The organism is Lentisphaera araneosa HTCC2155 (genome assembly GCF_000170755.1).
GTDB lineage: Bacteria > Verrucomicrobiota > Lentisphaeria > Lentisphaerales > Lentisphaeraceae > Lentisphaera > Lentisphaera araneosa.
On sequence record NZ_ABCK01000002.1, the window covers coordinates 1 to 57,671 of the forward strand.

The following is a 57,671-nucleotide window of genomic DNA, read 5'->3' on the forward strand; positions in this document are numbered from 1 at the left end:
TAAGTGATTTAGGCTCTTAATAGCCCATACATTCTTTTTTATCACAAAAAGAACTTTTCCATTCTTTTTTATAATAAAAGAATGGAAAAGGACTCTAGTATCTCGTATATTGACGTAGATCAAGTTAAAAAGAATGGAAAAAGAATGAAGCGTTATTCACTCAAAGTTAGTGAAAGCATGTATGAAGCCATCAAAGAATTGGGTTCACAGCAAAAGTTTATCGACTTAGTTATCCGTAAATTTCTTGAAGGTAAATTAGTTCCTAAAACCCTAGAGAAATCGACTGCTTTGAGTCATCAGTTGAGCTTCAAACTTGAGGATGATCAAATATCAAGCTTACTAACACGAGCAGACAAAGCTGAGAGTCGCTGGATGCTCAAGCTCTTACGTCAGCTTCTCAATTCTGAGCTCAAAGTTCCTCAGCTCAATTTTCTTGAAGACTTGGATCATGACCTCGCAGCTATTCTTAAAAATAGAATTCGTGATGAATGGACCCACGACTCCACTTCAATAGAAGGCAATACTCTGAGTCTTGGTGAAACCTCGTTTATTCTCAATGAGGGTTTAACTGTCTCCGGAAAATCCTTACGAGAGCACGACGAGATTGCCGGTCACGCTCGAGCGATAGAACTTGTTTATTCAATATACAGAGACGAGAAACTTAGCGAGGACAAAATCTTTGACCTTCATCGGGCTATGATGATCAACCCCGATTTTGACGTACAAAAACCTGTAGGAGCATGGAAACGCGAAGAAAATGGCGCTTACTGGGGACGCGAATACATGCTTTATCCTTCTCCACTTGCAACTCCAAACTTGATGGAAATCTGGCTCAAGGAATTTAACGCCCTCCCCCGTAAACTTGATTTGCAGCAGGCTATCCTCGCCTATAGTCGACTCCATATACTCTTTGCCTGTGTCCACCCCTTCTATGATGGCAACGGACGCATGGCACGTTTATTGGCGAACATCCCTGTCCTACGTTCTGGCTACCCGCCCATAACTATTGATAGCGCTCATCGTTATGATTACCTGCAAATGATGCGTCAATATAAATTGATTGATGAGGGTTCACTGGAGTTTACTGGAGATCTCAATGACTTTCAGGATTTTGTCTACCAACAATGGAAAAAGACCATTGATATCGTTGAGGAAGTGCGTGCCCTGCAACAAGAGCGTAATAAGTGAGCTTGGAATATTATCAAGGATAATTAAAATCTTAAGTTATTTCAGTATAAAGCCATAAAAGCCTTATTCATTGCTCTTTTACTCAGCCAGATCATTTATTAGCACAGGGTAAATAATAATTATTTTGCACTATCCCACATTGTTTCTTGAACTTGCCCAGGTGTACCCGATCCACCACTATCCATGGCTAAAGTCGCCCAAAAATTCATTGTTCGAACACTCCCGTCGGCCATGAGGTAATTATCCTTGCCATAATCCTCATGAGGAGTTTGTGAATTAGCATAATCCCCAGCCGTTCTAAACGAATGTTGACCATGACCAACTATTCTTTTTTCATGTGACAACTCAACTAATGTTAAAGTTGTAGATGGTGATGATAAATTCGTACTTTTTTGAGTCCGCTCTGGGTTCTTACTCGTCACTCCCCGTGCCCAATCAGTTAAACTCCAAGCAGCACCAAAATAACGAACTGTTAATACATAACTTGCAGGCATAATCTTATTATTACCTATCCAATGAGTTCTTTGCAAAGTATCTGAAGGACATGAATAAACATCTGAATTATATCCCAAACTTTTTAATAAAACGGCATTCTTTAAAGCATTGCCATCGCTTATATTTCTACCATCATAAGAGGATAATAAATCATCCCATGAACGTTGACCAAGGGTAGCATTATTATTATGGTCTATAGAATAAGGGTATTTTGCATTATTATCATCTTGGTACATCACAAGAGCATAATTAATCTGCTTAATATTACTTTTACATACTGCCATTCTCGACTTTTCTCTGGCAATCTTCAATCCAGGTAAAAGTAAACTACTCAGAATCGCAATGATTGCGATAACAACTAAAAGTTCTACGAGTGTGAATCTTTTTCTGCTCATATCTAATATCCCTATATTTGTCTAAATTTAGAATTATTTACAACTACAGCTGAATCATCGTTACAAAAAAAACACAATATATATAACTATTATTACATATATACATATAAATAACACAATATATAAACAGATAGAAGTCCATGTTTCGTGCTTATATTGGCGACAAAAGTACCGAGAACTTCTAAAAAAAATCATTACCGTTTATTAAGTAATAAACAAAAAAAACATACCTAGATAATCTACCTTAGATCAATTTCATTATTCGATATATAAAATTACTCTCCTTATTGGAATCATAAATTTTCTTATTTTAAGTAGCACCACTAACTTAATTTGGTTAATAAGTGTAAAGCTAAATACAATTAAGACAGGACCAAAGCCCATGATCAATACTCTAAGAAACAAATCTCTATGCTTAATCACCTTTATCTCGCTGATTTTTACTGGCTTCGGAGAAGAAAAAGGTTCTGAGCAAGTTCTCCAAAAAATTGCCTTTGGCGCCTGTGCTTCACAAAATAGGCCACAGCCCATTTGGGATACTATTGTGGCTCAGAATCCCGACCTCTTTCTCTTCATTGGCGACAATATTTATGGTGATACTGAAGACATGGCGGTCATGCGAAGAAAGTATGCCCAGCTCAAAGCCAAGCCGGGCTATCAAAAACTGCTTGAGACCTGCCCTGTTTTAGCGACCTGGGATGATCACGACTACGGCAAAAATGATGGCGGAGAAGAGTATAAAATGAAAAAGGAATCGGCCGAAGAATTCCTCAACTTCTTCGATGTGCCTCAAGATTCCCCAAGAAGGAAACGCGAGGGCATTTATGGAAGCCAAATCTTTGGCTCTGAGGGCAAACGCGTCCAAGTTATCCTTTTGGATACGCGTTATTTTCGCTCCACTCCCTTACTGAAAAATAAGATGTCTAAACAAGAAAAAAGAAAGAAAAATCTCGTCGGTTGGTATAGTCCCCTCAATGATAAGAGCACTACTATGCTCGGTCAAGATCAATGGACCTGGCTCGAAAAACAACTTCTCAAAAAAGCTGATGTGCGCATCATTGCTTCCAGTATTCAGTTTGTCTCACACGAAAAAGGCATGGAGTGCTGGGGTAACCTGCCACACGAGCGCCAGAAACTCTTTGACCTCATTGGCAAAACAAAAGCCAATGGCGTGGTTTTCATCAGTGGCGACGTTCACTTCTCGGAAATGTCTCTGGATAAATCAGGTCCCTACCCGCTCTACGATTTCACCTCAAGTGGCATCACCAACGTCAGCTCTAAATGGTCTCAAGCAATCAATAATTATCGCGTTGGACCTGCTTATGCCAAGCTCAACTTCGGCCTCATCACCATTGATTGGAACGCCAATAAAATCTCATTAGAGACGAAGTCTATTAAAGGAAAGACCACTATCCAACAAGATATCGATCTTGATCAGCTAAGAGTCAAATAATATCTTGCCCATTTAGACCGCAATAATTTTAGTGATTTTTCGATTTAATCTATGGATGTATTCTCGGCGGTAGATGCCAAGCTGCTGCTTGGCGTACCCAGAAATAGCTTTATAAATCCTTGATCATCTCGCAGGCGTAGTGGAGCTGGTTGATCAGCACGCCAATGGGATGCTTGAATTTTTCACGATTAACTTTTGCGACTTCCACAACGGGTTGAGTGGCATCAAAAGTCTCGATGGCAATTTCGCCCTCAAAACCCTGCTCAAAAAGTGGCCCAAAGAATTCATTAAAGAATTGTTGATTAAACCAGGATTCATAAATCTTACCACGGTGCAGAGCTGAGATATGGGCTCCATTGAGTTTTCCCGCGACCGCTAATTGCTTGACATAAATCCTAAAGGCCTCTGGCCCCGCGCCATCGGCAAACTCATGGCAGGTATCGATCATTACAGAGAACTGCTCCATTCCCTCGCGAAGGGCGAGCTCAGTACATTCTTTTAAATGCGCGGGCATGCGCTCAAAGCGTTGCAGGGGTTCTTCGCACATAATCACGCCAAGGGATTTTAGGTAAGGACCAATTTCCTTTTTAAAAGTTTGGTGAAAATTATTGTGTTGCTGCTTGAGCCATTTTACGGCAGCTTCGCCGTAACAATTTTCCGGAAAGAGCAAAAATGGCGTTGAAAAAGGGCCATACAGAAATTTGGAGCCCATGAGTTTCGCTGCTTGTGCTTGGGGCTTGATACACTGCGTCCAATCAGCATCCCAAGAGCCTCCCACAGTGGAAATTGCGAGTCCCGCATTTTTAATAATTTTGACTTGCTGCTTTACTAAGGCTACTGCCTCTTCCGTGAGCTCACCCTCTTGATCAAAGGCTATTCCACCTGCCGGCACTTGTACACCATAATAACCCGCCTTGGCGTGAACGTCCATGAGCAAGGGAAATACCTCACTGCGATATTGAGCGGCTGATTCAGGCATGCTGATTTCGTAGCCATAGAATTTCAGATCTTGAATTGTCTCAGGTAAATTGCAATGCTCGAAATCATTTTTGTGGAGTTCGCAAAAAGCTTCTTCTGAAATATAAAAGTCTAAAAAATTCAGAAGTAGGTTAGATATTTTTCTTCTCTGAGCGACTTGCTTTAGCTCATTGGGCAATTGATTTAAATCAGGTAAATCGGGGTACATAAGCTTTTCCATGTTAATTTATTCTATGGATAGCCCCTTCCTGAGCTATTTTATAGAACAATAAAGGCATATTATTGAATCTTAAGTCATCACGATAAATGCTCATACATGATTGTGAGGACTCAAATAAAAAACTTATCTTTCCAAAAAATGGAGATATTATTCAATAAATTGAGTATGAGGCCCTTAAGTTTAAAGAATTATAAATCAAAACCCGAGGTCTCCGCCGTGCCATTAAAATTTCTTTTACTATTCTTATCATGTTTCACTCTATTTGCTGATGACAAGATTTTAAAATTCGAAGGTAAAGCCGGGGCAAAAACAATTGTTCTCGTTGCCGGCGATGAAGAGTATCGTACGGAAGAAAGCATGCCCATGCTCGGCAAGATTTTGGCAAAACATCATGGCTTTAATTGCATAGTGCTTTTTTCTTGGGATCACCAAGGCAAATATATTGATCCCAATGGTCAGACTAATGTCAAAGGGTGGAACTACCTCAACGACGCCGATCTGATGATCATTGGCACTCGTTTTAGACGGCCTAATGAAGCTGACCGTCGACACATTGCACAATTTCTCAAAGCTGGCAAACCCATCATAGGTATTCGCACTTCGACACATGGTTTTAAAGGCAAAGAAGAAATTACTAAAGGACTGACTTTAGATCAATTTGGTCCCAAAATCATTGGCGAGGGTTGGGTTAGCCACCACGGCAGACATAAAGGCCAAGGCGCCCGTGGCGTTATAGAAGCAGCAAATGCCAATCACCCCATCCTCAACAGTGTTAAAGATGTCTTTGGTCCCAGCGATGTCTATGGCGTACGCAACCTGACTGATAAAGATACTATCCTCATGCGTGGTGCTGTAACACAAACTCTCGCTCCCGACTCAAAAAATGTTCCTGGCAAACAAAACAATCCCATGCAGCCCCTTGCTTGGCTCCACCCTTACCAAGTTGAAGGCGGAAAAGCTGGTCTTACTTTTACTACGACCATGGGAGCTTCTGTTGATCTCGTAAGCGAAGACCTCAGACGCATGCTCATCAATGCTAATTACTTTCTTTTGAAAAAAGACGTTCCTCAGAAAGCCAAAGTCGATTACATCGACCCCTTCTACCCAGGTTTCTATGGCTTCGATCGTAAAGTTTGGAAACAAAGAAAACTAAATACTGCAACTTTTTCTTTGGGTCAATCACCTTATTACCCTGATGTTCCAAAGTCGCCAAAATGGCCCTTTCGCACTACTCCTTCAGAAAAAGTCGTGGAAATCCCGGCTCAAAAAAAAAAGTAATTCCGGGGTCAACTAACCTATCTGATAAAACATTTTCGAATGAAAAACAGATCTCTTTTGAAAACAAATTTAAAGACTATGAGCTCAACTTCGATTATGCTTCTGAAAAAGCTCATGACCCAAGCTCAGTTATTGTTAAGCTAAACTCAAAAGTCAGCGTAGAATTGCCCGACTTGAAACAAGCGGGCAAGTGGTCGTCAATCACACTTAATCTCCAAAACCCGACTGCTAGCTCAACTAAAATTGAACTTTGGATTGATGGCAAAGTAAGCAAAGATTTTCAACTAAAACAAGTTCAAAACATCCCTCGCGTTTTCCCCAAACAACAGAGTAAGAGAATTGACCTAAGCGGCGATAATGATTTTACTTTTTTCACTCGCTTTAAAACGACAAAAAATGGAACTCTCTTCTCTAAATGTAATAACACAGGCCGCTGGATCCCAAAAGGAAAAACGCTGTATATTGAAGATGGAGCGCTAGTTTACGATATTGGCTGGCTAGGCGAAATAAGAGCTGGCAAAAATTTTAATGATGGCAAATGGCATAGCGCTGTAGTCACTAATCAAAACGGAACTGTAACACTTTACGCTGATGGCCAAAAATTGGCTGAACGAAAAAACTTTTCAGCTCCCGACCAAGAAAGTTTCGTATTCAAAATTGGAGAGGCGGCAGATAATTTTGGAGGAGCTTTCTCGGGAACTATTCAACAAGTGGCCTTCTCTCAAAAACTCTTGCAAAATCCCAAAAATTTGAGTTTCCAGACCTTTGTCAATCAAAGTGATTTTTCATGGAAAAACCAAGCTCCTAAAGACGAAAAAATTAGTATTAGTACAGAAAGTCCAAACCTTCATTTCACCAACATACAAATTCGTCCCCTGCCAACAAGTGACCTCAAAAAGGAAATTTCCTCCTGGAGTGAGCTAAGTATGAAACGAGGTCAGAAAGTCTATAATGGCTTGTGTATCACCTGTCATGGCGACACTTCAAAAGAAGGTGCCCTCCCGACAGCTATCAAATTCCATGAAGGTCAATTTAAAAATGGCTCTGATCCCTTGAGTATTTACAATACTTTAACTCACGGTTACGGACAAATGCTGCCTCAAGCCTGGATGACTGATCAACAAAAAATGGATGTCATCAACTATATTCGCGAAACTCAAATTTTTGGCAGAAATGATTCTCAGTACTTCAAAATCACACCCCAATACCTCGATCAACTTCCAAAAGCGCTCATAACAAAAAATAAACCAGTGAAAAAAGTTAAACCAAAACCCTATCTTGATATGAATTTTGGGGATAGCTTAACCATGACTCTTGAACTCCAGAAAAATAATATCGTAAAAAAGGGCATTATCAGTCGCCTAGACCAAGGAGACGGCGGAGTCTCCAAAGGTAATACATGGGCCATTTTTGACCAAGATACACTGCAACTAGCCGGTTTGTGGCAAGGAAAAGACTTTATCGATTGGCGGAGTATAGCCTTCGATGGCTCCCATGGAACACACCCAGCGATAAAAGGCGAGCTTCTTTACGCTAATCCTCAGGCACCCGGATGGGCAAATCCTGATAATGGATCCTGGGAGGATCTACGCTTCATCGCTAAAGATAAACGCAGGTATGGGCCTTTACCTAAAACTTGGGCACATTACAAAGGACTTTACCACTATGGTGACAAACGTATTCATCACTATTCTGTTGGTGAATCAAAAGTCCTTGATTGTCCAACATGGAATCAAAACAATCAGACCCTTCAGCGCATCTTGAACATTAGTAATATCCAAAAAGAGCTCATTCATCGCGTAGCGCCTACTTCAATAAAATGTAATGTCATTTCTTCTGATCAATTCCAACTCTATCAAGAAGCAGGTTTCCATTATCTAAAAATAAATGCCGGTCAAAAGGAGTTTAATGGCACGATACTACTAAGTAATAACGACATTAAAATTGCAGACTTCGCAAAGGAAAACTTAAACCTTAAAAAATACACTAATGGTGGCCCTAATCCTTGGACAGATAAATTATCTGCTGAACTAAAACCCGCTGACGATAACTTTGCCTATGTTAAAGATGAATTCCTGCTTCCTCAAAATAACTCTTGGAAAAGCTGGATGCGCCTCACGGGTATTGACTTTATCAATGGAGGTAAATCCGCACTCATCTGTACTTGGGAAGGAGAAGTTTGGCAGCTCGATGGCATCACACAAAACGAGGGACAAGTTACTTGGACACGCATTGCCACGGGCCTTTATCAGCCCCTAGGTCTAAAAGTATTCAAAGGAAAAATTTATGTCGGTTGCCGTGATCAAATTGCTATCCTGAATGACCTAAATAATGACGGTGCAATTGACTACTACGAGAATTTCAATAACGATCATCAGGTTACTGAACACTACCACGAATTCGCAATGGGACTGCAAACTGATAAAGAGGGCAATTTTTACTACGCTAAATCTGCGAGACACGCAAAAGAGGGACTAGTTCCCCATCATGGCACCCTACTAAAAGTTTCTGCGGATGGCGCAAAAACCGAAATTATTGCAAATGGATTTAGAGCTGCCAATGGTGTTTGTGTCAATGATGACGGTAGCTTCTTTGTAACTGACCAAGAAGGTCACTGGACACCTAAGAACCGCATTAACTGGGTACAAAAAGGCGGTTTTTACGGTAATTACTTGGGCTACCACAATGCCAAAAGTTCCAGCGACACCGATATGCAAGAGCCAATGATCTGGCTCACCAACAAATTCAACCGCTCTCCAGGCGAACTGATGTGGGCAAAGAGTGATCGCTGGGGGCCATTAGCAGGTCAACTTCTCGAGCTCTCCTACGGTATGGGCCAAATTTTTCTTAATCTCATTGAAGACAAAGATGGCATCAAGCAAGGCGGACAAATCAAAATCCCCAATATGGACTTCAATACCGGGATCATGCGTGGTCGATTTAATCCACGCGATGGTCAACTCTATGCTTTAGGCATGTTTTCCTGGGCAGCCAACAAGCGTCAATTTGGCGGTTTCTATCGCGTCCGATATACGAATCAAAAACTACTGATGCCCACTGAGCTCAAAACTACTGACAAGAAAATCACCTTAAGCTTCCCAGAGTCCCTAGGCCAAGTTGCACAATCCGATCTTGAGATTAAATCATGGCATATCGAACGAACTAAAAGTTATGGATCTCCACATCAAAATGAGAGGACTATTCCGATCACTTCAATCACCCAAAGTCAGGACAATAAAACTCTTACACTGCATTGCCCTGATCTAAAACCCACTCGATGCATGTCCATAAAAGGCAAGCTCAAAACGACTGACGGCAAAGTCTTTGATTTTGAGATCAACAACACCATTCATCACTTATAAAATTTAGGGCAAATGTACCATACCAAAAGGCATGGCAAATTTCATTTCAAAAAGCTCATGGGATTCACATCCCATGCTAAAATATTCCATGGTTTCACCATGACTTTTAAACCGAATGATGATTAACATTTATTATCCTGAAGGGATAAAAAACATATCACAATCACTCATAAAATGAGGCAAAACCTCAGTCGCCGGGTCAAGGGCCGGCAGGTCCTTGCGGGGAGCTCGAGGGGCGGAGCTCCCTCGTGTGCAAAGCACCCTGCCCTTTACCCTGAAGGGATAAAATATATTAGCTCCCATGTGGATGTGGGAAGCACGCAAACCAAACGTCAGCCCAAGCTTAAAGCAAATTAATTCCTTGAGCAAAACGATTGTCTGAATCTAGATTAGATGTATATTTTTTTAATTATAAAAAGGTAGCCAAAATGTTCAATGAAGTAGATCAATTAAAATCACGATTAGATGCTCTACGTCCGATACCCGCAGGGACTTTAAAGAGCCTACATGATCAACTTGTTTTAGAATGGACTTACAACTCAAATGCCATTGAGGGAAACACTCTAACTATCAAAGAAACCAAAGTTGTTTTAGAGGGGATAACCATTGGTGGCAAATTAATGAGAGAACATTTTGAGGCTATTAATCACAAAGAAGCGATTATGTATGTAGAGGATTTACTATCGTCGAAGACTCCTTTCTCGGATTCTTGTATTAAATCTATTCATCAACTCGTTCTCAAAAATATTGATAATGAGAATGCAGGTAAATACAGAAGTGAGAATGTTATTATTTCAGGTGCGGAACATCGTCCCCCTGAGCATTTTGATGTTCCCTCTCAAATGACTGATCTACTAGAATCATATAATCAATCAAATCATCACCCGCTTGAAAAGGCAGCTAGACTACATACGGATTTTGTCAAAGTTCACCCCTTTATAGATGGTAATGGTCGAACCGCACGTTTACTCATGAACTTTGAGCTTATAAAGTCTTCTTATTTACCTGTGATTATTAAAGCAGAAAATAGATTGCAATATTACGAGGCTTTAGATAAAGCACATACAAAAGGTGATTACACCGATTTCATTCAAATGACCATAGCAGCTGAGATAGAAGCTATCGAAAAGGTTTTATCTCTCATCGCTTAAAACTCATCTTTAAAAGGCTCAGCTAAAAACTAATAAAGGCCAAGCCTTTAATTTTGAGATTAATAATACGCTTCATAAACTGTAGTTTAAGGTGATTTGTTCCATACCTAAAGGCATGGGAGATCCCATTTGAATAGATTCATGGGATTCACATCCCATGCTAAAATATTCCATGGTTTCACCATGACTTTTAAACCGAATGATGATTAACATTTATTATCCTGAAGGGATAAAAAACATATCACAATCACTCATAAAATGAGGCAAAACCTGAGTCGCCGGGTCAAGGGTCGGCAGGTCCTTGCGGGGAGCTCCCTCGTGTGCGAAGTAACATGCCCTTTATTCAGGTCAATCATAGAATGTATTGGGCTTGTTCCAAAACATATAATTATAAGAATAACCGCAAGACCTGACTAAATCACACCAAACAATGACTAGATTGTTCAATTTATTGAATATAATAGTCAATAAAATTACAAAATAATGATCAAATTATTCTAAACAAAAAAGCATTTAGGATTATTTATGCAAGAGTATGCAATTGGCTTAGATTACGGCACAAACTCCTGCCGTTCAGTTCTTATGGAAATCAATTCGAGCGATGAGCTCTTTTCAGAAATCTATAATTATCCCAGTGGATCACAGGGCGTGCTGATCAGCGATGCCGACCCTAATATCGCTCGCCAAAGCCCGGCTGATTATCTCAATGGCATGGAGCACATTATTAAATCTGTAATTAATCAGGCCAAAGAAAGCATTGCTGATTTTTCACCTGCTCAAATTATTGGGCTGACCTGTGCAACGACAGGCAGCACCGTTATCCCCGTGGATGCTCAGCTTACTGCCCTTGGCCTTAAAGACAGCAGTAACCTCGATGCTCAAACTTGGCTCTGGAAAGATCATAGCTCCTACAAAGAAGCCGAGCTCATCACTCAAAAAGCCAAAGAACTGCGACCGCAATACCTTGAACGCTGTGGCGGAACTTATTCCAGCGAATGGTTTTGGTCCAAAATTCTCCACCTCAAAAACGTCGCTCCGGAAACTTTTGAAAAGGCCTATAGTTTTATTGAGCTTTGTGATTATCTGCCAGCCATTTTAGCAGGCAAAGAAAAACCGGAAGAAATCAAGGCCAGCATCTGTGCCGCGGGCCACAAAGCCATGTACGCCGATCAATGGGGTGGCTTACCGGACGAAGAGTTCTTAGCTGCAGTGGATCCCGCTTTAGTAAAAGTACGTCAAAAACTCTATAAAAAAGCCCATGCTTCCGATCAATTAGCTGGACGTGTTGGCGCCGAATGGGCTCAACGCACTGGATTAGCCGAGGGAACTGCCATTGCCGTGGGAGCCTTCGATGCTCACATGGGTGCCGTCGGTTCCGGCATCAAAGATGGCAGCCTTGTGAAAATCGTCGGCACGAGCACCTGCGACCTGATGATTAGCCCAAAGGATCAAAGTATTGCGGGCGTCTGTGGCGTGGCTAAAGACTCGGTACTTCCCGGCTACATGGGAATTGAGGCAGGACAATCGGCCGTTGGTGACCTCTTCCTATGGCTAGTTAACAATTTTGTCACCAGTGAATATGGCTCAAATCGAGATGAAATTTTTGCGAACATCACAAAAAGAGCCGCGGCATTAAACGTAGGTCAAAGTGGCTTGCTTTCACTCGACTGGAATAATGGCAATCGTACCGTTCTCATCGACTCACAGCTCAGTGGCTTACTCATCGGGCAAACACTGCATACCAAGGCCCACGAAATCTACCGCTCACTCATTGAAGCCACCGGCTTTGGAGCTCTCAAAATTATTGAACGCTTAGAGGACTCAGGTGTTGAAGTCAAAGAAGTTGTCTGCTGCGGGGGCTTAGCGCAAAAGAATGAACTCATGATGCAAATCTACGCCAATATTTTTAACCGCCCCGTCCGCATTGCAGGGACCGAGCAAACCTGTGCGGTTGGCGCTGCCATTTTTGCGGCTTCCGCCGCAGGTAAAGACCTCAACGAATTACAAAAATCCATGTTGAAACCTTGTCGTAAAGAATACCTTCCACAAAAAGATGATGTGCGTATTTACTCAAAGCTTTACGGACTTTACTCGCAAGTTCACGATGGCTTTGGCGTCGAAGGAAATCCTTGTGATTTCTACTCGCTTATGAAAGAACTCATCGACATCCAAAAGGCGAGTAAAAATGCTTGATCAAATCAAAGAAGAAGTCCTGAAAGCGAACAAGCTCTTACAATCAAGTGGCTTGGTCAAACTCACTTGGGGAAACGTCAGTGCGAAGGATCCTGAAACTGGTCTCATAGTCATTAAGCCCAGCGGCGTGAAGTACGAAGACATGCAAGTTAGTGACTTAGTCACTTTGAGTTTGGATGGCAAAATTATTGAGGGGCACTTAAAGCCTTCTTCAGATACGGCAACCCACCTTTACCTCTATAATGCCTTTCCTGAACTCGGTGGCATAACTCACACTCATAGTCTTTTTGCCACGACTCTTTGTCAGCATGGCCGTGAGCTTCCCTGTTCAGGAACAACTCATGCAGACCACTTCTGGGGTAGCGTCCCTTTGATTCGCGCTCTCAATGAAGAGGAAGTCGAAGAAGACTATGAAAAAAATACCGGCAAAGTCATTGTCGAGCATTTTCAAAATCACAAAATTAAGCCCTTGGAAATCCCCGCAGCCCTGCTGCATTTCCACGCACCCTTCACCTGGGGACGAACGGCCATGGAATCATATAAAAATGCTGTTGCCTTAGAGGCCTGTGCAGAAATGGCGGTTCGCACCATCAATGTTGAGCAACTCCCCGTCATCCCCCCTCACATCTTACAAAAGCATTATCAGCGCAAACATGGCGCCAATGCCTATTACGGCCAGTAAAATCGGCGAAAATTTATCATATCTAAAAACTTTGGAGTTTAATTTCATCAAATGAGTCAGCACATTGTACACATGGATATGAGCGACTCAGAAAAAATAAGCCTAGCCCAAGATTTTTTATCTCAGGCCGAGCCTTTCTGTGTCTCCCAACTCTTTGAGTACATGGATGATACTTACTTCTTCGTCAAAAACACCAAGGGTCAATTCATCAAAGCCAACAAAGCCTTTCTCAAACTCTTTGGCTACAAAAAGCTCGAAGATGTGATTGGCCTAACTGACTACGATATGGTGAGCCGTGAACTCGCTGTAAGATATGAAATGGATGATCAAAAAGTTCTCGCAGGTGAAAAAATATGTGAGCTCACCGAACCGGTGAGTTCCAGTAACGGCATCATCAGCCTCCACGTCTCGACAAAACTTCCCGTGCGCAATCGCGAAGGCGAAATCATTGGCCTCATCGGAATTACTCGCGATACACAAAAAACGCTCAATGCGCTCACCCCTCTACAGAAATTTCAGCCCGCTCTCGACATTATTGAACGCGAATATGGCAAAAACATCAAGCTCGATGACTTAGCTGAGGCTGTCTGCATGTCCACCAGCACTTTTCTGCGTAACTTTAAGAAACAATTTGGCATGACCCCAGGGAATTATATCAAACAAGTGCGTTACAAGGCAGCCTGCCGCTTGCTCAGTGAATCCGCACTATCCATTACCGAAGTCGCCTACGACACAGGTTTCTCTGACCAAAGCCATTTCACCCGCGAGTTCAAAAAAATCTCTGGTGTCACACCCAAGTCCTACAGACAAAAGTTCTCGTCCTAAATGAACCCACCATGGGTCTTCAAATCCCTTAAGAATTAGGACTCACTACTTTCTTATCCACTAATAGATCAATCCATTTTTATAGAATGATCATTAAAGTTATTTGTCCTTAAAGTATTTCTCTTGAATCCACTGGGGTTGCCATTTATCGAGGCGTTGCTCGAGCTTAGAATAATCCACTTCTTTGGGCTCCGGATTGGCGACCACCAAGGGCGCCTGACTTCCCGTTTTAGCTTGCCAAGCCTTCATAAGCTTTAGCATTTCAGCTTTCTTATTTGGGGCTTCAAGGGAATGAATTTCATCGGGATCATTCTCTAAGTCAAACAAAAGATAATGATCGATTTGCGGGTAAATATGTAACTTCCAGCGTCCATCATTGATCGCAAATTGCACATCTTGAAATGGCAAAAACATCGCTTCATGAATTTGTTTTATTTCCCCTTCGATCAAAGGCCTTAAACTTTTTGCATCCACTGCTTCAGGCTTTGCGATCCTCGCATAATCACAGAGCGTTGCATAGAGGTCGTGGATATAGTTAAATGCAGCGCTCTCACCATTAGGCACTGTTTTGCCTGAAATAATTAAAGGGGCTTTCATACTGTGTTCATAAACGTTTTGCTTACCGAGTAAGCCGTGACTCCCCATGGCTAAGCCGTGATCCGCGGTATAAATGATGATTGTATTATCTGCGTGCTTACTCTGATCAATCGCATCGATAATTCTTCCCACCTGCTCATCGAGATGCGTCACGAGGCCATAGTACTCACAGAGTTGATCACTAATGACCGACTTCTCCCGCGGCCAAGATGCTAAGCCCTCATCGCGGCCTTGCGTGGTGAACTTCACATTCCGAAAGGGATGCAGGGCCTTATAGTTTTTTGCTAAAGGTGGACGATTCTTGTAGTAGCGCTGACGATATTCATCGGGAGGATTCCTTGGATCGTGGGGCGCCATAAAAGCCACATAGAGAAAAAAGGGTTTGTCACTTGGAGCTTCTTCAATGTACTTGATTGCAGAGTTCGCAAACTCAGTAGAAGAGAATTCCTTGGCACGACGCTTGGCCTGCAATTGTCCCGCAACAAAGTCTTGCACTTCAAAATCTGTGTGATCCGCCATGCCTCCCATATAGACTGAGGCACCGTTTTGAAACGCCGCTCTCAAGGTATGCAAACCATTGTGCCATTTACCGATGATATAAGTCTCGTAACCCGCTTTCTCTTTTAAATACGTCGGGAGTAAATCCAGCGATGCCCAGCCATTTTTTTTAACATTCGGGATATTATTCCAATACCGTCCCGTCATCAACATTGCTCGGCTCGCTACGCACACGGCTCCACTATAAGAACCAGCACAATAGTTATTTTTAAAAGAAAAACCCGATTCAGCCAAGCGGTCTAAATTCGGCGTATGAATAAAATCATTGCCATGCGCCCTAATTGTGTCCGCTCGCTGATCATCCGCAAATAAAAAAACGAAATTGGGCTTCTGCGAAGAAGCTGCAAACAAGCCCCCTGTATTCAAAACAAACATACACACAATCAAACGATAAACTTGTATCACAGCTACTCTCCTTATCTCTATAATTGAGGTCTTGCTAAAAGTGGTATTCCAACAGAATCTAATTGTTCTTTGTACTTTACGTGAAAGGGATTGAGCGTCATCTTCTGATGCCCCTCATTAACCATCTGCGGTCTCATTTCATGCCACCAAGCATCATAAGATTTTTGCATTTCTTGAAGCACTTCGGGATATTGTTTAGCCACATTATTTTCCTCCCCAGGATCATTCTCAATATCATAGAGCTCTTCATGATTCACTAAGCGAAATCTTGTATTACGTACAGCAAAACCAGCTCTACCAGGCCTTTTATCGTACTGTGACCCATCTGGACCTACATTATTGCCCCAGCGCCCAATATGAAAAAATAAATTGCGATCATTCCACTTAGTTTGCGGATTTTGCAAAAGTGGCAATAAGCTTCGACCATCTCTCTTTTCCTGGATCTCTCCTCCGGCCAATTCCACTAAAGTGGGAAATAGATCAATATGCGCACTCAAGCCGCTGATTTTATTTCCTGCTTTGAATTTCCCTTTCCAACGAAAAAAGGCTGGCACTAAAGTCCCCCCTTCATAAGGTGTTTTTTTATATCCGCGTAGGCCCGCTTGGTAAGAATAAAGATCTTCCCCATTCCTTTGCCCAAGTTTTTTCTCGTTTATCACTAGACTAGCAAAACCATTGTCCGACATAAAAATCACCAAAGTATTTTCATCCAGATCCCATTGCTTAAGCTTGGTCATTAAACGCCCAACGTTATCGTCAATATTTTCGATCATCCCATAAAAACCCGCATCCCCTGATTTAAAGCCAAGTTTTTTAAACTTCTCACGTTTATCTTTTGGAGCGATATAAGGGCCGTGGGGAGCATTCGTAGAGATGTAGGCAAAAAAGGGTTTATCCTTAGATTTTTTTATCCATGCCAAAGCTTGATCAAAAAACACATCCGTACAAAAACCCTCTGTTTTAACAAAAGTCTCATTGTGTCTAATAATCGGATTCTCGTACTTATTATTGGGAACATCCATCGGCTGACCTATGCCCCCATAACCATGAATAAAAACCTCATCAAAGCCACGTGAGTGAGGCTGATAGGCCTCTTCGTAACCCAAATGCCATTTCCCAAATATTCCTGTTGTATAGCCCAATGATTTCAAGGCTTCGGGTAAAGTTTCGATCTTTAAAGTCATGCGTGCCCGAGCTCCCCCCGTATGAGTAACGCCATTTCTAAAGGGATAATTCCCCGTCATCAAAGCGGCGCGACTCGGTGTGCAGGTAGGGCTCATATGAAAATCAGAAAAATATGAACTCTCACTGAAGAGCTTATCAATATAAGGTGTCTCTAGCCAAGGGTGACCTTCACATCCCAACTGGCCCTTACCCTGATCATCTGTCAAAATGAAGATAATATTGGGTTTCGTCCCTTTTAATTCCTCGCAGTAGACAAAACTCATAAAGCTCAAAAATAAAAAACTCAGTACGCGCATTTTCAACATCATTCAGAACCTAGTAGTTATACTGTAATTTTTTTAGATCTAAGATCCCCGATTTATCCTTATCAAACTTTTCAAAATGGTAAGAATAAACTTTTTGGTACTCATCCAATGAAACAAGCTTATCACCATTGATATCAAAGTGATTGAAGATGCCCTGCTCCGGGTATTCTTTGGGCTGAATTATACCATCCTTATTGGCGTCCTGCATCTTAAAGTGATTCGCCCAGAAAAGCTCATACTCGTCACGGCTTACTTTGCGATCTTTTTTGATCTTATCCATAGAATTAAACATATACTTCCAGCAGGGTGCCAATTCACTCATACTTGCATCACCGACTTTTAAGCCAAGTTCTTTAACTAAATGTGGTGTAATAACTTTGAGAGCTCCCTCATAAACTGGGTGAATGGCATCCGGCATGTACTGAATATAGAGTGCTGGATCTTTTTCAAGCAAATCCTTCCATACCGCATTGTGATCGATAAGCTTAAAGCCGTTCCTCTTGGCTTCATCCCTGTACATCTGATAATAATCATCAATTTTAGGACGCTGCACTCCCGTATGACCAACTGGAACATTCATGGTCGCAAGGATAATCTCACATTCGGGGTTCTGGGCAAAAATGCGTTCAATGAGATTATTTAAATTATTCTTGGCATCTTCAACACTCGTTTTTCTTCTCTCCACCGCATCATTGATGGCAAACTCGATAAACACTGTATCGGGCTTGTGCTTCAAAACCTTTTGATCCAGTGACTTCACTCCCCAAGCTGAGTTAGCTCCTCCCTGCGCGCCATTGATGACTTTGGCTTTACCTGGGAATTGTTGATCCAAAATGGTGGCTAATTGCCCTCCCCAAGCGCCGACTTTTGTCAAACTCGTCCCAAAAATCACAATGCTTTGCTCTTTACCAGCCTTTAAATTCTCAACAAATTTAACCTTGGGCGCGGCCATGAGTCCCGACATTAAGCCACAAATCAATAAAATAAGTAATTTTTTCATCTTATTTCCCCAAGAGAATTTCATAAACGAAGTCATCGCGATTGGGATATTGCTTCGGTCTATCTTTACCGATCGATAGGTACAGTTTATTGTGACCAACTTTCTCTGATTTTTCTTTCATTTTGACTCCAAACATGCCGTGATGAATACCATGTCCAAGACTCTTAGATGGCAGGCTCATGTCAGCGCCATAAGATAAGAGCATGGGTGGATCATCTTTTGTCAGGTGATTATAAGCTGAATACTCCTTATACATCGCCTCATGCTGATCATAGTTTTTTAGAGCATCCGCAATGCTTTTTTCACCCACCGCTTTATAAATCATCTCGTGGTAAACATTGGGACCAATCCATGGCTCAATAAGTTTAGGATCAATTGCACTCTGACCTCCAGCCACTGAGATTCCTTGTACACGCGTTGATTCTCGCTCGACGGGATCCTCTGAATTAGGTTTTGCCAAATCATCATGGCAGGCAATCCACATGGATGTACATGCCCCCGCACTTCCCCCACTAAGTACAAACTTGCTCTTATCTATGTTCCATTCTCTGGCTTTATAGCGCAAAAATTGCACCGCTCGTGCGGCATCGAGTACCGGCGCGGGCAAGGGATCTGTCGCCGTTAAACGATAATTAATTGCTGCCACAGAGATTCCTTTATCCAAAAACTTTTGAACTCCTTTAAATCCCTTCTTATCCCCTACTACCCAACCACCACCATGAATATGGATGTAAACCGGTCGAGGTCCCTCACCTTTTGCTTGCCAAAAATCAAGCTTGTTGCGATCGAACTTTCCGTAGCTGACATCAGCGTGTGTGGCGGTGGGTTCTTTAACTTTTTTGCGTTTCTTCTTTTTTTCTGCGGAAGCCGCAAAAGTTAAGCCCATAATTAACAGGAGTAAAAATACTTTTTTTATCATTTTGAATCTCTCTTATTTCATTTTAAATAGTTGTGGTACATTACCCGACTTATCATCATATTTGATAGTCAGTTCGCGTAATTGATTTTTTAAATCCTGTGCCAAATCCCGATATTCGGGATTGTAATGGAGGTTATTCATCTCTTGGGAATCATTTTTTAAATCAAAGAGCTCCCAGCGGTAATGGCCCTTCATCCCCGGATAAAAAATCAACTTATAGCGATCGGTACGAATGCCGATCATCTCTGGTAGACGAACTCCATGGTCGTAAAAGTGGTAGTAAGAAGCATCGCGAACTTTCTCTTTCTTGCCCAATAAAATCGGCTTTAAAGAAAAACCCTGCATACCCTCTGGAATTGTGACCCCCGCAAAATCTAAAATGGTGGGAGCTATATCAACATGGCTAGTCATGGAATTATGAACCTGACCTGCTTTTACTGTTCCTGGGAATTTCACCAGAAATGGCGCATGTAAGGGCTCTTCATACATCCATTGCTTATTATAGAAGCCGTGTTCTCCAAGTGAAAACCCTTGATCAGAAGTGTAAATAACGATGGTATTTTTCTCCAGGCCACTCTCCTTCAAATAATCTAATACACGCCCCACATTATCATCGACAGATTTAACTAAGCGGTAATATCCCTTGATGTATTCCTGGTACATTTTACTGGTTAATTCACGTTCGCTTATATTCGGGTTTTCTTTTTCAATCCTCGCTCGCATGGACTTAAAGGCAGGATTCAAAATAATGCGGTTTGCAGTCATTTTTCCCGCAATCGCATGGGGAGTCCGTCCCTTATAATCGTCATGTAAATTCGCTGGCTCGGGAATTGTTACATCCTTTAAATAATCTTCGTCCCTTGTAGCTGGTGTATAAGGCGCATGCGGTGGCTTGGGATGAAGTAGTAGACAGAAAGGTTTATTTTTATTTTCTCTATTCTTGATCCAATTAATCGCCTCTGTCGTTATCACATCATTATTATAACCTTTGATAACGCGCCCTCCCTTCATGTAGGATTTACGATCCTGGGGGCTCCAAGGCACCCACCCATGCTGAGGTTCAAAAACCCGTGGGTTAAAAGGCATGCCCTGCATTTTTTGAACACAGTAATAATCAAAACCCGTGGGTTGCGATAAGAGGTGCCACTTACCAAACAAAGATGTTTCGTATCCCGCTTTTTGGAGCAACTTTGGAAAAGTCTGCTGCGACCCATCAAAAGACTGATTGAGCCTCGTCACTCCATTTTTATGAGAATATTTCCCCGTCAAAGCCGTCGCCCGCGATGGCGTACAAAAAGAATTAGTCACTAGCGCATGATTAAAACGCATACCGCCATCGGCTAAACGATCCAAGGCGGGCGTTTTAATACCTGTATTGCCGTAACAACTCAGCGCTTTCTTGGCATGATCATCTGAAAAAATCAAAATAATATTGGGCCTTTGTTCAACTGCTGTTAAACTAGCTATGACGCCGAATAAAATACAGCTCACTTTATAATAAATTGTCATGAATGGGGGATCCTTAGTAAAATTTTTGAACTCACGGAGTTAAATAATCAACTCACTCGGTCTTCACATATTTTACAAGGCTCACACTCTTTTGTTACAAAAAAAAGAGCAAGAACAGTATCCAAATACAAATTAAATGATTAAAATAACTTCCCCTGCCACGTCAATTATCATACACAAGACAAGGGGCGGGGAATTAGCCCCTCTTAAGAATACATCCATGGATGCATTATTGACCGCAAATGCCAAGCTGGTGCTTGGCGATCCCAGGCTTTCTCTAGGCCGAACTTAATGTGAATGAAATGAGCTCTATTGATTTTCCTTGAGTTTTCTTTGATCCATAAACTTTTTGAATTCCTTGTACATCTCCTGAGCTCGCTCTGGATGAGAGGGTGCAAGGTCATTTTTCTCTGCTAGATCGGAACTCAGATTATAGAGTTTAAATTGACTCATTTTGAGTGAGTCAAATTCTTTCTTCCCGCCTGACGAAATGAGTTTCCAGTCACCCATGCGAATACTTTCGCGCACCACCATTGAGGGTCGACTCTGCTTTTGATTTAAGTTAATTAGATTCTTATAAAAACTAAAGCTATCGGGCGCGACTTGGGGATACTTTTCTTTGAGATCAACCTTGAGCAATTCTGCGATTGTCGCAAAGATATCGGTAGCATTGATGACAGCCTTACTTTGTGAATTCACGGGGATTATCCCCGGCCACTTAGCAATAAAAGGCATGCGATGTCCCCCTTCATAGCTACTTGCTTTTGCCCCACGCATCGGCCCCGATGAGTGATGCCCCTGCTCAGCCATGAGATAATGGGCTCCAGGGCCCGTACCATTATCACTCGTAAAGATTACAATTGTATTTTTCTCGAGTCCTGTATCTTTTAGGGCTTGATTAATTTGCCCCAGTTCATCATCCATTTGCATGACAAAATCCGCGTACACGCCGAGCCCACTCTTTCCCTTAAAATTCTCACTTGGCACCCAGGGTTGGTGAGGTGCTATTGAAGCGAAATAAAGTAGGAAGGGCTGTTCTTTTGCGGACTTCGCATATTCTTGAATGAGGCCCACAGCGTTTTCGCTCAAGCGGGGGCTCACATCTTCGAGCTTTAAATCTTTAGGGACGGCAATTTTATACTTGGATTTTTGACCTGAACCTCGAATTTTATCTACCTCAACAAACTCTGAGGAAACTTCTTGAATTTTGCGATTTTTGATGAAACAAAGAGGTGATGAACTGGCTGAGGAAGCCAAGCCAAAAAAGTAATCAAAGCCACAATCTAGTGGACCTCCACGCAAATCTTGACTTAAATCCAAGCTCTTACTTTTATTCTCGAAACCCAAATGCCATTTGCCCACCATCCAAGTCTCATAGTCCTCGACCTTCAGTAAATCTGCTAGCGTCATTTCATCTTTGTGAATGATGGGACGCCCCGTTTTCAAAAGAGTATTAAACACCCCCGTACGAACAGGATTTATCCCCGTCAGCAAGCCATAGCGTGAGGGCGTGCAAGTTGCTGAAGCGGAGTGTGCATCAGTGAAACGCATGCCCTCTTCTGCAAGACGGTCGATATGAGGCATTTTTATTTTAGATTGGGAATTGAAAGCCCCACAATCACCATAGCCCAAGTCATCGGCTAAAAAGATAACTATATTTGGCTTCTCCCTTCCAAATAATGGTAGCGCAAGTAATAGAAGGCTTGTAAGTAATTTAAAAAAACGATTCATATATATCCTATTTATTAATTGAAATAACTTACAGATTCATTTTCCATTTGTTACATAAAAGGTAAAAGCTGATGCCACAGAGGCGGATAAAAACTATCACAATTAGGAAATGATCTTTTTTTTACTTTTTCATGTAACAAGACCCTTTACCCTTTTGTCTGATATCGTCAAGATAATCAATTAACAGGAAGAAATAAATGAAATATTTAGGCATTTTACTATTTTTATTGAGTACATACTCAATCGCTCAAGACAAAGGCATTTGGACTGATCCAGCACTAGTTCAAGAACTGACAGACTATCAAATACAAGGCGATTACAGAGCTGCTTCGTATGGCGCCCAAGTCATTGCTTTAGGTGATAATTACTATTCAGCTGTCGTTTACAAAGGTGGCCTTCCGGGTGATGGTTGGGATGAAAAAAATAAAACAATTTTAGATGGCAAACAAGAAGGTGACAGCGTCGAATTCAAATCTTCCAAGGCACCCAAAAAGTATTATGCACCCAAAGCAGAGCAGTTCTCGCCAGTCAAAAAGTTCCCTCCTAAGGGGCAACAACAGGCTAGCGGCTCAATTGTCAAAAATGTCTTTGAAATAACTCTCAAAGGCGAAAAATTTGAACTCAAGAAAATTAATCGTACCAGTCCTACCATGGGCGCTAAAGCACCCGAGGGCGCCGTTGTTTTATTTGATGGCAGCAATATCGAAGCCTTTACAAAAGGTCGGATTGATGCAAAAACAAAAACTCTGCACACCGATGCTAGGGACCTTTACACAAAAGAAAAGTTCAATAATTACACTCTACATATAGAATTCATGACCCCCTACATGCCTTCTTATCGCGGGGCTAAACGCGGCAATAGTGGAATTTATCATGTCTGGGATTACGAATTACAAATTCTCGACTCCTATGGCCTCGACGGAGTTCATAGTGAATGTGGTGGGATTTACAAAACGCAGGCTCCTCGTATCAACATGTGCTTTCCTCCTCTTACCTGGCAAACTTATGATGTGGAATTCACTAATTCAGTCTTTAAAAATGGCAAAAAAATTAAAAGCGCATTTATTACTGTGAAACACAATGGAGTGCTCATTCACGATAATACCGAAATTCCTGCAAAAACTGGCGGCTCACGCAAAACTCCAGAGGGCCAACCTGGTCCCTTCCGTTTACAGGGTCATGGCAACAAAATTCAATATCGCAATATCTGGCTCATTAAAAAGTAGGTTCTCACCATGATTAAAACATTATTTTCAGTACTCAGTTTATCTCTCTTCTCCTTATCAGCGCAAGATGCTCAATCAGTTGAGCGAGGCAAAGCTCTATACGATAATATCTGCTTTTCTTGTCACGGAAAAAACCTTGAAGGCGGCGTCGGCTTTAACCTCAAGGATCACGAATGGATTCACGGCAATAGTCCCCAAAAAATTAGTGAAACAATCAAAAAGGGTTTCCCTGACAAAGGTATGATTGCTTTTGGAGCCCTCTACAATGATGCGCAAATTCAGGATATCACTAATTTCATTTTATCACGCCAGGAAGGACTACGTGACCTGAAATATAAAATCTATCACGATGTGACAATTGAATCCGGCATTGATTGGGACAAACAAACGCCGAGTAAAACTGGTCAGAGCAAATTACCTTACCCTAATTTCCAGCTTCCTGAAGTGGACCAATTTGCCATGGCCTATAAAGGTAAACTCATTATCCCCAGCCATGCAGCGGGCTCCTTTAAGCTCGTTGGTATGTTTCGCCAAACAGAGGGTTTTGAACTCTATATTGATGGAGAAAAAATCAATCTTAACTTAGATAAGCGTAAGCGCTTTAAGGAAAGTATACAACTCAGTGCTGGCGCCCATGACTTTGACTTACGTTTTATCAAAGTTTTTCGCTTTGCGAGCTTCAACATGGATCTCATTGGAAAAGTCAGGCTTCCACTTGCGATTGATTCCTACCGTCGCTCCATCAATAAAGCCCACGTTGTTGAAGCAGGGGAGTCATTTAAAATCATTCGCAAACGCATAAAAAATTATGCCGCTGAGAGCATTGCGGTTAATCATGCCGATCGCAGCACCTATATCATTGATCCCAATAGCGCGGGCATCACTGCTTTTTGGGAAGGCAAGTCACTCGACATTGGGCCCAACATTAATGAACGAGGCCAACACGACTCTCTCCCCCTCGGCAAAACGCAAATTAAACTTGGCGATGCCATAAAAGCTCAAATAAATAATGCGCCCACTCAATTAGCCTACCGTGGTTATTCGTCCCACCCTCAACCCAAATTCATCTTCTCTGATGGTAAGTCCCAACTTGAAATCACGAGTCAACTCGCTGGTCCATCTTTGCTATTGACTTATGCCTTAAAAAACTCGAAGCAAGCTAAATTGAGTTTAAGCCTTCCGACAGGATTAAAAGTCAGCTCAAAAGACGGCAAAATAAATGGAAGCGCTTTTATTCCAAACCCCGATAAACAAAACCAATTCACAATCGCAATCCCCGTAAAGGAGAAAAAATAATGAAATACTTCATCTCCTCACTCCTATTACTCACTATGGCTATGAGCTCTATGGCCAATCCCAAGGGCTATAGTATTCAAACTATTGAAACACCCCCGAATGTTCTCTTTCACATTACCGGCCTGGATACCGATAAAGATGGCAATATGTACTGTGCCACACGCTATGGTGATGTGTGGGTCTACAAAGTCCAAAATAAAACCTGGCACAAATTTGCCGAAGGGCTGCATGAACCCTGCGGACTTTTGATCGAAAACGATGGCTCCTTAGTCGTAACTCAAAAACCAGAAATGACGCGCCTCATTGACTCCAATAAAGATGGCAAAGCCGACCTCTACATCCCACTCACGAGAGAGTTCAAGTTTCACAATAACTACCACGAATTTAACTTTGGTGGCGTAAAAGATAATGACGGAAATTACATTGGCACTCTCGGCACTGCTGCTGGTCCAACTGCCAAAGGCCTCAAACTCAGTGCCATGGCAAGTTTAGGTGATTGGCGTGGATGGGCCTACAAAGTCTCGCCCGAAGGGAAATTCACACCCATTGCCTCCGGTCTACGCTCTCCTGCGGGCTTGGGCAGAAACCCTGCCGGCGAAATCTTTTACACCGATAATCAGGGTGACTACGTTGCCACCTCTACCATGCATCAAATCCTGCCTAATAAATTTTATGGACACCCGGTTTCTCTACAGGATCGTGATGATTTTACTGTTGATCAACTCAAAAAAATGACGGATGAAGAATTTGATGCGATTCGTACCTTACCCGTCGTTTTTATTCCTCAGGAAGAAGTCGCCAATTCTCCTGGCAACCCCGAATGGATTGATAATTCGGGTAAATTCGGCCCCTTTAAAGATCAGTTCTTTGTCGGTGACCAAACTCGCTCTAACATTTTTCGCGTCACGCTTCAGGAAGTCAAAGGTCGCTACCAAGGCTGTGTGATTGACTTCATCTCTGGCCTCCAATGCGGTAATATCCGCCTCAAATTTGACAAAGACGGGGCCCTCTGGAGTGGTCAAACAAGTCGCGGCTGGACCTCACGTGGTTCAAAAACTTTTGGCCTGCAAAAAGTCGTCTGGGATAAAAAGACCATGCCCTTCGAGATCCTCGATGTAAAGCTCACCAATTCCGGCTTCACTGTTCAGTTCACTGAAAAAATTAATGAAAAATCAATTGATCAGACCAAGATCTCCCGCTGGTGGTATGAGTACTCCAGAAAATATGGCGCCCCAAAAAGTGACTTGGAAGACATTAATGCGAGCTCTGTAAAACTAGCCGCCGATGGTAAAACTTTGACTATCGACTGCCCCCTCGTCAAAGAAAAAGTTTACTGCTTGGACTTTAGTGAAATCAATAACTCCAAAGGTGAAAAACTCGGCAACACCAAAGCCTATTACACCATCGTAAATCTCTTAGATTAAGCAAATCAATCAAATAATTTCACTTTTGCTGTAACAGCGCATTTGAATCCTTGTCAGTTAGTAAAAACTAACAAGGATTAAGAAGATGAAGACAAAGTTTACACTCATTGAACTGCTGGTTGTCGTCGCTATAATCGGCATCTTAGCCAGCTTACTCTTGCCATCTTTGGGTAAGGCAAGAAAAAATGCAAAGAAAGCCTCATGCATTAATAACATGAAGCAATTAGGTATAATTAATTATTTATACTCTGATGATAATAATGATTACTTTCCCGCTAGAGACAGAAACAATCATATTTCTTACGACGATTTTTTAGCGGGATACGACACGAGAGAAAGCCTAACTACAGCAGAAATGCAAGCCACTTCAGCACCAGGAGCTGAAATGTATGAATGCCCTTCGAGTATTTTTACAGTAGAGAATAAAAGGTCCTACGCCATCAATGGCAAAGGCAATGGCGCCCAATTAAAATTCCTAGGTATTTCAGGGAATGCTCCCTCCCCGAATAGTAAAAAGATTAGTGCAATTAATCAAAGTTCATCGACCATTGCCTATGGAGAAACAGGGGGAAGCAGCAGTATCATGGGCAGTCGAAATAATGACATTACCATTGCTCATTTTATGAACAACTCTCTTTTCGTTAGCTTAACTCATGGAGGTAAAGAATACCACGACTCTAAGAGCAATTACCTAATGGTTGATAGTCATGTTGAAAGCAAAGCATTCAATTCGACACTAGTGAATTTAGGGGGTGGCATGGCTACTACAGATGACGTCACTGGCTCATACTGGGATGCAGAAAAGTAAGTATAAAGCAGGAATATGAATCACCAATTGATTAATTTTTTCCACTAACCTTTTTGTAACAAAGTTATTAAAAACCTTGTATGTAAAGTAAACGCTCGAAAACAACAATAATAGTACGATGTTCTTGGACTTAAACTTGCTTTGAACTTTGTCGACAACATATAGTTAGTCATTTACAAAAAACAGAGACCACATTTTGAAGCATACTGATAATACGCGCCATACACTCCTGCAAAAAATTAAAGACCCCAACAATGAAAATTCTTGGGAGGAGTTTGTGGAATACTACTCAGGCTACATCTACGTCATTATCAGGAATTTCCGAGTCGACATTGAAGATTCAGAGGACCTCATGCAAGACGTTTTGATAAAAGTTTGGAAAGGCATACGCACTTATGATCCAGCGGCTCAAAGAAGTAAATTCCGGACTTGGCTTTGCAGTGTGATTCGCAACACCGTCTTTAACTTCCTCAAATCAAAATCAGTCCGCAATTCCAAACAAAATATTTCCTACAACGATGCACTCGAACAAATGAATTTGGTCAACGAGGCCGAAGTGGATAAGATAGCCGAAAAAGAATGGCAAAACTATATTGCTAACCTCGCATGGAAAAATATAAAAAATGACCTTAGCGAGATGAATCGCAATATCTTTGAGGACTCATTAACAGAAACTTTCAGCAATGCCGACTTAGCTGAGAAATACAGCATTGCCGAAGCGAGTGTTCGCGTTTACAAAATGCGCGTTAAGAAAGCCTTATCCAAAGAAATTGTCCGTCTCAATACTGAACTTAGCTGGTAAACACGCATGCGTGAAGAAGAGAACTTCTTTGAGAATATTAACGATCTATTTATTCAAGCTTTTGAAACAGATCAAGGCTCCTTAATCAACTCCCTACAATTTGAAGGAGACAATTTTGTAGAATACGAAACCTATAGTGAGGGCGGGATAAAGGAGATTTCTCTTTGTACGGATCGTCGCACGGGTAGACGCGTAGCAATGGCTTTTCTCAAGGATAATACTGACCCTCAAAAAACTGAAGCTTTCCTAAGAGAAGCGAAAATAAATGCTGCACTTCAGCATCCCAATATTGTTCCCATTTATGAAATGGGTATTGATGGAGACAAACCCTGGTTTGCCATGAAATTTATTGCGGGCAAATCTCTAGCAGACATAATTTTGAAAACTAAAAGTCTTGAAGAACCTGATTTAGATTTCACCCTTAATCAAAGACTCGATATCTTCATGAAAGTTTGCGATGCCATTGCCTACTCACATTCTCTTGGAGTACTTCATCTGGATATAAAACCCGATAACATACGCATCAGTAACTTTGGTGATGTCGTCGTATGTGATTGGGGTCTGGCCGATATCGAGGCAACTATTTGCGACGAAAAACTTCTTGAGTTTTGTACCATTCTTGAACACGACATTAATAATCAAACCTTAGATGGCTCAGTTAAAGGTACTCCTGGATATATGGCTCCGGAACAAACGTCTTTAGTCAAATACCGCAAAGCTTGCCACACTGACATTTTTTCACTGGGCACATTACTCTACTCATTACTTACTCTGGAAAAGCCTTTCAAAGGTTTTGATATTAATGACATCATCAAAAAAACAGCTAAATGTGACTTCATAGAGCCCTCCAAACTTGATGTAAATATCCCTGAGTCCCTTGAAGCCGTATGCCTCAAGGCCATGCAACTTAAACCCGAAGATCGCTACCAAAGTGTGGAAGATCTTCAAAAAGACATCGAAGCCTACCGCAATGGTTTTGCGACCTACGCAGAAAATGCCTCTTTATTTAAACTTATAAAACTCATGATTTATCGCAATAAATTAAGGAGTTGCTTGCTGTTTAGTCTAATGTCCTTAATCGTCATTCTTGGTTTTGTATTTGTACGTAATTTGGACCTATCAAAACAATTCATTCAAAAAGAAAATGAAAAACTCCTTTTAGAACAGGAATTATACCGTCAAAGAGGAAAAGACTCGGCTCCACTTTTTTTAGAACAGGCGGAGCAGAGCCTGAAAATCTTTGCTCTCGATAGCGCCATGCATTTCTGCAAGGAAGCTCTCGAGCGTGATGATCAATTAAAGAAAGCTTGGAAACTGAAAGCCTTGCTCCATTTTGCCAATGAAGAATATCAACTTTGCATTAAAGCATTTGAGAGTGCCAATATCAGGGAAGGCCGTCTCTATAAACTGGCGAAAACTGCAAGAAACTTAGAACTCGAAAATTCTGATAAAAATAAATTAAATGTACGCAAAGACATTCTCCAACGCCTACATAAAGTCAAAGACATGCCGACTTTTTCACTTCTTCTCCACAGTATAGTTCACAAAGAAATGCCAATTGAAGATCGGCTAGACTTATGCCGCTTTGTCATTGATTTAAGACACAATCGCCCCAAAAATGAGCCCTTTAATTTTTCTTACGACCCAAAAAATCAAACCTTGGATATATCTAATAATCCCTGGATCAAAATTGCTCACTGTCTGCAAAATTTCCCTGCAAAAACTATTAATGCCTCAAACACTTCTATAAGTCGTGGTAGTAATTTTAATAATTCCCCAGTGGAGTCTCTAGATATTAGCAATACTCAAATACTTGAACTTAAAAGCCTTAAATGCAAAAACTTAAAAGAACTCTACGTGTCCGGCAACATAATTCACGATATATCTCCTTTAGAAAATTTGGAACTAGTTACTCTAGATATAAGCCACACTCCCATTCGCTACCTAAACTTCATTCCCAAATTCACTCATCTCAAGAATCTTATAATTCACAAAGGCCAGTTCAATAAAACTCAATTTAGATGGAAAAGACCTGACTTGGAAATCATTACTAAACCACGCAATTAAAAACCTACTTCTTGAAAATTTTAAACTTTTTTCAAAAAAAACGCCAGTAAGAGCTAGAGTTTAAAGATATTACTCTGAACAGGGCATAGGATTTTATGAGTAAATCAATCAAATTTATAGAAAGAAAAATTGGTCAAAGTTTAAGAATTAGACTGCTGATTTTGTAACATAATTTATCAACAACAAGGAAACACTTACTATGTCCTACATTAAACTGATCCTCTTTTTAAGCTTTTCTTTATTGGCTTGTGCAAATAAAAAACCCAATTTCATATTTTTTATTTCAGATGATATCTCCCAAAGTGATTTTGGCTGTTATGGGCATCCAATTATCAAGACTCCGTCAATCGATGAACTAGCTCAAAAAGGCATGCGTTTTCACAATGCCTACCTTACAACAAGTAGCTGCAGTCCCAGCCGTTGCAGTATAATCAGCGGCCGCTATCCTCATAATACCGGTGCGCCAGAACTTCATATGAAATTGCCAGATGACCAAATTCGCTTTCCCGAACTACTTAGAAAAGCAGGTTATTACACCCTTCTTTGTGGCAAAAACCACATGTTTGGAGACCAAGACCGAGCTTTTGACAAGATAACGAGAGGCGAGGGCCCTGGGAATGAAAAAAATTGGGTTCCCAACCTTAAAGAGCGCCCAAAAGACAAGCCCTTTTTCTTTTGGTATGCTTCTTCAGATGCCCACCGGAGCTGGCAATTGAGTGACCATGCTCCCAAATATGATGAGAATAAAGTCATCGTTCCGCCCTACATGTATGATGGCCCTGAGACACGCAAAGATCTTGCCCAATATTATCATGAAGTTAGTCGTTTTGATCATTTTATCGGCTTGGTTGTGGAAGAACTTAAATCACAAGGAATTCTCGAAAATACAATGCTGATTGTCGCTTCTGATAATGGTCGCCCCTTCCCAAGAGATAAATCGCGACTTTATGATAGCGGTATAAAAACTCCCTGGGTGGTTCATTTCCCTCGAATAATTAAAGAAAAAAAGGTCACTCAAAGCTTGATAAGTTCAATCGACCTAAGCGCCACGTGTTTGGAATTAGCTGGGGTCGAAATCCCCGAAAACATACAGGGCAAAAGCTTTCTACCCATTCTAAAAAATCCAGAGACAAAAGTCCGCCAAGTCATTTTTGCTGAACATAATTGGCACGTTTATAAAAACCACGAACGCATGGTTCGCATTGGGGATTTTGTCTACATTAAAAACAACTACCCCAATCAAATGAATCTATCTTACGAATCAGACACGAAATACCCTGCTGGAAAAGAATTATGGCTTGCCCATGCAGCGGGAAAAACCTCCAAAGTTCAGCAGCAAATTTTTGCTAATCCATGCCCAGAAGAAGAACTCTACAAAGTTAGTCAGGATCCCGACCAACTCAATAATCTGGCTTCAAATCCAGAATACAAAACACAGTTAATCCAAGCACGAGAAATGATTCAATTATGGACTGAACAGACGGGAGACAGCATTCCCAAAAAAACTACGCCTCATCGACATGCTCCACCAAAAATTAAAAATGGTAAAATAATCCCGTCACCAAAATATAAACTGAAATCACCCCACGCCGAATGGCCTGGCCAATCAAAGCAGGCTGATAAAATTAATCATCCCGGACCAATAGTTTTGCCCTAATTTCCACCTTTTTATAACAATTGGAAAGATGCATCACAAGTCTATGAAAAACTTAAAGATGTTAATACTAAGGGAGGGAATCTGCTCCTAAATGTAGGTCCCGATGGTAACGGTGTAGTTCAAGATGAAGCAATCTCCATCCTTTTGGAAGCTGGCAAACTACTAGAAGCGAATCCAATCAAAAAAAACAAGCCGACTATGGTTACAGCACCAAGATTTGCAAAAAATTACAAAGCTAAAGCCAAAAAAGCAGTGGATGCTACTCCGGGACTTTAAATTTCATAGGTGAAATAAATGTGCTTTGTATTGGTTCAGCGGAAACCTATAAATCGAAAAATCGTTTTTAATTGATTAGGCTAATCATTTCTAGCACTTCAATGTTCGTGTTCAAGTTCTTTACGGCATAACGTCGCTTCGCTCCGACCTTCGGCACTTATACGTAAATTTCTTGAGCACTCCATATTCGTACTTGTTAAGGATTGTTCGCAAAACAAAGAGTTTTGCAAGATTTGATTTTTTTCGGCTCTTTCTTTTCTCCTATTTTCTAACTTCTGATATCGCTTTAGATGTATTTCTTTTTGACGACCGTTAAGCATGTCATCAGGAGTGACATAGCCAATTGCACTGTGTAAACGTTCTCTATTGTAGTACTCGATATAATTTGAGATGATCCGCTTAGCATCATCGTAGTTGAAAGGAACTTTTCGTCGAATACAATCTTCTTTAATCGTTTTATGAAACCGTTCCAATTTACCGTTGCTCTGAGGGTAATACGGTGATGTAGTAACATGAGATAGTCCATTGTCAGATACAAAAGTTTTGAATTCTTTACCTACAAACTGCTTCCCGTTATCTGTAATGAAACGTGTTTGTTTATCTGGATATTTTTCTATCGCAGCCTGCTGTACAATTCCTACATCGGTGTCTTTCATACTCTCTCGTAAATCCCAATAAATAATTGAACGGCTGTAGCCATCTAAAACGCAAATCAAGAAATAGAAGACTCCTTCGATTTTGATGTTTGCAATATCCATATGCCAATGTGCATGTGCTTTTGTAGGCGGATCAAAGCCTGAGCCTTTTTTGCTTGATTTAGTGTTCCATGAGCGAATACAGTCAGCTTTCTTAAGAACTCTATAAACACTGGATGAACTTGTGTATACAATATCTTGATCGATCATCATATAGGTACATCGACGGTAACCATCGGTTTCATGTTCACGATAAAATTGAATAATCTTTTCTCGTTCCCATTCTTCTAACCAATGACCACGTGGAATTGCCCCGTTATGATTATTTTGTTTACCATACCGCATACGCCAATTATTCAGTCTACCAGAACTTAAACCAAGACCTCCCAAGAAAAATTGATCAGGCAGGTTGGTATGTCTTTTTTTATCATTTATGAAATCCACAATTTCATCTCGCAGATTAGGCTCAACCCAACGATTTCTCAGGTTTCCCCAAGTTTTTTTTTGAAGTCAACATATTCACTCATGATCTCAGATATCACTTGATCTTTTTTAATTAGTTGATCCTGGAGCTTATTAATCTTCTTCTCTGATTCTCGTTGCTCTATGGCTTTATCGCGTTTGAATGCAGAGGCGCCATTTTCAAAGAATACCTTTCTCCATTCTGCAAACACATTCGGATGAATTTGTAATTCTTCACATATTTCGGATGATGGGATATCTTCCAGGAAATGGCGTTTGACAGCTAAAGCTTTTTGCTCAGCACTAAATGTTCTTCTCGTTTTTTTACTCATTGATCTCTCCGTTTGGGATTAATATAGATCAATTAAAAACTTTCTCTTGTTTTATCGATTCCAACTGAAGCGTGACAGCTTCAAAGGCAAGCATTAACTTTGAGCGTTTAAATTTAAGCTTAGTCATAAATTTGTTTACAGAAGCCATTAAAACCTAAGTAAGCTTTAAAAAATAGATTGAAACTTAATGAATGACTTAATTTACTAAGTTTTATATTTAATAAAGTGTAACAGCAGTCAATTAACTTGGTCTATAATAATTAAAAGCTTCTCTAGGCCAAGAAAATTATCATTCGGAAAATACTAATGAAATTACTGACTTTTAAAATAACCCTGATTATAAGTATGGTATCCACAATAGTCATGGCAGATATTAAACCTGCTCAGCTCTTTGTGAATCATATGGTTATTCAAAGAGATGTAAAAGCACCAATATGGGGGACTGCTGAACCAGGGGAACAAATAAAGCTAACAGCTAGTTGGGGAGCAACTGCCGAAACGATTGCCGACAAAGAAGGTAATTGGTTAGTTAAACTACAAACTCCTGAAGCGGGTGGTCCCCATTCCATAAGCTTCTTAGGTAAAAATCAGATTATTCTCAAAGACGTTTTAAGTGGAGATGTATGGTTATGTTCAGGTCAATCCAACATGGGCTGGCCCATTGCTAAATCTAAAAATGCAAAATTAGAGATTGCTCAGGCCAATTTCCCTCTCATAAGAAGTTTTAAAGTCGAAAGAAATCCTTCCCTGCAAAAAACTAAAGTCGTACAAGGTGAATGGCAGGTTTGTTCGCCAGCAAGTGCTGCGGAGTTTTCAGCCACCGCTTACTTCACAGGACGCAAACTCCACAAAGAACTCAACATTCCAATTGGCCTACTAACTACTTGCTGGGGGGGCACATGCGTTGAGGCCTGGACTCCATGGTCCGATCAATCAGATGATTCATTTGCTCAAAATAGAAAAAACCTCTTGGATGAAAAAGCCGAGTCTTACACTCCCGAAAGTGCAAAAGCCAAGTACGAAAAAAAGTTGGCTGAATGGAATAAAAAAGTTAGTCAAGAGACAAATAACAAAAAGCGTAAACCACGTAAACCTCAACTCCAAACAGATCCACAATTAGACCAAAACTACCCCGGGAATCTATACAATGGTATGTTGTATTCACTCATCCCATATGCAATAAAGGGTGCAATTTGGTATCAAGGAGAAAACAACTCTAAAAGTATTGCTTCTGCAAAACATTATCGCTATCAATTAACTCAAATGATCAAAAGTTGGCAAAAATCTTGGGAGTGGGAGTTCCCATTCTACTGTGTTCAACTACCAAATTACAAAAGCCCTCAATCACAACCAGTGGAAAAAAATAATATTTGGCCCTTTATCAGAGAAAGTTTTATTTTTACTACCAAAAATGCACCAAATACCTTCACAATTTGTACTATTGATTTGGGAGAAGCTAAGGACATTCACCCCAAGAATAAACAAGATGTGGGCAAGCGCATGGCATCCACGATTCTCAATAAAACTTTCGGTAAAAACACTCCTACTACACCAATTATGAAATCTTATGAAATCACAGATGATAGGGTTATCATAAATTTTGATTACTCAGGATCCGGATTGCTAGCCAAGGGCGATAAACTCAAGGCCTTTGCGATTGCCGGAGAAGATAAACAGTTTGTTTGGGCTGATGCGGTCATTGTTAATAAAAATGGCATCGAATCTGTGGTAGTTAGTTCCTCAGCAGTTAAGAAGCCCGTTGCAGTACGCTACGGTTGGGCTGACAACCCCGTGAATTGTAACTTATATTCCAAAGAAGGTTTTCCCGCTTCGCCATTTCGCACAGATAATTGGGAATTGAACTCTAAGTAAAAATCCGACATATATCCAAATTACACAAATTAAAATTCTATTGAAAGGTAAAAATGATTAACCATATAAGCTCATCCATCAGATGGATCGCAGTTGTCGCATTATCCATGACAATTAACTTTGCGACTCTCGATGCTCAAGCAAGCAAACCGAATATTATTCTCATTATGGCAGATGATATCGCCTACGATAATATCGCTTGTTATGGAAGTAATTATTTCAAAACTCCGCGCTTAAATCAACTGGCTCAAACCGGGGTGAAGTTTAATCATTGCTACTCTGAGCCCGTATGTACACCAAGCCGAGTGAAAATCATGACCGGTCGAGATGGCATCCGTAACTACGTTGGCTTCGGCATCCTGGATAAGAAGGAAACTACTTTTGGTACCATGATGAAAGAGGCTGGCTATGCAACTGCTGTGGCAGGTAAATGGCAGCTCTACACTGGTCGAAAAGGTTCTCTCGCGCCCGACTGCGGTTTTGACACCTACTGTTTATGGAGCTACCCAGGAACAGAAAGGAGTCGTTTTTGGAATCCAAGTCTGATTCGCGATGGCAAGAAAGTTCCTGTCACACCCAATTCCTACGGTCCAGATATTTGTACGGACTTCATAATCGATTTTATTAAAAAGAATAAAAGCCAACCTTTCTTCGCCTACTATCCGATGCTCTTAGTTCACAGTCCCTTTGTGCCAACCCCAGATAGTAAGGACAAAAACAGCACTAATAAACTCGAAAACTATCGCGATATGGTTAGTTATATGGACAAGTGCATCGGAAGAATAATCGATACTTTGGAAGAAACAAATTTACGCAAAAACACCATCGTTCTCTTTACCACCGACAACGGAACCGGTAGACCACTCACTTACCCCTACAAAGGAGAAAAACGCGTTGGAGAAAAAGCTTATCCAACAGACGGTGGCTCACATGTTCCGCTCATCGTAAACGGCCCAGGAATTGTGTCTCAAGGATTAGTAAGCGATGACATTGTGGACTTCTCCGACTTTCTCCCAACTCTAGCAGATATAAGTGGTGCTAACCTGCCTAATGTCACATTAGATGGACGCTCTTTTTGGCCACAGTGTCTCGGTAAGAAAGGTTCTCCACGGGAATGGATATTCCAGTATTATCATCCAAAATTAAAAAACGCCGCCAAAGAGTATGGTAATGGCAAACCCTATATTATCTGGGCACAAGATCAAAGCTATAAACTCTACTCTCACGGCAAGTTTATTGAGACTAAAGATCGCCACGAAAAAATAAATATCTTACCAGGCACAGGCACTCCGGAAGCTGAGTCGGCTCGAAAGAAACTCCAAGCGGCCATCGACAGTATGCCCAAAAGCAACGCTAACATGAAATAAATACCGAACAAGACGGATGCAGACGACGCTTGACAGCGCGCCTGATCCGAGCCGTTCGGTGCATTGATAAAGAGAAAAATATGAACACAAAACAAAGCTTATTTAATGCGGTAGGTATTGCCGTCCTTGCTGCAATGATGACTCACCTCGCCTTTGGGGCCGCCAAGACAGAGACGCCCAACATCATCCTAATACTGGCCGATGATATGGGCATAGACTCCATACAAGCCCTCAATGGAAAGAGCGGTATCCCAACCCCCCATCTCGATAGGTTGCTTACGCAGGGGATACATTTTACGGATGCGCATTCTGGGTCGGCCGTTTGCACGCCGACGCGCTACGGCGTGCTGACAGGTAGGTATGCATGGCGAAGCCGGTTAAAGAAAAGTATTGTTCGCCAATGGGAACGTCCCCTCATTGAGAAAGACAGGCTCACATTGCCGGGCATGCTCAAGAAGAAGGGCTACAATACAGCCTGTATCGGCAAGTGGCATTTGGGATGGGATTGGCCAAAGAAAGGCGGTGGATTCACCGAGAAAATGAAGGAAATTGATTTCAGCGAGAAGATTGAAGGTGGCCCCGCCGGGTGCGGTTTTGATTATTACTTCGGTGATGATGTTCCGAACTGGCAGCCCTTCGTCTGGATTGAAAATGGCAGGATGTTGGGAGTGCCAAACAAACAACTCTCTTTTGCCTCTCACTATCACTCTGGAAAAGGTATCGGCGTGGAGGGATGGGACCTCGAGGCCGTATTGCCAAAAATAACCGAGAAAAGTGTCGAATACATCAACCAGCAAGCAGAAACAAAGCAACCTTTCTTTCTATATTTTTCAATGACTTCTCCTCACACACCCATTGCTCCCTCAAAACCTTTTCAGGGGAAAAGCGGCATTAGTAGATATGCGGACTTTCTGATGGAAACCGACTGGTGTGTTGGACAAATAATGAAAGCTCTGAAAGACAGGGGTATTGCCGACAATACCCTGCTGATCTTCACTGCGGATAACGGGACAAGTCCAAAATGTAACTTCACAGAATTAAGAGAGAAGAGGACTGATTTGCAGAATCACTGGCGAGGCATGAAGGCCGATGCATTTGAAGGCGGCCATCGCGTCCCGTTTATCGTTAGCTGGCCTGGACATATCAAGCCCGGCAGCAAATCGGACCAAACCATCTCTCTTGTAGACATTATGGCAACCTGCGCGGATGCCGTTGCCTTGACCCTTTCCGATAGTGCTGCTGAGGACAGCGTTAGCCTAATGCCGGTGCTAAAAGGCGAGGACATAGCAACCCCTCTACATGAAGCCGTTATTTGCCATTCGATATCCGGTGTGTTTGTTGTGCGCAAAGGGAAGTGGAAACTCCAGTATTCAGCGGGTTCCGGCGGATTGAGTTTGCCGAAAGATAAAAATGCCAAAAAGAAGGGTCTGCCAACATGGCAACTCTACGACCTATCCAGCGATCCCAAGGAAACAAACAACTTGATCAACGGACACCAGGAAATAGTGAAAGATCTTACCGCTATATTGCGCCGTTATATTGAAAATGGTCGCTCGACTCCCGGCACACCGCAGAAGAATCATAATGAAGCTATATGGTGGCCAGGTCTACCTTGGACCAAGAATTAGCGTACATCGTTAAGAATAGAGCACCAAAAATACCGTTAAAAGGCTAAGTCTTACAAGCGTGTGAGAACGGAGCCATGCGATAGAATAGAAAATGAATATCACTAGAATAAGGAAAAAAAATGGTTAAGATAACAAAACAATTAAGTCTATTGATAACGCTTATTTTTATAGGGCTTTACATCCAAGTGCAAGCCGCTCCACCCAATGTGGTGGTCATCTATTTCGACGACACGGGCTGGAAGGACTTTGGGTGTTTCGGCGGAGCAGTTGATACGACTCATATCGATAATCTTGCAAAAAACGGAATGCGCTTCACGGAATACTATGCTCCAGCGCCAAACTGCTCACCTTCACGCGCCGGGCTACTGACCGGCCGATTCCCTTTTAGGTTGGGCATGTATAGCTATCGGAGCAAAAATACACCAATGCACCTACCGGATTCCGAAATCACCATTGCAGAGGCCTTGAAGACCAAAGGCTACGCCACCGGTATGTTCGGTAAATGGCATTTGGGTAACCTTGATGGTAAATCGCATCCGACTCCAAGTGAGCAAGGCTTCGACTACTGGCTTGCCTGCGACAATAATCTGATTAAACACAACCCGAAAAGCCTTATCCGTAACGGCAAGCCAGTCGGTAAAATCGCGGGGTGGGCGGCACAAGTAGTAGCAGATGAAGCCAATGAATGGATGAAAAAACAGACCTCTCCCTTTTTTGCCTACATTGCCTTTAGCGAAACGCACTCACCACTCGATGCCCCCGAAGAGTTAATAACAAAATATATCGAGCGGGGAGAGAATAAAAAACGAGCGACCTACCGGGGAATGACTGAGTATAGCGATGCGGCCGTCGGCAGCATCCTAAAAACCTTGGATGACATGGGCGTGAGCGATAACACGCTCGTTTTCCTCGCCTCCGACAACGGTCCCACCTCTGAAGATTCCTGCGAAGGGCTGCGCGGCAAAAAGAGCTATACCTGGGAGGGAGGCATTCGCGTCCCCGCCATCATTCGCTGGCCAGGTAAAGTAAAGCCTGGTTCGGAATACAATGACCCCGTGGGAGGCATCGACCTATTACCAACACTCTGCGATATTGTCGGGGCAGAACTCCCAAAAAGACATATTGATGGTGTAAGCATACGTTCAGTCCTTGAAGGGAAGCCCTTTAAACGTAACACCCCCATCCTAAGCTTTTTTTATAGAACTAGCCCTGCAGCCTCAATGAGAATGGGCGACTATGTACTTATCGGACACTCCGATGACGAAGATCGCAAAAAATCACACAGCATGAGTGCGGAAGATATGCCCATAGTCAAGAGTAGCAAATTGGTTTCCTTCGAGCTTTACAACATCAAAAACGATCTCGGACAGGAGAAAAATATTGCCGCTACCTACCCCGAAAAACTGGCGGAGCTTCGCAAGATCATGCTTGCACTTCATCACGACGCCATAAGCGAAGGCCCCTTCTGGGAATTCCCGGAAGCCAAGACCAAGAAGACGAAACGCAAATTGAAGAAGCAAAATAATTAACTCAATGGGGACACTATAAATGAAAGCTTGGAAATATTTAAGATTTACTACGGTAACAATTGGATTAATACTGACGGCATCAGCAGATCAACGTCCCAATATTATTGTAATTATGTGCGATGATATGGGCTATTCAGATTTAGGTTGCTACGGTAGTGAGATTCAAACTCCAAACCTAGACAAACTAGCTGCAAACGGTCTGCGTTATTCACAGATGTACAATACATCTAAGTGCAACACAAGTCGCTCTAGCCTATTGACCGGACGCTATGTAATAGGTAAAACTTCTGATACTAATTATGATGCTGGACCATTGATCAGTGAAATCCTCCAAAATGCCGGCTATCGAACACTTTGGAGTGGCAAAAACCATAGTCGAGTTCGACCTCCCGAAAGAGGATTTGATCGTTTTTACGGTTTTCAGGGTGGTGCATGTAATTTCTGGAACCCAGGAGAAAAACTACAGGATGGAGGAAAGTTACCTCACATTAAAGCTTATGAATGGATGGTTAATGATAAATGGCATAAAACTTTTATTCCTGAAGATCCAAATTATTTTATGACTGATGCCATTACAGACAATGCCATTTCCTGGCTTAATGAATATGAGAAAGAAGATAAACCTTTCTTTCTCTATTTGGCTTACAATGCTCCTCATTGGCCTTTACATGCTCCGGAAAAAGACATCGCTAAATACAAAGGCGTTTACGATGCTGGTTATCAAAAAATTCGTACCGCAAGGTATAAACGCATGATTGAAAAAGGTATTATAGAAACGGAAACAGCTACGCTATTTCCAGAACAGATTAAAAGCTGGGAAAGGCTTTCTGAAAAAGAACGTAAGCTGGAAGCACAACGCATGGAAATTCATGCTGCCATGGTCGACAATATGGACCAGAACATTGGCAGAGTTATTAATACATTGCAAAAACAAGGAGAACTCGAGAATACTTTGATTCTATTCTTCTCAGATAATGGTGCTAGTCATGAGCGTGATAAAAGAGCTTTCAAAAATTATCAGCCTACTGGTAATGAAAAAATGGGCAGTGTGTTGAGCTATGAATGTATCGGCCGTGATTGGGCCCGCGTTGTAAATACTCCTCTAGCAAAGCATAAAGCCACCAGCCATGAAGGTGGGATCTGTACACCCATGGTGGCTTATTGGCCGAAAGGAATGACTAATACCGGGGGCTGGAATCATGAACCTGTCCATCTAGTTGATATAATGAGTACAGTGCTCGATTTATCTCATCAAAAGTATCCAATTAAATTTAATGGTAAGCAAACAAAGCCACTTCAAGGAACTAGTCTAGTACCAACGTTTTCACAGAAAGCACTCGCCCAGAGAAAATTCACAATGGGATTCGATTTTGCAAATAGCAAAGCTGTTCGCAAAGGAAAGTGGAAATTGGTCTCGTACAAAAAAGGTCCTTGGGAGCTTTACGATATGTCTAAAGACAGGACTGAAACGCTTAATCTTGCGAAACAAAATCCCGAGCTAGTCGAAACTCTCAAAAAAGAATTTTATCAATGGATAGCGAATTTATGACTGTTAATAAACCGCCGTCAAATTTTAGAGAATTATTAAATATCAATAGGAAAACTTAAATGTATAAACTTATTCAATCATTCAGCATACTTTTTTTTATAACTAGCCTCTCATTATTTGGGAAAAATAATCAAGTAAATATCCTTTGGATTTTTTCAGATGACCATGCCTACCAAGCTATAGGAACTTATGGTGGTCGCTTTGAAAGCTTAAACCTTACACCAAATCTTGACTCAATTGCCAATGAAGGGATGCGTTTTGACAAATGTTATGTTGCCAACTCCATCTGTGCACCCAGCCGCGCAACTCTGCTTACCGGTAAGCATAGCCACAAAAACGGAAAAATTGAGAACCGAGGCGAGTTTAATCATGATCAAATGCAATTCCAAAAGCTCTTACGTAGCAATGGCTATCAAACCGCTATGATTGGTAAGATTCACCTCAACGGTAGCATGCAAGGTTTTGATTACTGGGAGGTACTACCGGGTCAGGGCAAATACCTTAACCCCGATTTTATCAGCGAGAAAGGAAAGACCAAATATCAGGGTCATTCTACCGATATTATTACTGATCGTGCACTGAACTGGCTTTCTAACGGCCGTGATAAAACCAAGCCATTCATGGCTATGGTTCACTATAAAGCACCGCATCGTAATTGGATGCCTGCTGAACGCTTTCGCAAACAATTCGCAAAAATGGAATTTCCTGAACCAGAAACACTTTTTGATGATTATTCGACAAGGGGAGTCGCTGCCCATCAACAGAATATGTCGATCGAAACAACGATGAATAATAGTAAGGACTTAAAATCAAATACCTGGAAGTTTCGCGATGAATTACTTAATAAATCTGGTCTTAAGGGCAAAGAATTGGTCCGTGCAAAATATCAAGAATACATGCGTGACTACCTGGCATGTGTTGCCGGTGTAGATGAAAATATCGGTCGCTTATTAAAGTATCTAAAGGATAATGATTTGGAAGAAAATACCGTAGTCATGTACTCAGCTGATCAGGGCTTTTACTTGGGTGAGCATGGCTGGTTTGATAAGCGCTTTATGTATGAGGAATCGTTCCGTACTCCCCTACTGGCGAAATGGCCGAGCGTGATTAAAGCAGGTAGTGTAAATAAGGATCTGGTACAAAATATTGATTTTGCCGAAACCTTTCTCGACATAGCAAAAACTGATATCCCATCGGATATGCAGGGTAAAAGCCTTGTTCCACTAATGAAGGGGGATACCCCAAGCGACTGGCGCGAAAGCCTTTATTATCATTATTACGAATACCCAACTGGGCATCGTGTAAGACGTCACGAAGGGGTGACTACTGGGCGCTACAAGCTTATTCGGTTTTATGGATTAGATGTTCCCAATGGTGAAGAATGGGAACTCTATGATTTAAAAAATGATAAACATGAAATCAACAATAAATATAAAAATCCTGAATACGCTGCGATCATCGCAAATTTAAAACAAGAATTACAAAAGCTTCGTCAGCAATATGATGTTCAAGATATTCCTCAAACTGCGAAGAAGAAAAAGCAGATAAACAAATCTAAGTCCAATAAATAAATGCTCTAGTAACTAACTTGGTGGAATCCACGAGTATAGGGTCCATTGCAGCACGCTATACATGGGCAGAGAACCCAAGACTTGGTAAAGTCTGCTCAGAAGCCAACTACCTCGCCTCTTCTTTTAGAGCTAACAGTTAAAGTAATTCATCAATTCTCATTTGAATGTACAGGAAATTTCCCCTGTATTAGTATTGGTTCTACAAAGCTTAGATCATAGAAATTATCATTTTCGTAAAAATAATTTACTCTTTTGTAGCACAGTAAATTTGGCTCTGTCTAAATGTTTATACATAGACAAAAGGAAAGCTGAGACAAATGTTAATTTATTTTCAAATCATCACCAATCTTTTAATGCCAATTGCAGCTGGAGCCCTGTACTTGGCGTGCTTCTTCTTTTCAAGAATGCAAGGAAGCAAGCGATTAAAGTATTTTAACCTATTCTTATTATCTTTTACAATTTACCTAATTCTACGACCAATACAGCTTGGTCTAGGCGCTCACCCTTACCCCCTTTGGGTATGTCTTTTTAGGCATTTCCTCTTGGATGCTGTTTGTGCGCCTTTGGCTTTTTTAGCTCTATGTGCGTTTTCAGAGAGTGTCTCAAAACAAAAAATCACCAAAGCCTTTGTTGCGGGTTCAGTGCTGGGGGGTTTTTACTGTGTTATGAATTTTCTTGGTACAGACTCAAGCTATGTATTGTTGGATCTGGGGCCATTGCAATTCCACGACAACTACACGCCCTCCAATCATGCTCCTTACTATGGGCGAGAACTTACGACGCTCACACAATGTTTGGTAGCTACCATTTTTTTCATTGTACCATCAATTAATTGTCTAAAAAAATCGGAATTAAAGCAAACGAGTCAGTTACTTTTTGCAAAAGGCTTACTCCTTTTTGGGCTCGCCTACTTAATGGGTACTTTTTACCATCTCTGGGGACTCTATTATTTAGCTGCAGCTGTTAGTGCAATTTTGTTGAGTAAAGCAAATTATGATGATATTCAACAAATTAAAAACAATGCTAAACAAGCGGCTGATCTTATCAGAAATGAATTAGTAAACTCACTACTGAGATCACAGGGTAATGAAAATAAACTAAAAGAGCTATTTAAATTTATCGGCTTAGAAAAAAGCCCTAAACATTTCGTGATTTTGGAATGTAGTACCGACTCGAACAAAGGTGATTTTCAAAGAGAGTGTCTTAACCACATCGACAAAGATGAACGATCTAAGTTGTATCAAGTTTTCTCCATGACCGATGACTCTTTCGGCCTTGCCTGTGGCGATTTCTCGAAAAAAGAACTTGCTGACTTCGCAGAATCATTGCGACAAAAATTAAGAACTCATAAAGTATCAATAGGAGTGAGTACTAGGTTACACAGCCTATGCGAGGCTTATCGTGAATCTCTGGTCGCTCTCAACAGAGCTAAAGAACTTGGAGGCGATATTGTCGTTATATTTACCCCGCTCAGAGATCTATCTGAATTTGGCACGAGTCTTATCGATCAGCAAAACAAATTAATTCAATTGATTTTTGAATCGCGTCGCGAGGAGATTGACCAACAAGTAAATGACTATATCAAAAATTTGACGCGCAATTGTAAAATGAATTTATTCAAAATGAAATTAAATCTACAAGGGATACCAGTTTTAATCACTAAATCTTGCATCGATAAAAATATTAGTCCCGAAGATATTTTAAAATGTGAAGAGCAACAAACAATTGCATTACTGGAAGTCAAAGAAATTGATGAATTAACTCTCTGGCTAAGTAAAACTATTAAATTTTATCTAAATATAATCCGTGACTCCATGCAAAAGCCGGAACATTCGCAAATCAAGCGTGTTAAAGAATACGTTCAAGAAAAATTTAGAGAACCCATTTCTTTGGAAGACGCCGCTTCAATTGCATGTTTAAGTGCCTCACACTTTCGCCGGGTATTCAAAAAGGAATGTGGTGAGAGCTTTAATCAATTTCTCACCACATATAGAATTGATGCTAGTAAAGATTTTCTCAAAAACCCGAAGTACAGTATAAGTGACATCGCCTATGAAGTAGGATTCAAGGATTCAAATTACTTCAGTACTGTTTTCCGTAAAAGCCAAAACATTTCTCCACGTGATTACCGCAATAATGTATTAAAATCATAAGCTCGTAAATACTATAACACTTAACTCTTTAGTTGACTTAACGCAACTGTGAAATTTGATCAGATCTTAAAGTTCTTTAAGCACTTTCTTAAGGATTAATCATATTCAGATTTTATAAGTGCTTATAATTTAATTCACCTTACAAGGAAAATTCCATGACTAAAAAAGCAAAGATGATTTATTCACTTACATGCCTATTTTCACTCATTTGTACAGCTCATTCTTCTAATGCACCTAGTAGTTATAGAGCATGGTTGAGTTATCAAAAAATCGACAAGCAGAAAATTCTCAACACCTATCAAAACTTGTTCCAAGAATTGTCAGTGGCTGGAAAAAGTCCAATTATCCAATCCTCCATAAATGAGTTGCAGATCGGCCTAAAAGCTATACTTCAAACTGATTTAAAAATTTCAAACTCCTTTTCTAAAGGCTTAATAATTGGCACCGCCAAAGAATTAAGTATGAAAGGGATCGATTTGGACGTCAGCAATTTATCGAGCGAGGGCTTCCTCCTTCAAAGTGATAATCAAAAACTTATCCTTAGTGCTAAATCAGACCTAGGTTTACTATACGGTGCATTTCATATTCTTCGACTGATCCAAACACAGCAAGCCTTAAACACTCTTGACCTCAAAGAAAACCCTAAAATTCAACACCGCCTACTAAATCATTGGGATAATCCAGGTACAGTACCCGAAGGCAGGTCATATGTTGAGCGAGGCTATGCTGGAGATAGTATCTTTAAATGGGACGAGCTCAGCAAACATGAACAACGCTATATTGATTATTGTAGAATGTTAGCCTCCACTGGCATAAATGGCAGTGTAATGAATAATGTAAACACTGCGAAAAAAGGTCTTGAAGGCTGGAAACTCTTAACACCAGAATACTTGCCTAAGCTCAAGTACTTAGCAGGAATCTTTAGACAGTATGGCATTAAAATGTATATCTCCGTCAATTTCTTTAGCCCCGTAATTGTGGGGGGCTTACCTGAAGCTAACCCCAATGATCCAAAAGTTCAAAAATGGTGGAATGATAAGGCTAATGAGATATATAAAGAAATACCCGATTTTGGCGGTTATTTAGTTAAAGCTGACTCAGAAGGTGAGCCAGGCCCAATGAAGTACGGATTAACTCATGCGGATGGTGCCAACTTACTTGCACGCTCTCTAAAACCACACGGTGGCATAGTTATGTGGAGAGCATTTGTTTACGGTCACAAAAAATCTAATCCAGACAGAGCTGCTCAACCCTATGATCTATTTAAGCCAATTGATGGAAAGTTTGATGACAATGCCATCGTTCAAATCAAAAACGGCCCACATGACTTTCAAGTTAGGGAGCCCGTATCTACGCTTTTTTCTGCAATGCCAAAGACAAATCAAATGCTCGAGCTTCAAATAACTCAGGAATATACTGGTCATGAACGCCACGTCTGTTACCTAGTACCTCAATGGAAAACTATTTTTGATTTCGATACCCATGCAAAAGGGAAAGGAACTGAGATCAAAAAAATCCTAAGCGGCCAAGTTTACAAATACAAACACGCGGGGATCGCTGGTGTTTCAAATATAGGCGATGACACAAATTGGACTGGGCATTTATTAGCTCAGGCAAATTTTTATGGTTTTGGAAGACTATCTTGGAACCCCGACTTATCCACAGAGGAAATAACTGCAGAATGGATAAAGCAAACATTTGGTCACAATAAAAAAATAATGAAAGTTGTCAGCAAAATACTAAATACTTCATGGCGTACTTACGAAGATTACACTATGCCACTTGGAATTGGTTTTATGTCCAATGGTTGCCCCGATAACGATGAAAGTCACTTCCGTCCCGATCCTGCAAAAAGAAAAAAATACCATAAAGCAGACAAAAAGGGCTTAGGCTACGATAGAACTAAAAATAGCAAAGGTCATAGTCACTACGCAGGTCAGTACCATAAGCCTGTGTACGATATGTATAAAAACGTAGAGACCTGTCCCGAAGAATTATTACTATTTTTTCATCACCTGCCCTACACTCATAAGCTCAAGTCTGGTAAGACGATCATCCAACATATTTATGATGCACACAATGATGGTGTGAAGCAGGTAGAAAATTATTACAAAGAATGGCAAAGCCTTAATGGCTTAATGGATGCAGAACGCTTCGAAGAAGTTTCTCTTAAATTAAAAGAGCAAATCAAATATGCTGCCGAGTGGCGTGATTCTATTAATTCTTATTTCTATAAATTGTCGAAAATCAAAGAAATAAACAAGTAAATGACAATAAAAATGCGCGCCAAAATATTCGCTCAACTAAGTTTTTTCCTTTGCTTGTTACTAGCATTTAATGCGTCTAGCAATGATAAACAACCTAATATACTCCTCATCCTTGCAGATGATTTGGGTTGGTCAGACTTGGGATGCTACGGTAGTATTATTAAAACGCCAAATCTCGACAAGCTCGCTAAAGACGGTATTCGTTTTACTCAATTCCATAATACCGCGAAATGTTATCCATCGCGAGCATGTCTTTTAACAGGTGTATACGCTCAGCAAAATAACATGGCCCGTGGGGCCGGTAAAATTAAAAATGCTGTGACCCTAGCTGAAGTCCTACGAGAAGCCGGTTACAGAACTCTTGCTTCTGGAAAACACCACGGCGAAGACAACCTATATGATCGTGGTTTTGATCGTTACTTTGGCTTACGAGATGGTGTATGTAACTACTTTAACCCAGGTTATCAACGCCCAGGCGAAGTTGTTCCCGCTCACAAAAAAGGTAAATTCCCAAGGAAATGGTGTATCGATGGTCAAACTTTTTCACCCTACACTCCTAAAGAAAAAGACTTTTATACCACAGACTACTTCACCAATTATGCACTTGAATATTTAGAGGAATATAAAGATGAAGACAAGCCCTTTTTCCTATACCTCGCTTACACGGCTCCCCATGACCCTCTGCAAGCATGGCCAAAAGACATAAAAAAATACACTGGTAAATTCATGCAGGGCTACCAAGCCTATCGTCAAGCGCGCTATGAACGCATGCTTAAAATGAAATTAATAGATAAAGCCTCCTTTCCTTTATCGGAACCCAGTTACCGTGACTGGGATTCACTCAGCTCTGAAGAAAAAGTCCAAGAAGATCGACGCATGGCGGTTTATGCTGCGATGATTGACTGCATGGACCAGAACATTGGCAAAGTCATTGATAAATTAGATAAACTTGGCCAACTTGAAAATACATTAATTCTCTTTGCATCGGATAATGGTTGCTCCCCAGGTAGTGATTTTGGTGGATTTAAAGATTATAATCCAGATGCTAAAAATGGTGAAATTGGCTCAATGCAGCGCTACACCAAGCTAGGAATTGATTGGGCTAATGTAAGCAATACCCCTTTTAAGCTTTTCAAAACTAACGCCCACAAGGGCGGGACATGTACTCCCTTGATAGCTTACTGGCCTAAAGGAATTATTGGAAATAATCGAATTTCTCACAAACCTGGCCACTTCATCGATATAATGCCAACCATAATTGATATCGCTAAGGCCAAGTACCCTCAAGAATTTAAAGGAGAAAAAGTCGTCCCAATGCAAGGAGAAAGTCTGGTCTCAGTTTTCAAAAATAAAAATACTGCGAGAACCAACCCAATTTACTGGTACTACGGCAAGGGGAAAGCTATTCAATATGACAACTGGAGATTGGTCAGCGATGCTGAATCTCCTTGGGTTCTTTACAACATGGACACAGACCGTTCGGAAACTACAGATGTAAGTAATAAGTACCCAGAAGTTGTCAGTAAATTAAATGATTTACATAAAAAATGGATGAAAGAAAACCCGGTTAGTAAAAAGAGGAAAAAAAGCCGAAAGCTAGCCGCTAAATAGACCTTTAACAATGTAAATGCACCCAACTATTAATTGATTATTACAACACTCACAAACTATTTACAGACCCTAAAAAACTCAAGGAATACATATGTCTAAACAGAGAAAATCAGGCTTTTTTGCAGGTGTTCTAGTTGGGGTGCTTGCAGCCACAATCATTTTTTCTTTTGTAACACGATACAATAAATCGAATGGCTCCCAGCAAAAGAATATCACTACAATTAAGTTAGCTCATACCTTAGATACCAAACACCCTGTTCATTTGGGTATGGTGTACATGAAAAAAAGATTAGAAGAAATATCTAATAATCAAGCAACTCTAGAAATATTCCCAAGCGGTGTCTTAGGTAGTGAAACAAAATGTATAGAGATGCTACAAAATGGCGTCTTGGCCATGACCAAAACATCCACTTCTCCAATGGAGGGTTTTGTCCCTGAAATGGGAGTTTTTAGCTTGCCTTATGTGTTTAGAAGTCGAGAACACTTTTGGAATGTTCTCGACTCAAAGATAGGTAAAGATCTTTTGTTAAAAGGCGAATCAAGAAACCTGAGAGGCATCTGCTATTTTGATGCGGGCAGTCGGAATTTTTACACTACCAAAAAACCTGTTTTGACTCCTGAAGATTTAAACAAACAAAAAATCAGGGTTATGAACAGTAAAACTGCTATCGATATGATTAAAGCCTTGGGTGGGTCACCCACACCAATTGCTTGGGGCGAGTTATATTCAGCCTTAAATCAGGGCGTAGTAGACGGCGCAGAAAATAATCCTCCAAGTTACTACAATAACGGCCACCATAAAGTGAGTAAACACTTTTCACTCGATGGACATACACGTGTCCCAGACATGCTCGTTATTAGTAGTAAAATCTGGAAGAGTTATTCTCCCGAATTACAAACCTGGCTTCAACAAGCCGCAGATGAAGCATCTCAATACCAAAGAGAATTATGGGCACAAAAGTCAAAGGAAGCACTAGCTGCTGCCGAAAAAGAAGGCGCAAAAATATATTACCCAGATATTCAACCATTTATCGATAAAACAAAAAGTATGATCGATGGTTTAAAAGATACAGCTGTCGGAGATATCTACCGAAGAATACAAGAGACGAAATAATGACTTCTACACTTTTAAAACTTAAAAGCCAATTAGTAAAATTATTAAACGCCTTAGTAATCATTACTATGGGACTTTTAGTTCTAGATGTTCTATGGGGCGTACTATCCCGTTATCTTCTCGGTGGACAAAGTAGTTGGACCGATGAACTTGCTCAAGTTCTTTTAACCTGTCTGGTTCTTTTTGCCAGTGGCGTAGCCTACGGCAAAAATGAACACTTAGGTTTAGATTATTTCGTTGGAAAAATGGATTCTTCAACTCAAATAAAAATTAAATGCTTAGGAAACCTAATTGTCTTAATTTTCTCTATTTTTGTCCTCATTATTGGTGGTATAAATTTAGTAATTAACACTTACGAAATGCAACAAGTTATGCAGGCGCTGCAAATTCAAAAAGCCTATGTTTATAGTGTTATTCCTATCAGTGGTTTCTTTTTTCTGATTTTTAGTATCGAATCGTTTTTTGAAAAAGAGTGCGTTAAAAATGATTGAAATTTTACTCATTCTAATTGTCAGCTTTGTGGCAATGCTCTTACTAAATGTTCCCATTGCTATCACAATTGCCATGTCATCTTTCCTTGCTATTTTGGCCGCAGGTCTAGACCCCAATTATCAGGTTGCTTTTGATATGGCCGATGGTGTTGGTCGAATTGGCTTACTACCTATCCCGTTTTTTATTTTATCAGGCATACTTATGGGAAGGGGCGGAATAGCTTCACGCCTAATCGATTTGGCAAAGTCAATTATTGCTTGGTTCCCTGGTGGCCTTGCTTTAGTCAACACCGTTACTTGCATGATTTTTGGTGCACTATCTGGCTCTGCTGTTGCGGCAGTTTCTTCAATCGGTGGCTTTATGGTCCCTGAAATGGAGAAAGAAGGCTACGATAAAGATTTCAGTGTTGCAGTAACTTCCACTGCAGCGACTACAGGCTTACTCATCCCTCCAAGTAATATTATGATTATCTATGCAGTAGCTAGTGGTGTAACTGTAGAGGCCATGTTTATGGCAGGTATTATTCCAGGCTTACTTGTTGGTCTGTGTATAATGACTGTTTGTATTATTACGGCTTTAAAAAAAGGCTATAAAGCTGGAGAGTTTGTTGGATTTAAAACGATCGCTCAATCTTTTCGCAAAGCTTTTATGAGTTTATTGCTCATCGTCATTGTAATCGGTGGGATTTTAGGAGGTATCTTTACCGCTACAGAGGCTTCAGCAGTAGCAGTAGCCTACTCATTTTTTCTTGCGGTAATCTTTTATAAAAATGTTAAATTAAAAGATTTACCAGAGATATTTCTTCAGGCAGGAAAAACGACTTCAATAGTCATGCTCATGATCGGCGCTAGCTCGGCTATGTCCACAATTTTGACCTTGGAAAACATACCTCAAATGATCAGTCAATTCCTGATGCAAGTTTCAGATAATCCGATTATCATTTTATTAATCATTAATATCACCCTCCTTTTAGTGGGAACTTTTATGGACATGACTCCTGCATTACTAATTTTCACCCCAATTTTCCTTCCCGTAGTTAGTTCGGACTTAATTGGTATGCACCCAGTTCATTTTGGAATAATGATGATCGCCAACCTCTGTATTGGACTTTGTACACCTCCAGTTGGATCCTGTCTGTTTGTGGGATGCGGCGTGGGAAAAACAAGTATAAGTAAAGTTTCCAAACCCATGTTGCCTTTCTTTTTGGCCATGGTATTTGCCTTATTACTTACTACATACATACCAGCATTTTCTATGTGGCTCCCGGAAATACTTGGCTTAACTAATTAGTACTTAACGGAGATAATCTAGTAAATCTATCACATCAAAATATTTTAATTTGAATATCTCCTAAATTCACTCGATATATTGAAAAAACATATATATGATAAGTGTCTTACAAACTTAGCTAAATCTTGAAATAATTTATGCTTTAAACAAAGAACTCTGTATGAAAGTAATATTAGCTTTATCCTTACTACTTTTTCAGCAAATAATATCAGCTATTGAAATGACTGTTGAAAACATCGAGATAGTTGATTCTCACATTCATTTCTTTGATACATCGAGACCTGATGGAGTCATGTGGCCTCCTAAAAGAAACAAGGTCCTTCATGTACCGACTTTACCTGAGCATTACAAAGAAATAGTTAAGGAAAATAATGTTAAGAAAGCAGTAGTCGTTCAAGCCAGTAACTGGGTCAGTGATGCCAATTGGAACTTAAAAGTGACTGAAAATGAAGCTGACCTATACGCCGGTGTAGTTTGTAATCTTTCTACATTGGGAACAAAACAATTTAGAAAAGACATTGATAAACTGATACAAAATCCGCGTGCGGTTGGCATTAGAATAACGCATCCCCCAAAGGATAGAAAATTTTACTCTGCACAACTTATCAAAGACCTTAAATATATCGCCGAACACAATATGAGCCTAGACATTTTACATGCTCGATTTGAGTCAGATACCTTAATTGAAATCGCTAAGCAACTGCCTGAACTTAATATAATGATTGGACTTTCAGGTAAAAAAACTGATTTAATCCTAGAACTTGAAAGACTGCCAAATGTCTTCTGCAAATTCACTAATGACCTGAGTAAGTCTGAGACCAGAAAAAACTTTGAAATTATCTGGCAAAAATTTGGCCCCGATAGGATAGTCTTCGGCAGTAATTGGCCGGCGACTAAACTTACTCCCAATGGCTATGCTCAAACTAAGAAAGCACTTTTCGATATTTTAAAAGAGAAAGGCGATGATGCAGTAAAAAAGGTTTTCTATGACAATGCCTTAAAGTTCTACCAATTAGAAAATGGTCGAAAATTAAAGTAACACTGTTTCATAATTAAATTTTAAAGCTTTGAGTTAATTAGTAAATTCACTACAAGCCATAGATTAAATTCATTACCATATACGCTAAAAAATATAGCATCCAGTGGCAGGTACTTTTGATCAAGATTGTATATGAAAATCTTTTTCTCGTCGGGAGAAGGTTTTAGCAATTGTCATTATGACCTGTTATAAGCTTGGTCTACAATTAATCATCACACATTAAGGCGTCTTCTTGATATTCTCATTAACGCTGAGAATCAGCACTCTTTCTTATAAATAAAAGCATGCTTTTTATGCTTAAGGATCATATCTCAAAGCTATTTGAGCACTTTTTTAAGGTCCTACCCATCTTTTGATTTTAGCTTTTATCATTTGAATGAGACCTAAAGCTCAATAAACAAGGATTGATTTATATGAAATTATTAACGACACTTATTAGTCTATGCATAATTACCGCAGGTATGACTAATCGCTCCTATGCCCAAGCGTCGCCCAGTGACACCATCTTATGGAGCATCGCCGGCAATGGATCTGGTGATGTTACAGACAGTAGCACTACTGTTACAATAGCCGAAGGTGTATCAGGACCTGATGGTAGTGATTTTAATGATGGCGCAAATGGCTTAGATTCCTTCGTTGTTGGTGGTCAGTACACAGCAGGTGATCATTTTAAACTTAAAACATCTGGCGATACATATACATCTTTTGATTACAATAAAGACTACGTTGAATTCACGATCACAGCTGAATCCGGTTATGCTCTAAATCTTTCTAGCTTGGATTTCGATTCCGCAAGAGGAGGCGACTCTGGCACTCGAGGCTTTAAGATCTATGGTAAGACTCAAGGATCTCCTACAATAACAGATTTATTACTCAATATTGATAATGAATCAGGCACCAGAACAACACCTTCTAATCGCAGTGTCGATTTGTCAGCCTCCCAATATGACGAAGTTTATTCCATAACATTCAGATACTATCCATCAGTCACCAATGGTTCCGTTGAGTTTAACAATCTGAAGTTAATCGGCAGCGTTTTTCCATCTGATACCCCCGTCGAAACAGGCTATGACCTGTGGTTGCGTTATCCCGCCATAGATGATGCCGATTTACTCGCTACCTACCGTTCATTTGCTTCAGAAATCGTAGTTGATGGGAACTCAGAAACCTTTACGGCAATCAGAACGGAGTTAAATAATGGACTGGACGGACTTTTAGATAAAGACGTAACAGACTCAGCATCAATCACTCAAGATGGTGCTGTGCTTGTAGGAACACCAACATCTTCGGAGATTGTGGCTACTTTGGGTTGGGGGACAGAACTAGATGCAGTTGGTGAAGAGGGATTCTTAATAAAATCTACTACTATCAATGGAAAGGCTGTTACTGTAATCGCATCAAATGGTGAAATTGGCACACTTTATGGTACCTTTAACTTCTTGCGTTTAATGCAAACTAACCAAGCTTTAAATAGTTTAAATATTTCTGATAGCCCCAAAATTAAGCATCGCATGCTCAATCATTGGGATTGGGACAAAGACAACAATCAAAATCTCGTAGAACGTGGATATGCTGGTGAATCTATTTGGAAATGGGATGACCTTCCAACAGTTGTAGACCCTCGTTACACAGATTATGCTCGTGCAAATGCCTCAATTGGTATTAACGGCGTGGTTGTCAATAATGTAAATGCCCAACCACTCATTTTGTCCGCGGAATATTTAGAGAAGGTCGCAGTCTTAGCTGATGTTTTTCGTCCATATGGAATAAAAGTCTATCTAACGGCCCGATATGATGCGCCAATGCATCAGGATTCGGATGTAATCATTAGTAGCGCAAATACTACTTTACCTGAGGTTCAAACTTGGTGGAATAATAAAGTGGCAGAAATCTACAACACTTACATCCCTGATTTTGGTGGATTCCTAATGAAAGTTGACTCAGAGGGACAACCCGGGCCAAGCACAAATTATGGACTAAATCATGCCGAGGGTGCAAACCCCATTGCGGATGCTCTCGATGTTTATGGTGGCTTACTTATTTGGCGTACATTTGTTCATGATAAATCTCTAGATGATGACCGAGTAAAACGCCCTTACATACAATTCACACCCCTAGATAGTGAATTCAGAGATAATGTCATTTTACAAGCTAAAAATGGTCCCTTTGATTTTCAACCACGCGAACCAATCCATCCCTTATTTGGTTCTATGCCAAATACAACTATGGGAATGGAGTTCCAAATTACTCAAGAGTACTTAGGGCACTCCACACATTTGGTTTACAATGCACCAATGTGGAAAGAAGTACTCGACTTCGATACGTATGCCAATGGAGCAAATTCCACAGTCGCCAAGATTGTCGATGGCACCTTAGATTCCCGCGAACTTAGTATGATTGCAGGCGTAGCTAATATAGGCTCCGACACAAACTGGTGTGGACATCATTTCGCACAGGCTAACTGGTATGCCTATGGTCGTTTAGCATGGGATCACCAACTGAGCTCTGAAGGCATTGCTGATGAATGGATTCGTATGACCTGGAGTAACGACTCGGATGTTCGTACCGACTTATCATCCATGATGCTACCCTCTTGGGAAGCTGCTGTGAATTATATGACTCCATTGGGACTGGCTTTTACTGTGAGTGGAAGTGATTTCACACCTTCACATTATTATCCACAACCAAGCAAGAGAGATGGAAAATACTGGTTTTCTGACAGCTCTGGCTTAGGTTATGATCGCACGACCTCCGGATCAAATGCTGTGGGCCAATATTCAACAGAAGTAGAAGTCCTTTTTAACTCGCTGAATGATTGTCCAGAAAAATACCTACTTTGGTTTCATAAAGTTTCTTGGGATCACACAATGGATTCAGGTAGATCAATGTGGGAGGAACTTTGCTATAAATTTAACCATGGCGTCCAGCATATCAACAACATGCAAACAACATGGGACTCCCTAAGCGAAAAAATTGACTTCCGCCGCTTCGGGGATGTTCAAACAAAGCTCAGCAAGCACCTTATTGATGCTACTGATTTCAAAGATACATATATTGAATACTTTCAAAATGATAACGGCTTAGATATTCCTCCATACTCTGAATCTAATCAAGCACCAAGTTTTGGTTCTGAAACAATTACTGAAGCAAATGCCATAGTAAATTCAGCTTACAGCGGCAACGTGGCAAATGCTACAGACCCTGACAATGATATACTCACATATTCGAAAGTAAGTGGTCCGAACTGGTTAACTATCTATGCGAATGGTTCCCTATCTGGTACTCCGGGACAGTCGAACCTCGGTCCTAACTCCTTTAATATTAAGGTAGATGATGGAAATGGTGGCACTGACACGGCCATTCTTAACATAACAGTTAGCGAATCTCAAGTAAACACTTACATTTTGTGGGGAATCGCAGGTAATAGCAGTGCTGGTAACAACATTGGAGATGCAAATACAACTGTCACTTTAACCAACGGTGTAAGTGGACCGGATGGCAGCGATTTAAATGATGCGACTAATGGCTTAAATTCATTTGTTGTCGGTGGTTCTTACACGGCAGGCAATCATTTCAAAACCAAATTGGCTGCAAGTAAGACATCCATCGACTATGGCTCAGATTATATTGAATTCCAAATCTCAGCAGATCCTGGCTATGTCTTAAATCTTAACAACCTCAATTTTGATTCCGCCAGAGGTGGTTCATCTGGAACACGTGGTTTTGAAATCTATGCTGCGGTTGGATCTACTCCTACAATAACAGATCTCTTGCTCGATATCGACAATGAATCAGGAACACGCGACATCCCAGTTAGTCGCAGCATTGATTTGACCACAGCCCAGTACCAGGAAATTAGTTCCATCACCTTTAGGTACTACCCTTTGATGACTAACGGGTCCATGGAGTTTAATAATTTGAACTTGATCGGTAGCGTGGTAGCTGAAAATCCTGATGGCAATACAGCGCCTATTACGATAGCACAAAGCTTAACTACAGAAGAAAATATCCCTCTGAATATCACACTGGCTGGAACAGATGCTGATGAGGATGATCTTACCTTTGTTGAAGTTGGAACACCATCAAACGGTACTATATCCGGAACAGCTCCAAATCTACTTTACACTCCTAATCCTGATTTCAGTGGCAACGATAGTTTCACTTTCAAAGTTAATGATGGGACAGTTGACAGTGAACCCGCAACGATTTCGATCAGCGTTACTCCTGTAGGCGTCGAAACGTACACAGTCACCTTTATAACGGGAGACGGATCAGAAGTTCTTGTAAACAACATTGTATCAGGTTCTGATATAAGCTCTCAAATTCCAGAACCGATGGTAATAGAAGGTAAAACATTTACCGGATGGGATCAACCTGTCACAAATGTAAGTTCCGACCTCACTGTCACAGCTCTCTACGAATCAAAGCAATTACAGCTTTCATCTTTAACGATGTCGAATCCGAGTTCTCATACCCTGAGCTGGACTGCTCTGGACAATACGGCCTACTACTATTTAGCCGTTGGTACATCTGTAGGCATGGATGATCTCTATGGCATGTACCTTGATTCCGATGTTACGACTGTAGATCTTAATCTCAGTGGCTATGAAAATGTCTATGTGCGCCTGTGGACTTATGCCAATGGCGAATGGCATATCGAGGACTCGGTAATTACCGATCCTAATTTTACTCCGGCAAATGCCTCGTTCACTTCC

General features: G+C 40.9%; 41 protein-coding genes and 1 pseudogene (1 of these 42 running past the window's edge). 30 read left to right on the forward strand and 12 right to left on the reverse strand.

The features are described from left to right. The first annotated feature begins 144 nt into the window (after window positions 1-144). Entirely contained in the window at window positions 145-1,188 is a 1,044-nt protein-coding gene (locus tag LNTAR_RS01610; RefSeq protein WP_052607283.1) for a Fic family protein, read from the forward strand. A 119-nt stretch (window positions 1,189-1,307) separates the two neighbouring features. Here the strand turns inward: LNTAR_RS01610 and LNTAR_RS24880 are convergent, their stop codons facing one another. Beyond that, the gene (locus tag LNTAR_RS24880) at window positions 1,308-2,078 is read right to left on the reverse strand and encodes a type II secretion system protein (protein ID WP_007276869.1); all 771 of its coding nucleotides are present in this window, start codon (window positions 2,076-2,078) and stop codon (window positions 1,308-1,310) included. Window positions 2,079-2,460: 382 nt separating this feature from the next. On the opposite strand from LNTAR_RS24880, the gene LNTAR_RS01620 reads away from it, so the two are divergent. Further along, window positions 2,461-3,531: an alkaline phosphatase D family protein gene (locus LNTAR_RS01620; RefSeq protein ID WP_007276871.1), complete on the forward strand. Its 1,071-nt coding sequence runs from the start codon at window positions 2,461-2,463 to the stop codon at window positions 3,529-3,531. 109 nt (window positions 3,532-3,640) lie between these two features. Here LNTAR_RS01620 and LNTAR_RS01625 read toward each other — a convergent pair whose 3' ends face one another. After that, window positions 3,641-4,729 (reverse strand): TIM barrel protein, encoded by a 1,089-nt coding sequence (locus LNTAR_RS01625; RefSeq protein ID WP_162026336.1) that lies wholly within the window; start codon window positions 4,727-4,729, stop codon window positions 3,641-3,643. A 216-nt stretch (window positions 4,730-4,945) separates the two neighbouring features. Here LNTAR_RS01625 and LNTAR_RS01630 point away from each other — a divergent pair, with 216 nt between their 5' ends. Both LNTAR_RS01630 and LNTAR_RS01635 read left to right on the forward strand, forming a co-directional pair. Next, entirely contained in the window at window positions 4,946-6,007 is a 1,062-nt protein-coding gene (locus tag LNTAR_RS01630; RefSeq protein WP_040914098.1) for a hypothetical protein, read from the forward strand. Further along, entirely contained in the window at window positions 5,944-9,369 is a 3,426-nt protein-coding gene (locus LNTAR_RS01635) for a DUF6797 domain-containing protein (protein WP_007276874.1), read from the forward strand. The genes LNTAR_RS01630 and LNTAR_RS01635 overlap by 64 nt, the downstream gene beginning before the upstream one ends. Window positions 9,370-9,372: 3 nt before the next feature. On the opposite strand, the gene LNTAR_RS26435 is transcribed toward LNTAR_RS01635, so the two are convergent. After that, a complete protein-coding gene (locus LNTAR_RS26435; RefSeq protein WP_007276875.1) occupies window positions 9,373-9,498 on the reverse strand; it encodes a hypothetical protein in 126 nt (41 codons plus the stop codon). A gap of 299 nt (window positions 9,499-9,797) precedes the next feature. Between LNTAR_RS26435 and LNTAR_RS01640 the strand changes: the two genes are divergently transcribed. Continuing rightward, complete coding sequence (locus tag LNTAR_RS01640) at window positions 9,798-10,520, forward strand: Fic family protein (RefSeq protein WP_007276876.1); 723 nt, start codon at window positions 9,798-9,800, stop codon at window positions 10,518-10,520. A 72-nt stretch (window positions 10,521-10,592) separates the two neighbouring features. Here LNTAR_RS01640 and LNTAR_RS26440 read toward each other — a convergent pair whose 3' ends face one another. Beyond that, window positions 10,593-10,694 (reverse strand): ribulokinase, encoded by a 102-nt coding sequence (locus LNTAR_RS26440; RefSeq protein WP_238527702.1) that lies wholly within the window; start codon window positions 10,692-10,694, stop codon window positions 10,593-10,595. 351 nt (window positions 10,695-11,045) lie between these two features. Here LNTAR_RS26440 and LNTAR_RS01645 point away from each other — a divergent pair, with 351 nt between their 5' ends. Genes LNTAR_RS01645 through LNTAR_RS01655 form a run of 3 tightly spaced genes read left to right on the forward strand, consistent with a single transcriptional unit; the run spans window position 11,046 to window position 14,220 of the window. Next, a complete protein-coding gene (locus tag LNTAR_RS01645; RefSeq protein ID WP_007276878.1) occupies window positions 11,046-12,713 on the forward strand; it encodes a ribulokinase in 1,668 nt (555 codons plus the stop codon). Then, on the forward strand, window positions 12,706-13,395 hold the full coding sequence (araD, locus tag LNTAR_RS01650; protein ID WP_007276879.1) for an L-ribulose-5-phosphate 4-epimerase AraD: 690 nt from the start codon (window positions 12,706-12,708) through the stop codon (window positions 13,393-13,395). The genes LNTAR_RS01645 and araD overlap by 8 nt, the downstream gene beginning before the upstream one ends. Window positions 13,396-13,446: 51 nt before the next feature. Further along, window positions 13,447-14,220, forward strand: coding sequence for an AraC family transcriptional regulator (locus tag LNTAR_RS01655; RefSeq protein ID WP_040914069.1), 774 nt, complete (start codon window positions 13,447-13,449; stop codon window positions 14,218-14,220). A 99-nt stretch (window positions 14,221-14,319) separates the two neighbouring features. On the opposite strand, the gene LNTAR_RS01660 is transcribed toward LNTAR_RS01655, so the two are convergent. The 6 genes from LNTAR_RS01660 to LNTAR_RS01685 form a co-directional block, all read right to left on the reverse strand. Further along, complete coding sequence (locus LNTAR_RS01660; protein WP_202944925.1) at window positions 14,320-15,780, reverse strand: sulfatase family protein; 1,461 nt, start codon at window positions 15,778-15,780, stop codon at window positions 14,320-14,322. A gap of 17 nt (window positions 15,781-15,797) precedes the next feature. Next, entirely contained in the window at window positions 15,798-17,273 is a 1,476-nt protein-coding gene (locus LNTAR_RS01665) for an arylsulfatase (protein ID WP_040914070.1), read from the reverse strand. 7 nt (window positions 17,274-17,280) lie between these two features. Further along, window positions 17,281-18,270, reverse strand: a complete 990-nt coding sequence (locus tag LNTAR_RS24885; protein WP_052607284.1) for a GDSL-type esterase/lipase family protein — start codon at window positions 18,268-18,270, stop codon at window positions 17,281-17,283. A 1-nt stretch (window position 18,271) separates the two neighbouring features. Then, the gene (locus tag LNTAR_RS01675; protein ID WP_007276884.1) at window positions 18,272-19,189 is read right to left on the reverse strand and encodes an alpha/beta hydrolase; all 918 of its coding nucleotides are present in this window, start codon (window positions 19,187-19,189) and stop codon (window positions 18,272-18,274) included. Between the two features lie 12 nt (window positions 19,190-19,201). Next, complete coding sequence (locus tag LNTAR_RS01680) at window positions 19,202-20,698, reverse strand: sulfatase family protein (RefSeq protein WP_007276885.1); 1,497 nt, start codon at window positions 20,696-20,698, stop codon at window positions 19,202-19,204. A 309-nt stretch (window positions 20,699-21,007) separates the two neighbouring features. Continuing rightward, window positions 21,008-22,429 carry a sulfatase family protein gene (locus LNTAR_RS01685; protein ID WP_007276886.1) on the reverse strand — a complete coding sequence of 474 codons (1,422 nt, stop codon included), beginning with the start codon at window positions 22,427-22,429 and terminating at the stop codon, window positions 21,008-21,010. A gap of 197 nt (window positions 22,430-22,626) precedes the next feature. On the opposite strand from LNTAR_RS01685, the gene LNTAR_RS01690 reads away from it, so the two are divergent. From LNTAR_RS01690 to LNTAR_RS28400, 8 genes and pseudogenes are all read left to right on the forward strand, one after another. Continuing rightward, a complete protein-coding gene (locus tag LNTAR_RS01690; protein WP_007276887.1) occupies window positions 22,627-23,655 on the forward strand; it encodes a 3-keto-disaccharide hydrolase in 1,029 nt (342 codons plus the stop codon). Between the two features lie 9 nt (window positions 23,656-23,664). Then, window positions 23,665-24,951 (forward strand): c-type cytochrome, encoded by a 1,287-nt coding sequence (locus LNTAR_RS01695; protein WP_007276888.1) that lies wholly within the window; start codon window positions 23,665-23,667, stop codon window positions 24,949-24,951. Continuing rightward, window positions 24,951-26,375, forward strand: coding sequence for a DUF7133 domain-containing protein (locus LNTAR_RS01700; protein WP_007276889.1), 1,425 nt, complete (start codon window positions 24,951-24,953; stop codon window positions 26,373-26,375). Before LNTAR_RS01695 ends, LNTAR_RS01700 begins: the two co-directional genes overlap by 1 nt. 85 nt (window positions 26,376-26,460) lie before the next feature. Next, window positions 26,461-27,183, forward strand: a complete 723-nt coding sequence (locus tag LNTAR_RS24890; protein WP_007276890.1) for a type II secretion system protein — start codon at window positions 26,461-26,463, stop codon at window positions 27,181-27,183. Between the two features lie 196 nt (window positions 27,184-27,379). Continuing rightward, a complete protein-coding gene (locus LNTAR_RS01710; protein ID WP_007276891.1) occupies window positions 27,380-27,985 on the forward strand; it encodes an RNA polymerase sigma factor in 606 nt (201 codons plus the stop codon). Between the two features lie 6 nt (window positions 27,986-27,991). Next, entirely contained in the window at window positions 27,992-30,052 is a 2,061-nt protein-coding gene (locus LNTAR_RS01715) for a protein kinase domain-containing protein (RefSeq protein ID WP_007276892.1), read from the forward strand. 199 nt (window positions 30,053-30,251) lie between these two features. Next, window positions 30,252-31,709 carry a sulfatase family protein gene (locus LNTAR_RS01720; RefSeq protein WP_007276893.1) on the forward strand — a complete coding sequence of 486 codons (1,458 nt, stop codon included), beginning with the start codon at window positions 30,252-30,254 and terminating at the stop codon, window positions 31,707-31,709. A 27-nt stretch (window positions 31,710-31,736) separates the two neighbouring features. Continuing rightward, window positions 31,737-31,985 (forward strand): annotated as a pseudogene (locus tag LNTAR_RS28400) (alpha-L-fucosidase); the annotation flags it as partial. A 98-nt stretch (window positions 31,986-32,083) separates the two neighbouring features. On the opposite strand, the gene LNTAR_RS01725 reads toward LNTAR_RS28400, so the two are convergent. Together LNTAR_RS01725 and LNTAR_RS01730 are read right to left on the reverse strand one after the other, a co-directional pair. Beyond that, entirely contained in the window at window positions 32,084-33,124 is a 1,041-nt protein-coding gene (locus tag LNTAR_RS01725) for a DDE-type integrase/transposase/recombinase (RefSeq protein WP_007276895.1), read from the reverse strand. Between the two features lie 38 nt (window positions 33,125-33,162). Then, window positions 33,163-33,474 carry a transposase gene (locus LNTAR_RS01730; protein WP_007276896.1) on the reverse strand — a complete coding sequence of 104 codons (312 nt, stop codon included), beginning with the start codon at window positions 33,472-33,474 and terminating at the stop codon, window positions 33,163-33,165. 363 nt (window positions 33,475-33,837) lie between these two features. Between LNTAR_RS01730 and LNTAR_RS01735 the strand changes: the two genes are divergently transcribed. From LNTAR_RS01735 to LNTAR_RS24895, 14 genes are all read left to right on the forward strand, one after another. Next, the gene (locus LNTAR_RS01735) at window positions 33,838-35,346 is read left to right on the forward strand and encodes a sialate O-acetylesterase (RefSeq protein WP_162026338.1); all 1,509 of its coding nucleotides are present in this window, start codon (window positions 33,838-33,840) and stop codon (window positions 35,344-35,346) included. A 53-nt stretch (window positions 35,347-35,399) separates the two neighbouring features. Beyond that, a complete protein-coding gene (locus LNTAR_RS01740) occupies window positions 35,400-36,713 on the forward strand; it encodes a sulfatase family protein (protein WP_083799917.1) in 1,314 nt (437 codons plus the stop codon). An 80-nt stretch (window positions 36,714-36,793) separates the two neighbouring features. Continuing rightward, on the forward strand, window positions 36,794-38,341 hold the full coding sequence (locus LNTAR_RS01745) for a sulfatase family protein (RefSeq protein WP_007276900.1): 1,548 nt from the start codon (window positions 36,794-36,796) through the stop codon (window positions 38,339-38,341). Between the two features lie 119 nt (window positions 38,342-38,460). Then, window positions 38,461-39,870: a sulfatase-like hydrolase/transferase gene (locus tag LNTAR_RS01750; RefSeq protein ID WP_007276901.1), complete on the forward strand. Its 1,410-nt coding sequence runs from the start codon at window positions 38,461-38,463 to the stop codon at window positions 39,868-39,870. Window positions 39,871-39,889: 19 nt separating this feature from the next. Beyond that, a complete protein-coding gene (locus LNTAR_RS01755; RefSeq protein WP_007276902.1) occupies window positions 39,890-41,419 on the forward strand; it encodes an arylsulfatase in 1,530 nt (509 codons plus the stop codon). 59 nt (window positions 41,420-41,478) lie between these two features. Further along, window positions 41,479-42,990: a sulfatase family protein gene (locus LNTAR_RS01760; RefSeq protein ID WP_007276903.1), complete on the forward strand. Its 1,512-nt coding sequence runs from the start codon at window positions 41,479-41,481 to the stop codon at window positions 42,988-42,990. A 317-nt stretch (window positions 42,991-43,307) separates the two neighbouring features. Then, window positions 43,308-45,143, forward strand: a complete 1,836-nt coding sequence (locus tag LNTAR_RS01765; RefSeq protein WP_007276904.1) for an AraC family transcriptional regulator — start codon at window positions 43,308-43,310, stop codon at window positions 45,141-45,143. A 155-nt stretch (window positions 45,144-45,298) separates the two neighbouring features. After that, complete coding sequence (locus LNTAR_RS01770; RefSeq protein ID WP_007276905.1) at window positions 45,299-47,410, forward strand: alpha-glucuronidase family glycosyl hydrolase; 2,112 nt, start codon at window positions 45,299-45,301, stop codon at window positions 47,408-47,410. Next, a complete protein-coding gene (locus LNTAR_RS01775) occupies window positions 47,411-49,021 on the forward strand; it encodes an arylsulfatase (protein WP_007276906.1) in 1,611 nt (536 codons plus the stop codon). A 91-nt stretch (window positions 49,022-49,112) separates the two neighbouring features. Further along, window positions 49,113-50,135: a TRAP transporter substrate-binding protein gene (locus LNTAR_RS01780; RefSeq protein WP_007276907.1), complete on the forward strand. Its 1,023-nt coding sequence runs from the start codon at window positions 49,113-49,115 to the stop codon at window positions 50,133-50,135. Continuing rightward, complete coding sequence (locus LNTAR_RS01785) at window positions 50,135-50,626, forward strand: TRAP transporter small permease (protein WP_007276908.1); 492 nt, start codon at window positions 50,135-50,137, stop codon at window positions 50,624-50,626. The genes LNTAR_RS01780 and LNTAR_RS01785 overlap by 1 nt, the downstream gene beginning before the upstream one ends. Continuing rightward, complete coding sequence (locus LNTAR_RS01790) at window positions 50,619-51,917, forward strand: TRAP transporter large permease (protein WP_007276909.1); 1,299 nt, start codon at window positions 50,619-50,621, stop codon at window positions 51,915-51,917. The genes LNTAR_RS01785 and LNTAR_RS01790 overlap by 8 nt, the downstream gene beginning before the upstream one ends. Window positions 51,918-52,077: 160 nt before the next feature. Further along, the gene (locus tag LNTAR_RS01795; RefSeq protein WP_007276910.1) at window positions 52,078-52,956 is read left to right on the forward strand and encodes an amidohydrolase family protein; all 879 of its coding nucleotides are present in this window, start codon (window positions 52,078-52,080) and stop codon (window positions 52,954-52,956) included. Between the two features lie 413 nt (window positions 52,957-53,369). Continuing rightward, a protein-coding gene (locus tag LNTAR_RS24895; protein ID WP_007276911.1) for an alpha-glucuronidase family glycosyl hydrolase crosses the window boundary here: on the forward strand, window positions 53,370-57,671 show its 5' portion. 522 nt of this gene lie beyond the right edge of the window; the window shows 4,302 of its 4,824 coding nt (coding positions 1-4,302); its start codon is at window positions 53,370-53,372; the stop codon falls past the right edge of the window.

Excerpts from the sequence above, each read along its gene's own strand:
- LNTAR_RS01610 (WP_052607283.1), top strand. The coding sequence starts at position 145 with ATGAAGCGTTATTCACTCAAAGTTAGTGAAAGCATGTATGAAGCCATC.
- LNTAR_RS24880 (WP_007276869.1), bottom strand. The coding sequence starts at position 2,078 with ATGAGCAGAAAAAGATTCACACTCGTAGAACTTTTAGTTGTTATCGCA.
- LNTAR_RS01620 (WP_007276871.1), top strand. The coding sequence starts at position 2,461 with ATGATCAATACTCTAAGAAACAAATCTCTATGCTTAATCACCTTTATC.
- LNTAR_RS01625 (WP_162026336.1), bottom strand. The coding sequence starts at position 4,729 with ATGGAAAAGCTTATGTACCCCGATTTACCTGATTTAAATCAATTGCCC.
- LNTAR_RS01635 (WP_007276874.1), top strand. The coding sequence starts at position 5,944 with ATGGCCCTTTCGCACTACTCCTTCAGAAAAAGTCGTGGAAATCCCGGC.
- LNTAR_RS26435 (WP_007276875.1), bottom strand. The coding sequence starts at position 9,498 with ATGTTAATCATCATTCGGTTTAAAAGTCATGGTGAAACCATGGAATAT.
- LNTAR_RS01640 (WP_007276876.1), top strand. The coding sequence starts at position 9,798 with ATGTTCAATGAAGTAGATCAATTAAAATCACGATTAGATGCTCTACGT.
- LNTAR_RS26440 (WP_238527702.1), bottom strand. The coding sequence starts at position 10,694 with ATGGAATATTTTAGCATGGGATGTGAATCCCATGAATCTATTCAAATG.
- LNTAR_RS01645 (WP_007276878.1), top strand. The coding sequence starts at position 11,046 with ATGCAAGAGTATGCAATTGGCTTAGATTACGGCACAAACTCCTGCCGT.
- araD (WP_007276879.1), top strand. The coding sequence starts at position 12,706 with ATGCTTGATCAAATCAAAGAAGAAGTCCTGAAAGCGAACAAGCTCTTA.
- LNTAR_RS01655 (WP_040914069.1), top strand. The coding sequence starts at position 13,447 with ATGAGTCAGCACATTGTACACATGGATATGAGCGACTCAGAAAAAATA.
- LNTAR_RS01665 (WP_040914070.1), bottom strand. The coding sequence starts at position 17,273 with ATGATGTTGAAAATGCGCGTACTGAGTTTTTTATTTTTGAGCTTTATG.
- LNTAR_RS24885 (WP_052607284.1), bottom strand. The coding sequence starts at position 18,270 with ATGAAAAAATTACTTATTTTATTGATTTGTGGCTTAATGTCGGGACTC.
- LNTAR_RS01675 (WP_007276884.1), bottom strand. The coding sequence starts at position 19,189 with ATGATAAAAAAAGTATTTTTACTCCTGTTAATTATGGGCTTAACTTTT.
- LNTAR_RS01680 (WP_007276885.1), bottom strand. The coding sequence starts at position 20,698 with ATGACAATTTATTATAAAGTGAGCTGTATTTTATTCGGCGTCATAGCT.
- LNTAR_RS01685 (WP_007276886.1), bottom strand. The coding sequence starts at position 22,429 with ATGAATCGTTTTTTTAAATTACTTACAAGCCTTCTATTACTTGCGCTA.
- LNTAR_RS01690 (WP_007276887.1), top strand. The coding sequence starts at position 22,627 with ATGAAATATTTAGGCATTTTACTATTTTTATTGAGTACATACTCAATC.
- LNTAR_RS01695 (WP_007276888.1), top strand. The coding sequence starts at position 23,665 with ATGATTAAAACATTATTTTCAGTACTCAGTTTATCTCTCTTCTCCTTA.
- LNTAR_RS01700 (WP_007276889.1), top strand. The coding sequence starts at position 24,951 with ATGAAATACTTCATCTCCTCACTCCTATTACTCACTATGGCTATGAGC.
- LNTAR_RS24890 (WP_007276890.1), top strand. The coding sequence starts at position 26,461 with ATGAAGACAAAGTTTACACTCATTGAACTGCTGGTTGTCGTCGCTATA.
- LNTAR_RS01715 (WP_007276892.1), top strand. The coding sequence starts at position 27,992 with ATGCGTGAAGAAGAGAACTTCTTTGAGAATATTAACGATCTATTTATT.
- LNTAR_RS01720 (WP_007276893.1), top strand. The coding sequence starts at position 30,252 with ATGTCCTACATTAAACTGATCCTCTTTTTAAGCTTTTCTTTATTGGCT.
- LNTAR_RS01730 (WP_007276896.1), bottom strand. The coding sequence starts at position 33,474 with ATGAGTAAAAAAACGAGAAGAACATTTAGTGCTGAGCAAAAAGCTTTA.
- LNTAR_RS01735 (WP_162026338.1), top strand. The coding sequence starts at position 33,838 with ATGGCAGATATTAAACCTGCTCAGCTCTTTGTGAATCATATGGTTATT.
- LNTAR_RS01740 (WP_083799917.1), top strand. The coding sequence starts at position 35,400 with ATGATTAACCATATAAGCTCATCCATCAGATGGATCGCAGTTGTCGCA.
- LNTAR_RS01745 (WP_007276900.1), top strand. The coding sequence starts at position 36,794 with ATGAACACAAAACAAAGCTTATTTAATGCGGTAGGTATTGCCGTCCTT.
- LNTAR_RS01750 (WP_007276901.1), top strand. The coding sequence starts at position 38,461 with ATGGTTAAGATAACAAAACAATTAAGTCTATTGATAACGCTTATTTTT.
- LNTAR_RS01755 (WP_007276902.1), top strand. The coding sequence starts at position 39,890 with ATGAAAGCTTGGAAATATTTAAGATTTACTACGGTAACAATTGGATTA.
- LNTAR_RS01760 (WP_007276903.1), top strand. The coding sequence starts at position 41,479 with ATGTATAAACTTATTCAATCATTCAGCATACTTTTTTTTATAACTAGC.
- LNTAR_RS01765 (WP_007276904.1), top strand. The coding sequence starts at position 43,308 with ATGTTAATTTATTTTCAAATCATCACCAATCTTTTAATGCCAATTGCA.
- LNTAR_RS01770 (WP_007276905.1), top strand. The coding sequence starts at position 45,299 with ATGACTAAAAAAGCAAAGATGATTTATTCACTTACATGCCTATTTTCA.
- LNTAR_RS01775 (WP_007276906.1), top strand. The coding sequence starts at position 47,411 with ATGACAATAAAAATGCGCGCCAAAATATTCGCTCAACTAAGTTTTTTC.
- LNTAR_RS01780 (WP_007276907.1), top strand. The coding sequence starts at position 49,113 with ATGTCTAAACAGAGAAAATCAGGCTTTTTTGCAGGTGTTCTAGTTGGG.
- LNTAR_RS01785 (WP_007276908.1), top strand. The coding sequence starts at position 50,135 with ATGACTTCTACACTTTTAAAACTTAAAAGCCAATTAGTAAAATTATTA.
- LNTAR_RS01790 (WP_007276909.1), top strand. The coding sequence starts at position 50,619 with ATGATTGAAATTTTACTCATTCTAATTGTCAGCTTTGTGGCAATGCTC.
- LNTAR_RS01795 (WP_007276910.1), top strand. The coding sequence starts at position 52,078 with ATGAAAGTAATATTAGCTTTATCCTTACTACTTTTTCAGCAAATAATA.